Origin of the sequence: Haloarcula sp. CGMCC 1.2071 (genome assembly GCF_037078445.1) — an archaeon.
In the GTDB taxonomy this organism is placed as follows: domain Archaea; phylum Halobacteriota; class Halobacteria; order Halobacteriales; family Haloarculaceae; genus Haloarcula; species Haloarcula amylolytica.
This window is the reverse complement of record NZ_JAYMGY010000004.1, coordinates 168608-224568: the sequence shown is the minus strand read 5'-3', so window position 1 is coordinate 224568 and position 55961 is coordinate 168608. Positions and strand designations below refer to the sequence as shown.

Here is a 55961-nt window from a genome sequence, read left to right as displayed (position 1 = left end):
GACTGACAGCGTGGAACTCCGCGAGTTCGAGGCGTTACATCTGGATATCGAAAACGTCCCGGCGGCGTTCGAGGACCCGGATCTGCTGGTGTTCGCCTCGAAACACGCCGGCGAGACCGACGAACTCCTGACGGCTCACCACACCGGGAACTTCGGCGTCGCGGAATTCGGCGGCGAGGACGGCCACTTCGCCCGCGCTTGTCCCGGCGCACACAAGGCCGTGGTCTCGGCGCTCCAGCGCCACGCCCCGCCGGAATACGAAGTCGGGATGGAGTGTACCCACCACGGCCCGACGGCTGTCGGCGTCCCGTCGATGTTCGTCGAGGTCGGCAGCGCGGAGCCACAGTGGGAGGACCCCGACGCCGCCGAAGCCGCCGCCAGGGCGATACTGGACCTCGCCGACGAGCCGGCCGACAAGCCGCGGGAAAACGGGACGCGCCGCCACCTCCTCGGCGTCGGCGGCGGCCACTACGCCCCGCGGTTCGAGCGGGTCGTCCGCGAGACGGACTGGGCGGTCGGCCACATCGCCGCCAACTGGTCCTTGGACGCGCTGGCAGAGTGGGCCGACAGCGACGCGGAGCGCGACGCCGTTCTCGAACGCGCTTTGGCGGCCAGTGCGGCCGACTACGCCCTCATGGAGGGTGACCGGCCGGACCTCCAGGCAGCGATCGAGTCGCTGGGCTACCGCGTCGTCAGCGAGACGTTCGTTCGGGAGACGACCGGTGTCGACCTAGGCTTCGTCGAGTCGCTGGAAGACGCCATCAGACCGGTCGACGATGGTCTCAGGTTCGGAGAGCTTGCGTCCGGGTACGACGGGGAATGGACCGTCATCGACCTCCCGAACGAACTCATTTCGGACGTGCGCGGCGTCGATAGCGAGGCGTTGCGTGAGACTATCGAACGCCAGTCCATCGCGTACGCGACCGAGCAAAACGGAACTGTCCTCACCGGACCGATTGTCTGTCCGGCAACGACAGGCTTAGAAGCGATCATCGACCCGCTCGTCGAAATTCTGGAACGGCGCTTCGACAGTGTCGAGCGAAACGCGGACGAACTGGTCGCCCGGGAGACGGCGTTCGACCCGGACCTCGCACGAACGGCCGGTATCCCCGAAGGGCCCAAGTTCGGGAAACTCGCCTCGGGCCAATCCGTCGAAATCGGCGGCGAAGAGATTGGCCCGGAGCGTTTCCAGCGCGAGCGTATACGTCGATATACGCTGTGAACACTGGCGCGTCAGCCGGTAAAACTAGGACTCAACACGTCAGACGTGCGTCAGACGTAGGGGGAAAACTAATAACTGTTCGTCTGCAAGGGGGTTTTAAATTATGGATTCGATAATTGACGACGCTATCGACGAGGCAGAACAAGACGGGGAGGACGCGGCTGGCGGAACTGTCGACGAAACGACATCGTCGCCAACACAGGACATGTCCACGTCGGGAACGATGTCCGACGAAGAACTGTCAAGCGTCGTCAAAGACCTCGAAACGAAAATCACGGTCGTCGGCTGTGGCGGTGCCGGCGGGAACACGGTCACCCGGATGATGGAGGAAGGCATCCACGGGGCCAAACTCGTTGCCGCAAACACCGACGCACAGCACCTCGCAGACGAGGTGGCTGCCGACACCAAGATCCTCATCGGCCGCAAGCGCACCGGCGGCCGCGGGGCCGGCTCGGTCCCGAAAATCGGCGAGGAGGCCGCCCAGGAAGACATCGAGGACATCCAGCAGTCCATCGACGGCTCGGACATGGTGTTCGTCACCGCGGGTCTCGGTGGGGGGACCGGGACCGGCGCAGCCCCCGTGGTTGCACAGGCTGCACAGGAGGCCGGCGCACTCACAATTTCGATTGTAACGATTCCGTTCACCGCGGAGGGTGAGCGCCGCCGTGCAAACGCTGATGCCGGCCTGGAACGGCTTCGTTCGGTCTCCGATACGGTCATCGTCGTCCCGAACGACCGCCTGCTCGACTACGCGCCCTCGATGCCGCTGCAGGACGCGTTCAAGATCTGTGACCGCGTGCTGATGCGCTCGGTCAAAGGTATGACCGAACTGATTACCAAGCCCGGCCTGGTCAACGTGGACTTCGCCGACGTTCGCACCATCATGGAGAACGGCGGCGTCGCGATGATCGGACTCGGCGAATCCGACTCCGAGAACAAGGCCCAGGACTCCATCCGCTCGGCGCTACGCTCCCCGCTGCTTGACGTGGAGTTCGACGGTGCGAACTCCGCACTCGTTAACGTTGTCGGCGGCCCCGACATGAGCATCGAGGAAGCCGAGGGCGTCGTCGAGGAGATCTACGATCGTATCGACCCCGATGCCCGCATCATCTGGGGTGCGTCGGTCAACAACGAGTTCGAGGGCAAGATGGAGACGATGATCGTCGTCACCGGCGTCGAGAGCCCGCAGATCTACGGTCAGAACGAGGCCGAACAGGAGAAGGCCGCTCAGCAACTCGGCGAAGATATCGACTACGTCGACTAAACTGCCTCGTCCTCCCGGTTTTCAGCCTCTCTCTACCGACTACTACTGAACTTATATCCACACGTTTACTATCATAAATGATACTTTCGCCGAAAAGCATTTATCCGTAATTTCTAATTCTCTTCGCATGTACTCAGATTCGAGGCGTAATGTTCTCAAAAAATGTATCGCCGTTGGGAGCTTGGGCCTCTCGTCTGGCTGTCTTGGATCTCTGAGCGGGAGCGGTGACGCTGTTCAGTTCGGTGCGCTGCTCCCACTCAGTGGTGCGCTCGCTCCACTCGGCCAACACGGCAAGCGCATGGTCGAGCAGGCAGCAAGCGACGTCAACGCGGCCGGTGGTATCGGCGGTAATGACGTCGAAGTGACCATCCTTGACACCGAAGCGAACGCCGAAACCGCTGTCGAGCAGTACCGGTCGCTCGTCGACCGTGGTGTCATCGGTTTCGTCGGCGGCCTCGTCAGTGACGCGTCGCTCGCTCTCGCGCCGGAGGCGGCCAGCGACGAAATCATGGAGGTCAGCCCCGCCAGTACTGCCCCACAGCTATCGACTGCCGGCCGAGCCGACGGGCGGAAATACTTCGGCCGAACGGTGCCGAGCGACGGGACGCAAGCAGTGGTGATGGCGAAGGCCGTCGACGACCCGCTGTACATCGACGCGGACTCCGTCGCGTTACTGAGCATCGACAACTCGTTCGGTGCCGGACTGTCGGCAGCACAGCGTGAGGCACTGGACGCCGAGGTTGTCGCCGATGTTCGGTATGACCCGGCGTCGGAATCGTTCGACGATACGCTCGCAGACGTGTTCCAGAACGACCCTGATGCCGTCAGCTTCACCAGCGTCTCCGGTCAGGAGCGCGGTGTCCTTGATGCGTACAGCCAGTCGGAGTACGACGTTCCATGGGTGTTGTCTGCGGGGATGTTCGGTGGCGACCTCCCGTCGTACTACGAAGGGTTCTACAGCGCGTCGCTGTCATCTGCGCGGACACAAGCGTACTTCGAACTCGTCCGCCGACTCCCGGACATCGAGGAGCCCAGAGCGTACTCGGTCAACGCGTACGACGCGCTGTTTTTGATGGCGTGTGCCGCCGAACAGGCCGGAGAGAGCAGCGGTCCGGCAATCGCTGAGACCATTCAGTCAGTCTCTGGCGGGTCTGGACACACTGTCTCAGTCGGTGATTTCGGTCGCGTTCAGTCACTCACTGAAGCAGGCCGGGCAGTGAATTACCAGGGCGCATCCGGAAGCGTCGACCTGACGGCTGACCTCGAACCGCTGAGTTCGTACCTGATCGAACGGGTCACTAACGGGGCGGTCGAGTCGCTGGAGCTATTGCAACCGCAGTTCTTCAAATCGGGAGGGAACCGATGAGTTCGCTCCCGAGCCGGCTGGTTCAGGCGACGGAGCGTGCGCTCCCTGACGTCATTCGGCGTCGGTACGCGGCGAAGTTCGGCGTCCTGTTGCTCGGCGTGGTCGTCTTACTTGCACTCGGTGGGGCAGCCATCAACCTCGAAACGGGGGCGCTGGTCGAGTCACAGACAGAGGATCAAATCCGCGGTGTCGCGGAGTCCCAATCGAGTTCCGTCTCAACTTGGGTCTCGAACAAGCAGTCGACAGCGTCGTTCCTCGCGGCGTCTATCGGTGACCGGTCCGAGTCCACCTCGGACAGAGAACACCAGCGGTGGCTCGAACAGAAGCTCATTGGGTTACCGGGAGACGTCCGGGCGCTTCATTACGTCGACGCCGCTGACGGCACAGTCACCGCCAGCACCGACGACGAACTGAACGGCGTCGCACTGAGCGACGTCGACGATCCGTGGACCGACGCGAGTGGCGCAGTCGTCTCGTCGGGACCGACGGGCACGTCCGAAGCGTACAAGAGCAGTAACGAATCGGTTATCGCGTTCGTCCAACCACTGGCCGGGAGCGACGAATACGTCGTGCTGACGGCGTCGCTCGAGGCGCGCTCTCACGAGTTCACGTCACCGTTTGCGACCGGCGACGTGAAGGTCGTCGGGTCGAACGGACAGATCATTCTCGACAACCGGAAGAGCTCTATTCTCGAAGAGTACGCAGCGACCGGGGACGCGACCGACACGAGTGTCGAAGCAGCACTGAACGGCGAGACCGGCTACAAGTCCGTCTCCGCCAGAACGGGCATGGAAGACGGCCAGTACGTGATGGCGTACACGCCGGTCACCGGCACTGAGTGGGCGTTGCTGTATCACGTCCCGCAGGACCGCGCGTTCGCCCTGCAGTCGGCTGTCTCCGAGAACATCGCGCTCCTCCTGGCGCTTGCCGTGGGGGCACTGTTCGTCGTCGGCGTGACAATCGGGCGTGGAACCGCGAACGCGCTCTCCCGCGTGGCCGAAAGCGCCGAGGACATCGCCGCCGGTGAGATCAACAGCACCCTCCCCGAGACCACGCGCGTCGACGAGATGGGGCAACTGTACGACTCATTCGCGTCGATGCAGGCGTACCTGACAACCGCCGCGAATCAGGCCGACGCGCTCGCTGACAAGCGGTTCGACGACCCGGCGCTCGACGAGAGCATCCCCGGTGAGTTCGGTGCGGCGCTGGAGGAGATGGGCGAGGACATCCAGACGTTGATTACCGACGTCGAAGCCGCCAGAGACGAGGCGGAGGCGGCGAAAGAAGACGCCGAGGCGATGGCGTCCGCCCTCGAAGCGAAGGCGGCCGAGTTCAGCGACGTGATGGACAAGTCGGCGGCCGGAGACCTCACCCAGCGGATGGCCACCGACAGCGACTACGACGCGATGGTCGACATCGCGGAGAGCTTCAACGAGATGATCACGGAGCTCGAACGGACGGTCAACCGCATCGAAGGGTTCGCCGGAACCGTCGACAGTTCGACGGAGACGATCTCCGCGAGCGCACAGGAAGTGCGGTCGGCCAGCGAGTCGGTGAGCGAGTCGGTGCAACAGATCGCCGAAGGCGCTGACGAGCAAAACCGGAACATCCAGCAGGTGAGCGACGAGATGACCGACCTCTCGGCGACCGTCGAGGAAATCACCTCGTCCACCGACGAAGTCGCGTCGAAGTCACAACAGGCCGTCAACGACGGCGAGTCCGGCCGCGAATACGCTGAGCAAGCCGCCGCCGAAATCGAAGCGCTCGAACGGAAGTCCACCGAGGCTATCGAACAGGTGGAGTCCCTCGCTGAGGAGATGGAGCGCATCGGCGAAGTCACGACGCTCATCGACGAAATCGCGGAGCAGACGAACATGCTCGCGCTCAACGCGAACATCGAAGCCGCTCGGGCCGGTGAGGCGGGCGAAGGGTTCGCCGTCGTGGCCCGCGAGATCAAGACGCTCGCCGAGGAGACGCAGGAAGCAACGACCGATATCGAGTCGATGATCGACGACATTCGGTCCCGGACCGACACCACTGTCGAGGACATGCAGGAGATGGGTGAGAGCGTCGACACTGGGAAGAAAACGGTCGAAAACGCGACGGACTCGCTGACCAGTATCGTCCAGCAGGTCAACGAGGCAAACGACGGCGTCCAGGCTATCAGCGACGCGACCGACGAGCAGGCGGCTTCGATGGAAGAGGTCGTCTCGATGGCCGAGGAAGTCGGCTCGATCAGCGAGGAGACGTCCGCCGAGGCCGAGAACGTCGCCGCGTCCGCCGAGGAACAGACGGCGTCGATCACGGAGGTCACCGAGAAGATACAGTCGCTCTCCAGTCAGGCGACAGACCTCAAGGAGCTCATCGACCAGTTCGAAACCGGCGATGCCGGTGACGGCAGTGAACTGGGAGCACACGGATCGGACGGGACTGCGTTGACCGACGACTAACCGACGAGTTCGGAACGCCCGTTTCGGCCATCGCTTCGCTCTGTCGACTACTTTTTTCGACGGTGTACCCAAAGCGCTCTGTGAGAGGTGCGGACTCGTCGCCGCGCACCACAATATAGAAAAGCCACCAGTGGGTACGACCCGCTATGGACGTTCCATACGATCTCACCTCCTACATCCGCGTACTCAAACTGGCGAGTACGCCGTCGTGGGAGGAGTTCTCCCAGATCGCGAAAATCGCCGGCGCGGGCATCGCGCTGGTCGGACTGCTCGGGTTCATCATCTTCGCCGTGATGACCTTCATCCCTGGCAGCAAGCCGGTGTAAACCGATGGGCATCTACGCAGTCAAAACCACGGCCAGCCAGGAACGCACCGTCGCGGACATGATCATCTCCCGCGAGGAAGACGAGATCCACGCCGCGCTCGCACCGGATTCACTCACCAGCTACGTGATGGTGGAGTCTGACGACGCCGCGGTGTTCGACCGTATCCTCGACGAGATCCCCCACGCCAACGGCGTCGTGCAGGGCGAGTCCTCGATGGCGGAAGTCGAGCACTTCCTCTCGCCGAAACCGGACGTGGAAGGCATCGCAGAGGGCGACATCGTCGAACTCATCGCCGGCCCGTTCAAGGGCGAGAAGGCACAGGTCCAGCGCATCGACGAGGGCAAGGATCAGGTCACGGTCGAGCTGTACGAGGCGACGGTCCCGATTCCGGTTACTGTGCGTGGTGACCAGATTCGAGTTCTCGATTCGGAAGAGCGTTAGGTGTATATCCATCGGCGAGGCCGGTGGTTCACGGGCCCGAACGACGTGAGGGCCCGCTTTTTCGCCCCCGTTTTTCAAGGAGTGGTGCGTGAACACAGTGAGCGCACCCGACGCAGAAAAAGGTGGAGCAGTAGGAGGTGACGGTCCCGATTCCGGTTACCGTGCGTGGTGACCAGATTCGGGTGTTGGAGAGCGAGGAACGGTAGTTCCTCGTTGCACTCGAACGGGGAGCGAAGCGACCCGTGAGAGAGCGCGGTAGAGAATCCAGCGGTGTAGCAGTTGACACCCCAACTACTCCTGAAAAAACATAGCTGCAGCCCTACGCTTCGCCGCCTTCCAGCCGGTCGATGACCTCGCTCATGTTGGCGGCGGCCTCGACGGACTCCTTGATCTGTTCGCGGCGGCGGACCTCGGCGGCAGAGGCGTCGTAGGCGCGGACGTACTCCGCGCGGGAGTGTTCGTCGAAGGCGTGCTTGATAGCGAAGTAGCCGTCGGGGACGACGGCACCGCAGACCTTGCACTCGATGCGGTCGTGTTCGACCGACTGGTGGATGATAAGCTCCTCGACGCGGTCGAACTGTCTGTCGTCCCCTTCGATGTCGCACTCCCAGCGTGGCATTTGCTCAGTGGCATGCGACGCGGGGTTAAAAACGTTGGCTGCCACCTGTCATCGGTCTGTCCCGAAGGCTGCCGAAACGGAAACCCCTAATGGCAGTACGGAGTTAGCGTTCACCGTGCAACCCGAGGGGTACGCCGTTGATCTCCACGTGAAAGTGCTCGACGACGGGGTCGTCGAGCGCGCGAAGGCACGTGGCCTCGACGCGCTGGTGTACGCGCCGCATTTCACGCGGCTACCGGAGATACGGCGGCAAGCAGAGGCGTTTTCCGACGAAGAGCTGACTGTGTTTCCAGCCAGAGAGATATTTACTGGCACCTGGCAACAGCGCAGGCATGTGCTGGCGATTGGCCTCGAAGAGCCGATCCCGGATTTCATCACCTTCGACGGCGCGATGCGAGAGTTGGACCGTCAGGGCGCAGCCGTGCTCGTCCCCCACCCCGGGTTTCTCAACGTGAGCCTCGGACTGGACGACATCGAAGCGTACGACGACGTTATCGACGCGCTGGAAGTGTACAACCCCAAGCAACTGTCCCACCACCGAGACCGCGCGCAGTCGTTCACGTCGGAGACCGGCCACGAGCCGTTCGTCTCGTCGTATGCCCACGTTCGTGGTACCGTCGGCGAGGCCTACGTGAACTTCGCCGAGGCGTTCGACGACGTGGCGGCGCTCAGTGCAGCGCTGAAAGACGACGTGGAGCGGTCGCTGTTCCATCGTGACGGCCTCTCACACGACATCCGCCGGGCAGTCGAGTGGGCGCACCTGGGGCTGGAAAACACCTGGGGCAAGTTCGACCGGCTGATGCTACAGGGCACCGAGCCAACTCATCCGGACCACGTCGCGTACAGCGGTCGGTTCGACGATGTGAAAGTGTACTAAACCAGAAACGCGCTGTTCTCGACGACGAAGGTACGGACCGACGGCGGCAGGTACTGTGGGAGCACATGTATCAACAGCCCGACCGCGGCCAGTTCGAAGATGGTAATCGCGACGGTGACAACCTCCGCATACTCACTGGAAGTCGTCACACCCGTCGGTGACCCGTACTCTTTGTCCGAGATGGGGTAAAACAGCGCGATGCCCCGGCGGGAACCGAAGTAGTCCAGCACGTAGTGGGTGAGGACGCCGAGCCACACCCATTGGAGATTGCCGCCGTGATACAGCGGATGGGCCAGGAAGATCACGAGGACAGGGATGTTGTGCAGCGTCTTGCGGTGCTTGCCGAAGGCGGTGTCGACGTCGGGGAACAGTGCGCCCAGAACGACGGGAAGGAACACCTCTGTGATTGTCGCGAATGTCGTCACGTCGCCCGAGGGGTCAAGGACGTATCCCAGTCCGATGCTCAGGAGGACGGCGTTCAGGACGTGCCCACGTTTGTTCATCTACCGGACCGTCTGTGTCCCGACTGAAAGAGCTTACTACTCCTGTAAGGCGGTTTCCAGGTCTCGGAGCGCCTGTGTCGCGATGCTCGCTTTGATTTCTCGACGGGTGCCGTCGAACTCGTAGCGGGACACAGTCACGCCCGACTCGTTGGTCCCCCACGGGGCGGCCTCTGCCACGGCGATGTAGACCGTTCCGACGGGCGTCTCCGACGAGCCGCCGCTCGGCCCGGCGACGCCAGTCGTGGCGACGCCCCAGTCGGTCCGGGCGGTATCGCGTGCGCCCTGGGCCATTTCGACAGCTACCGACTCAGAGACCGCGCCGTGGGCGTCCAGCGATTCCCGCGAGACGGCCAGCAGTTCCCGCTTGGCCTCGTAGGAGTAGGTGACCAGCGAGCGGTCGAAGTAGTCGCTGGAGCCGGGTATGTCCGTTATCTTCGACCCGACAAGGCCGCCGGTACAGGACTCCGCGGTAGCGACCGTGGCATCGGCTTCTCGGAGCCGCTTGCCGACGCGTTTCTCGACTGGGTCCGCTGTATCGTCTGTCATTACCGGTCGTTGTCGTGACAGGCGAATAAGCGTTCAGGACGGGCCGGGATACTTTCAGTTCAGAGACACAACTACGTGTATGAGCTATCAGACGACGCTTGGCTGGTCACTCGTTACGTCGGGTCTCGTGACGCTATTCCTCTGGGTCTTGCCGGGGTCGGACCTTCTGTGGGGGATGCTGTTGCTGGTCCTCGGCGGACTGACGCTGTACATCCGCCAGTAGACAGAAAAGCAGACGGGGCCGGCAGCCGGAGGGCCCGTATGGACTACACGGAACCCCAGTTCTTCCGGGTCATGCAGTACGCGGCCCGGGCCGACCGGGACGTGGTGGACATGGTGTCGGGCAACCCCGACTGGGACCCGCCCGAGGGGCTTCGGGACGGGCTCAGAGACTACGCCGAGGCTCCGGCCGACGACTACCAGTACCCGCCCAGCGTCGGGCTGACGCCCCTCCGCGATGAAATCGCCGCTCGGCGTGGGGTGGACCGGAACCGAGTCCTCATCACGAACGGCGCGGGTGAGGCAAACCACCTCGCGATGACCGGCGGACTCCACCACTTCGACGGCAACGAGATTCTCCTGACGGACCCGGTCTACCCCTACTACGCCGGCCGGGCGAACTTCGTCGGCGCGGACATCTCTTTCGTCCCGGTCGACGAGCGCAACCGATTGAGACCAGCGGACGTTCGGGCGGCCGCGAGCGAGGAGACGGCCGTCATCGTCGTCAATTCGCCGAACAACCCCACTGGCGCGGTGTACGACGCCGACGCGATGGCGGCGTTCGCAGCCATCGCCGAGGAGTACGACGCGCTGCTGCTCAGCGACGAGGTGTACGACCACTTCGACTACGCGGGTCGGTTCAGTTCGGCGCTGCACGCCGACTCCGACCACGTCGTCGCCACCAACTCCTTCTCAAAGACGATGGCGATCACCGGCTTGCGGGTCGGCTATGCAATCTTCCCACCGGAGGACGGCCCGACCGGCGAACTCCTTGAACGTGCTCGCACCCAGCACATGCTCACGAACGTCACCGGGAGCCGGCCGGCGCAGTACGCCGTCCTGCGGGCGCTGAAGACGACGAGTCCGGACTACTACGCCGACTGCCGACGGCGACTGGAAGAACGCGTCGACGACTTCTGCGCCGCGCTGGCCGAGGCTGGTGCCGAGTACAACCGCCCCGACGGTGGCTTCTACGTGATGGCCCGATTCCCCGACTTCCCCGGGTCCTTCGAGAACGTGTACGAACTCGTCGACGAGGCCGGCGTCGCCGGGATGCCCGGCGAGGCGTTCGGCGAATCCCGGCGCGACTGGCTCCGGTTCGCGCTCGTGACGCCACGGGTCGACGAGGCGGCCGAACGGCTGGCGAACTACTTCGAATAAAAAGCGACTGCCGGCTTAGCCGAAGATCAGTTCGACATCTCGTGCCCGCGCCAGCAAGTCGTCGTCGTAGTACTCCTCGGTCTGGGCAGGGTGGGTCTCGTCGATAGCTCGGACGGTTTTGACCGTGTTCGCGAAGTTCTTGTAGGTCGCCTCGTCGACCATCTGGCCGTCGACGACGACTGCGCCGGTCCCCTCGCGCTTGGCCTCGTTGAACGACTCGATCTTGTGGAGGTCACGTTCCATTTCCTCCACTGTCGGCATGTGGATGCGGTTGGCCTGCGTGGTCTGCTTGGGGTGCAGCGACCACGAGCCGTCGATGCCGATGGTCGCCTCGTGTTCCACCTGGTCGGCGTACCCCTCGGCGTTGTAGTAGGTGACGCCGGCGCGCTCGTGGAACAGTTGGTCGAAGGGGCCGCCGATGGCGACGATGTCCGCCGCGCTCGTCTCATTCGAGAGCGCTTCGAGCAGGCCGTCCCAGCGGGGCCGCTCCCCGTCGAGCGCGCGCCCGCCGAGTTCCGCGGTGTAGTCCACCGGCCCGAACACGAGCGCGGAGAGCCGCGAGTCAGCCGCGTACTGGCAGATTTCTCGGAGGTCCGAGCGACCGGGAGCCGTCTCCAGAATGATCGCCATCTCCAGCGTCCCCTCGGCAAGCCCGGCGTCGCGCTCCGCGTCGGCGATGACGCCTGCCGCGTCACGTACGTCGTCGAGGCGGCCGACCTTCGGGAAGACGAAGCCGTCCAGTTCCTCGCCGACCTCAGCCGCGAGGCGGGTTACCTGCTCGATGCCGCGCTCGCGGGCGTCGGCGTCGTCGTAGGCCCATTCGACCCGTGGGAGGATGTCCCCCGCGAACTCGTCGGCGTGGTCGGGGATGTGCTCGACGATGTTGTCGACGGCCTCGTCTTTCATCGACGGCGCGGTGCCGTCCTCGATGTCGGGGACGAGCCAGTCCGGGGTCTGGAACCCCTCGCTGGTGAGTCCCGAGACGAGGAACTTCGCGCTGTTGTCGTTCGGTATCGCGGCCGGTGCGGTCTGGAATGTGCGACAGAGTCGTGTCATTGATTTCGCTGAATGAGTGCGGTTCGCCGGCCAGAGTAGACCGGGGTCTGCTCCTGGTTGAACGCGACGTGCTCGAACGTGACCGCGCCGGCCCCTTCCGGCCCGGCGTCGGGGTCGCAGTCGAGGACGCGGGTGAAGCCGTAGACGGTGTCGCCCAGCGTGACGAAGTCGTGGAACCGCTCGTCGGCGAACCGCTGCTCGCGGTAGGTCGCTTCGTCGGAGCGGGCGTGGGCCAGCGCAATCGAGCGGGTCACGTCGCCGTACGCGACGATGTCGCCCGACGGCGAGTCGGCCATCTCGTCGCGGTTGTGGTGCTGGCGAGCGGTGTTGAGCGTCGAAAGCGGCAGCCCGGCGACGAGTTGGTCGTCCATCGTCCGCCCGCGTTCGTGGCGGTAGGCGACGGCAGCGTTCTCCTCGCGGGCGGTGTCGAGTGCCGCTTGGAAATCCCCGAAACGTTCGCCGTCTGGAGAGACGAGGGTGTCGGGCAGCGTCGTCCCCCCATCGTCCTGTTCCCCGACAGCGCCGCCGTCGGTGGCCGCCGGCTCGCGTCGCGGAATCATGTTCGTCCGCCGGTAGGACACCAGCGTCTCGCCGGTCTCGCGGTCCCGGCCTTCCGTCTCCCAGGTGACGATGCCGTACTTCGGCCGGGAGGAGGAGGTTCGGGTGTCGACGACGGTCGAAGTCACCGACAGCGGCGTCCCCGCTGTCGCCGGCTGGTGGAACTCCACGTCATCGCGGCCGAGGAAGTAACCGCCCTTCTCCGAGAGGTCCTCGACGGTGATGCCCATCACGCACGCGAGCAGGTAGTCCGGGTGAACCGGGCGCTCCTCGAAGCCGCGCTCGCGGGCGGTGTCTGCCCGCCAGTACGCCGGGTCGTGGTTGAGCGTCTGGCCCATCCACTGCTCGCTCCCGTGGTGGGAGAGTCGGAGGCCGGGGTCGTGAGCGAGTTCGTCGCCCTCAGCGAAGAACTCGAAGAAGTGGCCCTTCTCACGGGTGTCGGCCCGGTCCAGCAGCGCGTCGAACGTCTCGCCGTCCGAGAGGTCCATGGCGTCGGGGTCAGTCCAGTCAGTCATCGGCCGGAACCTCCCGTGTGGCCTCGCGGCGTGCAAGCGCCCGCCGCATCTCGTTCGTGACGACCATGAACCCCTCGTCGAAGCCCATCCCGGGCTTTGCCAGCACCTGCGCGGCGTCGGTCGCCAGCGCGACGTGGGCACAGGCCCGCGCCGAGGTCACGGTCTCGTTGCAGGTCCCGCCGACGTAGGCGCGGGTATCCGTGCCCTCGCAGTACAGCACCGCTTCGGCCGAGCGCTGGATCCCACCGAGGTCCGGCGTCTTTATCTGGACTAGGTCGGCGGCTTCCGCGTCGACGAACGCCTGCACGTCCTCGAAGGTGTTGCACCACTCGTCGGCGACGATGTCCACGTTGACGCCGGCGTCCGCGAGGCCGTCGCGGAGTTCGGCCATCCGGGATATCTGCTCCGCGCGGCCGCCGGCGTCCATCGGGCCCTCGACCTGGAGGGGGTACGGGGCGGCGGCCTCGCGCAGGGTTTCGAAGTAGTCGGTCACCTCGGTCCGGTCGTACGGCGGGCCGAACACCTTCCCGAGGATGCCGTACACGTCGACGTGGAAGCGCGGCGAGTACGGCTCCGGCCCGAGGGCCGTCGCCCGGTCCGAGAGCCACGCGAGGTAGTCACGCAGCCCCTCGCCGTTCTCGCCGACCTTCTCGACGCTGTTGAACAGGCCGTGGGGCAACACCGGGACGCCCTTGATGAGCATCTTTTCGGCGTTGATGCGGCGCTCGTCACCCGACTGGCCGAACACCGGAATCGGTGACGTGGCCGGTTCGGTGTCGTAGGTGTCGGCGAGCACGTCCGTCGGCGTCACCCCGCGTGCTTGTGCGGCGGCGTTCAGCAGCGCCTGTGAGACGCCGTAGCGGACCGCGGTGTGGAGCTGGTCACCGCCCGAACGCTGTGCGTTCATCTCCTCCAGCATCGTCGCGTTGGCACCGAACTGTGTCGCATCTTGGCCCCGGAGCGCATCGGCAACGGGACCCTCGACGACGGGACGGTAGTTCTCGGCCCGGAACAGCGGGTCACGGCCGCCGGCCCCCGAGTACTGGACCGCAGCACAGTCGCCCGTCGCGATGGAGCCGTCGGCGAGTTCGATTTCCACGATGAGGGCCTCGCCGGCCTCGCGGATGCGGTCGAACCCCTCCGTGACCGGCTGGCCGTCGTAGGCGAACCCGCTCTGGGTCGCCCCGTCCTTGATTGCCTGCTGGTCGTCGAAGAAGAACCCCGACAAGCCGGGAACCGTCCGAACGTCCTCAATCCGCATCGCTCGCACCTCCCGCGGGGCTGTTGTCACCGGTCGGCCGCCCGATGAGCTTCCCGTCGCTGATGGCGTCCACGTCGTCGGCGACCATCCGGAAGGACTGGTCGCGCCCCTCGGTCTCGGCCCGTTCGCCCAACCGCGCGGCGTGGATCTCCTTGATGTCGTCCGGGAGCGCGAGGTCCGCGAACTCGAAGATGCGGACCCGGCCGTCGTCGTCTCTGGCCGGTAGCACCGCGCCCTCAGCGGCGTCGCTCGGCGCGAACGGCACGTCCAGCGCGCCGCTGTCGAAGGCGTTGATGACCCCCCGTGCCACGTCGCCGTCGCCGGCGTCGTAGATCGCGTCCATCAGCGCCCGTGTCTCCCGCTCGATGAGCGCCTGTTCCTCTTCGATACCCCCGAGGTCGATATCCTGTTCGATCATCATATCGATAAGCTGTCTCGTCGTTCGCAGTCCGGCCGCGTTGGCCTCCTTCGTCGGCACGCCCTGGAACTCCTGAGCGGACTTCGTGATGACTTTGTCCGGCTGGGCGACGGCCGCCGTCGCGCCGCCGAGGCTGATGACGCCGTTGGCCCGCGCCTCGTCGGGCGGGAAGCCGCCCATCCACTCGTGGAAGACGGTCGTGACGGTCACCTCGTCGCGGAGGTACTCGTTGCCGAGCTTCCGAAGCGCGCGAAGCGCCGCCACGTCCTGCACGAGGTTCCCGACCTGGCCGTAGCCCAGCGTGAGCGACCGGACGCCCTGTGTCGCGGCCAGCTCGCCCTCGACGAGCATCACTGCGATGGCGATGCTCGGCGGGACGAGGGTGCCGGTCAGCGGGCCGAACGGCTCGCGGTTGATGGTGACGCCGCGCTCGGTGTAGGCCCCGCAGAGCCGGTCGACGAACTGCCAGTGTTCGATGGTCGTCGCGAGGTCGTGCCGTTTCGTGTACGGGATGTTGTAGGAGATCGGCCCGCCCTCGAAGCTCTGGAAGCCGCCGGCGAGGGTAACCATCGCCAGCAGTCGAGCGTCCGGCGTGCCGTGCCGGACCTCGACCGGCGCGTCCAGCGCCCGGATGAGCCGTCGGCAGTCCTCGACACCGTGGTTGACCGCCGGGAAGCCGTTCAGCTCGTTCTCGTCGCTGCCGCGGGAGGCGGCCAGTCCCTCCTCGGCCTTCTCGTATTCGTTGTCGCGCGTGTACGAGTCGATGGTCGTCGGCAGGAGGTCCGCGCCGCCCTCGTCCTGGAGATACCGCAGCAGGTCGATCTGCTCTTCGAGGCAGGGCACGCCCGCCCGCGGCTGGAGGAGCGGCTGGTCGGCCGACTCCAGCACCGTGGCGAACTGTTTGGAGGCCGGCAGCGACTCGTGGAAGGCGATGGCCTCCTCGAAGTCGACTTCCCGGCCCGTGTGCCAGTTGTCCCTGAGTTCGTTTGCGATGCGCTGTAGCTGGTCGTCGCTGAGTCGCTCGTCAGTTGGCATAGTCACCCGTCAACCCTGATCTGCTCCGCCTCTGTTGTCGTCAGTTGCAGGTCTTCGCGGAGCATCTCGATGGCCTCTTCCGGGTCGGTCTCCGCGTCGAAGACTCGGTCGAAGCCCATCTGCCGGAAGGTCGCCTGCGTCTCCTCAAAGTCGGACTGGCCGACGGCGAGGTTCCCGCCGACGTAGGTGAGCACGTCGAGCCCGGCGTCGTCGAGCTCGTCGTGAAGCCCCTCACAGTCCTGACGGGCGTGCCCGTACAGGGAGGATACCAGTACTGCCTCGGCGTCGTGCGATTTCGCGGCGGAGACGAACTCGTCCTGTGAAGTCTGGACACCGAGGTTGATGACCTCGAAGCCAGCGGCCGAGAGCGCCTGCTCTAGAATCGTGATGCCGACGACGTGCGCGTCGGAGCCAATCACGCCGAGGATAACGGTCCGGGGCATGTACTACCCCGTCATCGGCGGGTAGTGATAAACCTAATGGTCTTTCATGATAATATGGCCTTAAGGAATTTATAACGGACATTCAAGAAGGTTTATGCGGCCGCCCCGTCGTGATTTTCCCATGGGTGCGCTTGACGACTTGCGTGTGCTCGACCTGACACAGGTCCTCGCCGGACCGTACTGTACGATGTTGCTCGCGGACATGGGCGCGGACGTGGTAAAGGTCGAACGCCCCGGCGGCGACCTCATCCGGTCGAACCCGCCGTTCGTGTCCGACGGCGACGAGGAGGCCTACGGCGGCTACTTCCAGAGCGTCAACCGCGGGAAACGCTCGCTCGAACTCGATCTGGGGGCCGACGAAGACCGCGAGGCGTTCCTCTCGCTCGTCGAGCGCGCAGACGTGGTGGTCGAGAACTTCAAGGCCGGCACGATGGAGAAGTTCGACTGCGGCTACGAGACGCTGCGGGAGCACAACCCGGACCTCATCTACTCCTCCATCCGGGGCTTTGGCGACCCGCGGACGGGCGAAACCCACCGGCAGGGCCAGCCCTCGTTCGACCTCATCGCGCAGGCGCTGGGCGGCGTCATGGAAATCACGGGGCAGTCGGACGGGCCGCCGACGAAGGTCGGCCCTGGCGTCGGCGACCTCTTCACTGCCGTGCTGAACGCCGTCGGAATCCTCGCGGCCGTCCATCACCGCGAGCGCACTGGCGAGGGGCAGTACGTCGATACGGCGATGTACGACTCGATGGTGTCGCTGTGTGAGCGAACGGTGTACCAGTACTCCTGTGACGGCCAGTCGCCGACCCGGCAGGGGAACTCTCACCCGACGCTGTTCCCGTACGACTCCTTCGAGGCCGCCGACGGCCACGTCGTCATCGCGGCGTTCTCCGACGGCCACTGGGAGACGCTGTGCGAGGCGATGGAGCGCCCGGACCTCGCCGCGGATTACCCCGACGCCGGCAGTCGGATCGCGAACCGCGAGTCCCTGCGCCGCGAAATCGCCGACTGGACAGCCACCATCGACTCGGAGACGCTCCTCGACCTGCTCGAAGGGCGCGTGCCGGCCGCGCCGGTCCAGAACACCGCCGACATCTTCGACGACCCCCACATCCACGACCGGGAGATGCTCACCGATGTCGACCAGCCCGGCGCCGACGAACAGATAACCATCGCCGGCAGTCCGATAAAGATGACCGAAACCATGCCCTCGCCCGGTGGTCGCGCGCCGCTGCTAGACGAGCACAGGGCGGAACTGCTCGACGAGGCCGGGGTCGGTACGGGCACCAATCGCGTCGAAAGCGACGACTAATCGGCAACTGCCGGCAATTTTCACCACATCAGGGCAGGACCATTATCTATCATGAGCCGTAGAATAGGCTATGGTCGAAGTTCCAGATGCACTCAGTACATTGTTCAGTGCGCGAGTAGAGACTGACGGGGACCGATATATTGTCGAGATTCCGAAAAGCGAAGTGTCCCACGGCGCGATTTCGCCGGGCGAGACTTACCGCGTCGGTCTGCTCTCACAGGTCGATGCCGGCTCGTCGACGACGGCCCAGCCACAGACGCCCACACAGGATACCGACCCGGAGCGAGCCGACACCGGCGTCCCGCAACCGCCGGTCGACGAGGGCGAGATCAGAAACGTCACAATCGAATCGCTGGGCGACCAGGGCGACGGCATCGCCAAGGTCGAGCGGGGCTACGTCGTCATTGTCCCCGACGGCGAACCGGGCGACTCGCCGACCGTCGAAATCGAAACCGTGCAGGAGAACGTCGCGTTTGCGAGCGTCGTCGACAACGACGGCCGGACCGTATAGCGGGACTGCTGGCTCTTTTCGGCTCGTTCTACCGCCGGAGTGGCAGCCTCGCAGGACCGGACCGAACGGGCACAGCGGGCCGCTCGGCGGACGTACCCCCACTTGAATGGAATCTGTCGGACGTGGTAGAGGTCGAAGAACGACTAGTAATCACAGCATCACAAACGTTTATATGATTTAAATCCGGTATTTAAAACACTATATGGTCGACCCAAAAGAGAGCATTGACATCGAAAATGTCGTTGCTTCGACCGGTATCGGACAAGAACTCGACCTTGAGAGCGTCGCGATGGACCTGGAGGGGGCCGACTACGACCCCGAACAGTTCCCGGGCCTCGTCTATCGGACACAGGACCCCAAATCCGCCGCGCTCATCTTCCGGTCGGGCAAGATCGTCTGCACGGGTGCGAAATCCACGGACGACGTCCACCAGAGCCTGCGTATCGTCTTCGACAAACTCCGCGACCTGAACATCCAGGTCGACGACGATCCCGAAATCGTCGTCCAGAACATCGTCAGTTCCGCGGACCTCGGGAGTTCGCTCAACCTCAACGCCATCGCAATCGGCCTCGGCCTCGAGAACATCGAGTACGAGCCGGAGCAGTTCCCGGGCCTCGTCTACCGACTGGACGAGCCCGACGTGGTCGCGCTGCTGTTCGGTTCGGGGAAGCTCGTCGTCACCGGCGGGAAGCGAAAGGAGGACGCGGAGGAAGCCGTCGACACTATCGTCGAGCGGCTCAGCGACCTCGGCCTGCTGGACTAACGGCTCGGTGCTATAGTAACAATTGAAACGATGTACACACTGATCGCACTGCCGTCGTGCGATCAGGTGTGCATTGATTTTCAATGGCTACTATAGTGACTGGGCGGCGGTCAGTCACTGCCCGTTTTTCCGTTCACAGGTGTCCCGACGTTGTTCATAGGGAGCGACGGCGATGGACTCGAACCCCGCGGTTCAAATACCGGGACGACTAACCCCGGCCCAATGGCAGACCCCGCCTCGACGGGCACGGAGTCCTGGCGCACGTATTTCGGCTTCGACGAGCCATACGAGAATCAGGCCGACGCCGTCGAACGAGCCATCGAGGCGGGCAAGGCGCGCGGCTTTCTCGCGATGGAGGGTCCCTGCGGGACGGGCAAGACGATGGCCGCGCTCACCGCCGGCGCGACGCTGGTCCGCGATACGAATCTGTACGAGCGAATGGTCGTCGTTACCCCGGTCAAACAACAGCTCCAGCAGTTCGTCGACGACCTTCGAGCGCTCAACGCTGGAATAGAGGAGCCCTTCGACGGCATCTCGCTGGTCGGCAAGCGCGACCTCTGCCCGTACGGTCGCGAGGGGCAGTTCCCCGACGACGTGGGCACGCACGACCGCTGTGAGGACCTCAGGGAGGCGACGGCGCGGTTAGTCGAGGACGACGGGCGCTCGGACGGCGCAGCCGTCGCGGACGCCACAATCGCCGGTGAGACCGACGACGACCAGTGGTGGGACCCGCGGAAGGGTCAGGACCTCGCCGCTGCCGCGCGCCCCGACGCAGTCGAGCAGTCGACTCTTGGCGACGACACACTCCAGACCGCTGGCGCGACCTCCCCATACCGGAAGGCCCAGCCCACGGCCCCAGAGTCGATGGCTGAGGGATCGGACCCGCCGCTGTACTGTCCGTTCGAAGCGGACTGGTACGCTCGTAACAAGGGCTCGCCCGTCGATTTCTCCGCCGGGGAGGGGCATGTAGTGACGATGGACGACTACCTGCCGGCGGCGACGGAGCGCGGGACCTGCCCACACCGGGTGATGAACGTGATGCTAAACGAGGCCGACGTTGTCATCGGGAACTACAACCACCTGTTCGACCCCGGCTCTCGACCCCTGCTGTCGGACGTGCTCGACGGCCAGACGCTCGTCATCGTGGACGAGGCCCACCGGCTCGAAGAGCGCGTGCGGGACCTCTTGTCGGACCGCCTGGGCCGCCAGACTATCGTCCAGGCGCGCAACGACTGCACGACGCTCATTCAGCGCGCCCAGCAGAGCGCCGACCACAAGGCGCAGGTCCGCGAGGTGCTGTCGGCCCGTGAAGTCCCGCTGGACGCAGTCGACCAGGCCCGGAAGTTCTACGACGACCTCGTTCGGTGGCTCGACGACCGCATCGAGTCGTTCCTCGACGCCGAACACGAAGGGTGGCGCGCGGACCCGTCGATGCTGCCGGAACACGATAGGGAGATTCCGCTGCGGGACCCCGACACGGTCGAACAGGACGAACTGACCGAGTGGGCCGAGGGCAAGGGATACGACGGGTCGCTCTGGCGGTCACTGTCGAAGGTCGGGGCCGCGGTCGAGGACGCAATCGACCAGCTCGGCCTGACCCGCCAGCCGGTGTGTGCCGCCGTCGGCGTGCTGGCCGGCCAGTGGTGGGAGCGCGACCACGCGACGTTCCTCCGGGAGATCGAACTGGAGCACTCCCCCAATCACGGACAGACCCTCGACGCCGATTACCAGGCCGTCTACACGCCGGGGCTGCTCTGTTACAACTGCATGCCGGCGACGGCGCTTCGGAACGTCTTCGACGACCTCGGGGGCGGCATCCTGATGAGCGCGACGCTGGAGCCGCTGGACGTGTTCACCCGCGTTTCCGGGCTGGATTCGATGGCCGAGACGGGGTCGACAGCCCCCGACGAGCAGTCCGGCGACGGCCGGCCGGTCCGCACGACCACCTACGACCTGCCGTTCCCGTCCGAGAACCGGGCCTCGTATCTCGTGGACGCGACGCCGTTTACCGCGCGCAACCGCGGCGACCCCGAGACGATGCGGCCGCTCGGGGAGAACTGGAACCCGACGCGCGACGAGTACGCACAGGCGCTGCGCGCGCTGGCCCGCTCGCCGGGCAACGTCATGGTGGCGATGCCGAACTACCGGGAGGCGCGCTGGGCCGGCGCATACCTGGAAGAAGCCGTCGACAAGGCCGTTCTCGTTGACGAGTCATCGAGCAACGAGGAGACCGAACGGCTGAAACGCGAGTTCTTCAGCGGCGACGGGAAAGTCATGGTCACGTCGACACGCGGGACGCTGACGGAGGGTGTCGACTACGACGGCGAGAAGCTATCGACCTGTGCCGTCGTGGGCATCCCGCTGGTGAATATCGGGTCGCCGCGCGTCCGGGGTGTCCAGCGCGCGTACGGTGACGCCTTCGGCGAGGACAACGCCTTCGAGTACGCCCTGACTGTCCCGGCCGTGCGGCGCGCGCGCCAGGCCATCGGCCGCGTCATCCGCGGTGTCGACGAGGTCGGCGTGCGGGCGCTGGTCGGCCGCCGGTACACGCCGGACGCACGGCATTCGGTGTATCCGTACCTGCCCGCCGGCGAGCGCGAGGAGTTCACCCGGATGACACCCGATTTCCTCGCGAGCCAACTAGATTCGTTCTGGGCCGACCACCAGTAGTGCCGCCTGTTGATTAACCGGAAGATTTCGTTGCCAGCGGAAAGCATATACATCGTGGAACGAGTGTACCTATAGATGCCCGAGTGTCAGAACTGCGGCGAGTTCGTAACCGAGCAGTACGTACGGGTTTTCACACCAGAAGCCGTCGAAGGTCATGGCCCCCGGGTCTGTCCGAACTGTGAGGACAAACTCAGAGACGGCGCGGATGTCCGTGAAGCGCGATCCTCGAGGCAGTAGGACAACTCTTTTTCGGGAAGTACTCAAGTCCGGGCGAGCGTAGCTCCTGGCATGAGCGAACTCGACGTCGAGGCGGTCGACGACATCGACGCACCCGCGGGAATCGACGCGGCGGAGTACGTCCTCTACGGCGGGAAAGGCGGCGTCGGCAAGACGACGTGTGCCGCGGCCACGGCGCTGGCCTCCGCGCGCGACGACACGACGACACTCGTCGTCTCCACGGACCCCGCACACTCGCTGTCGGACACGCTGGAGGCGGACATCCCGGCGACACCGACCCGCATCCGCGAAGACATCCCGCTGTACGCGGCTGAAATCGACCCGGAGGCCGCCGTCGGTGAGGGACCGCTCGGCGTCGAGGAGGACGCACTGGGCGGCGTGGGCGAACTGCTCGGCGGCGACGGCATGTTCGGCGGTGGCGCAGGCGGTGCAGCAGGCACAGGCCAGGCCGAGGACCCCATCGGCGGCGAGGAGGGACTCCTCGGCGGGTCGATGCCCGGGGCTGACGAGGCCGCGGCCCTCCGCCTCCTGCTGGATTACGTCGACGACGACCGCTTCGACCGCGTCGTCATCGACACCGCCCCGACCGGTCACACGCTCCGCCTGCTGGAACTCCCCGAGACGATGGATTCGATGGTCGGGAAGATCCTCCAGCTCCGCGAGCGGTTTTCGGGGATGATGGACAACCTCACCGGCATGTTCGGCGACGACCAAGACGTGGATGCTGAGGCCGGCATCGAGGACCTGCGGGAACTGTCCGACCGCATCGAACACCTGCGGTCGATTCTGCAGGATTCCCGGAAGACCGACTTCCGCATCGTGATGGTCCCCGAGGAACTGTCTGTGGTCGAATCCGAACGCTTGCTCGCCCAACTCGACGAGTTCAACATCCCCGTCAGCACCGTCGTCGTCAACAGAGTGATGCAAGACCCGAGCGAAGTGCTCGGCGAGGACGTAGACATCGCCGGCCCGAACCACGCCGACTGCGAGTTCTGCGCGCGGCGCTGGCAGGTCCAGCAGGACGCGCTGGCCCGGTCACAGGACATGTTCCGCGGCCACGACGTGCGCCGCGTCCCGCTGTTCGCCGAAGAAGTGCGCGGCGAGCGGTTGCTGTCGGTTGTGGCGGCCTGTCTGGACTGAGACGGATTGGTGTATCGGGCGACAGTCGTCGCTTAGCTCGTCAGCTTCCGGATGACGCCAAAGGCCGCGTCGCGCCACCGCGCCGGCAGATAGTCAAGCATGAGAAGCAGTTGTGCGCCCTGACCGACGGGATACCGCGGCTCGGGGTCGCTGGCGCTGGCGGCGTCGCGGATGGTCAGCGCGACCGTCCCGGGGGTGACCGACAGTGCGTCCTGGATGCCGACGAGGCTCGAATCCTCGTGGGCCTGGTACAGCCAGTCGTACGCGCCGGACTTGTCGAGCTCGTCGAGTTCTTCCTCGGCGCGGTCGTCGAAGTTGGTCTCCACCGGTCCGGGTTCGACGAGCACCACGTCGATGCCGAACTCCTCGACCTCCATCCGGAGCGCGTCGCTGAGCCCCTCCAGGGCGAACTTCGAGGCGGCGTAGCCACCCTGATTCGGGAACGCGATACGGCCCGCGACGCTGGAGACGTTGACGATAGTTCCGTTCTCGCGAGCCCGCATGTGCGGGAGCGCTTCGCGGATGAGTCGGTGGGGGCCGTAGAGGTTCACGTCGAACTGCTCGTGTAGCGCCGCCGTCGACACGTCCTCGACCGCGCCGAACTGCGGGTAGCCGGCGTTGTTCACCAGGCAGTCGAGCCGTCCCTCGGCGTCGATGAGCGACTCAACGACCCGCTCGCATTCGCGCGGGTTCGTCACGTCGAGTTCGGCGGTCTCACACCCGTCTTCGCCGAGGTCTTCGATGTCCGATTCCTCGCGAGCGGTCGCCCAGACTGTCCAGTCGTCGGCCAGGAACGCCTCGGCACTCGCCCGCCCGATACCCGAGGACGCCCCCGTAATCAGCACCGTCTTCGCCATGTGTTGGCCGGGAGAACACACCCCGGGAAGTTATACTGTCGGTTATTCGGACGGAGTACTGACAGCAGCCTTCGCCTCGTCGGCGTAGCTGTCGGCCAGCCGGGTCGGCTCGGGGAGCTTGTAGCCGTCAGCGGTGGCTTCGACGATGTTCGCCGCCGTGCTTGCGCTGACGCGATGGCCGGGGCTGACGATGAGCGGATTGATGTGCCGGTTCGGCGAATCGTACTGCCGCGTCTGGAGTGCGTGGCCGATGACCGTCCCGTCGGGACAGGTCTCGACACTGTCGTCGGCCGCAATCGGAATCCGTGTGCCCTCCGAAAACGTCCCGTCCAGCGACCGCGCCGGCGCGCCACAGAGGAGGCTCTTGGCGACACCGACGGCCGGCACGTCCAGCGTGATGCCGATGTGTGCCGCCAGGCCGGCCTCCCGAAAGTGGATGCGACCGCTGCCGTCGACGAGTACCACGTCCGGGTCGGCCTCCAACTCCGCGAAGGCGGCCAGGATTGCGCCGCCTTCGCGGAACGACAGCAGGCCGGGAATGTACGGAATCTCGGTGCGCTCCACGGCGCTGACCCGCTCGATGACCTCGTCGTTCCGTAGCACGACGATAGCCGAGACGGCCTTGTCGTCGACGAACGCCTGGTCGACGCCGGCGACGAGCGGCGCGTCCGTTGTATCGTCGCCAGCACCCAGCGTCGTCTGGTCGCCGTCCGGGACGTCTCCGGCGCGCCCGATTGTCTCGGGTGAAAAGTCCAGGTCGTCCTCGAATCGCGCAACCTCGGCGATGTCGCGTTGCAGCGACTCCATCTCCGCTTGCGAGAGCGACGGGTCGGGGACGAACTCGGGGCGAACCGGGTCCATCGTCACGGACGACGGCGGCCGGGACCACCCGGTCCACCGGGGCCGCCTGGGCCGCCGCCACCGCCACCACCGAACTGTATCTGGCCGGGCATCCGGGTCTGCCCCTTGATCTTCTGGCCGTACCAGAGCCCGATGACGAGGCCGATGAGGTGCGCGAGGTGGGCAATATTGCCGCCGAGCAGTCCGGCCCCCATCGGATTGAGCGACCCGAAGATGCTCAACAGGAAGTAGAAGCCGGTGATCGCCCAGATCGGAACGGGGATCAGGAAGTACAGGTACACGCGGAGATCGGGTTTCAGGACGGTCAGGAACGCCATAATCGCCAGTGCCGCGCCGCTGGCTCCGAGGACGCCAGCAGAGGTTCCCTGCACGGTCTGAATTGCGATCTGTCCGAGACCCGCCAGCGCACCGGACACGAGGAAGAAGATCGCGAACTTCTTCGACCCGATCTGCTGCTCGACGAGTCGGCCGAAGAAGTATATGATAATCCCGTTTCCGAGAATGTGATAGAACCCGAAGGGGGCATGTGAGAACACCGACGTGACCCAGGTCCAGACGTACTCCGGATTGTCTGGATGGAGAATGAACAGCGTTTGGAACGCTTCGCGACCGAGGGAAAGGATGACGACGTGTTCGAGGATGAACACGATCCCCATGATCGCCAGGAACAGGTACGTGACGTTCCCCCGGAAGTACGCCAGCGGGCCGCCGGGTCCGGTGTCGATACCGAGCCGGTCGGCGACGCCGCCGCCCCCGGAGGTCTGGCCAGTGTTTACACTCTCGTCGAACCCGCTGTCGAACACGCCGCCCGGATCGCTCCAGTTATCCAGTCCGGGGCAATCGTGGGCCTCGGGCAGTCTGTGTTCCGAACAGTAGGTCCCGCCACAGTGCCCACACTGGTACGGCATGTTCTCCTGCTTTCCACAGGCATCGCACTCCGACATTGTCCTACGGTAGGAGTGGGCGGTGGAAAGGGATTGTGCTTATACTGTCGGCTGTCAGTCTGTGACGGGTTTCGCGACGCAGCGGCTCATTCGCCGATGTCGGGGTTGCTTTCAGCGTCCCGGAGCACGCCGATCCACGCCGGTTCGTCGTCGTACTCGATCGACCCGCCGGACACCTCGGTGGTGCGCGTTTCGCCGTCGGCCTGTTGCCCCGCAAATTCCGAATGGAACGTGTCAAGCTCGTCCGACTCTGCGGTTCGGAGTGAGCCGGGGAACTGGCTTTCGTCGCCCTCTGGAGTGAGTATAGTCGGTGATTCGTCGATGAGCTCACTCTGGTCGTAGCCGAAAATGTCGGCCAGCTTCTGGTTCACGTAGACGAACGTCCCGTCCTGAATGATACAGACGCCCGCGAGCTCCTGTTCGACGAGCCGTTGATACCACGAGAGGGCGTTCCAGAACCGCTGTTCGGTGCGGTGTTGCTCGACGGCGTTCTCGATTCGGTTGGCGAGGACGTCGTACGTATCTGACCGGCCTCCCTTCTGCATGTAGTCCGTCACGCCCGACGCGATTGCCTCGCTCGCGATCTCCTCGCTACCCTTGCCAGTGAACAGAATGAACGGGATGTCCTGGTACTGCTCGCGGACGAGTTCCAGAAACTCCAGCCCGTCGGTGTTTGGCATGTCGTAGTCGCTGACGATACAGTCGACCTGCTCGGTCCGGAGGAAATCGAGCGCGGCGACGGCGCTGGTCTTCGTCACGACGTCGAAGTCGTCGTTGATGCGTTCGAGATACATCTCGACCAGTTCACCGACCTGTGGGTCGTCGTCGACGTGCAACACGGTACACTGCTGGGACTGCTCGACCTTCGCCAGCGGAATCGGTACCTCTGTCTGCATTTCGTCGTGTTGATCCGCTGATTCGGTCCGGAGAAGCGGTGTGTGACGCGTCGTCGCGCGGCGGCTTCCGCTGATGGCCTCGCTGGAGAGTTCCACTATCTTATCCTCGAGCTGCCACTGCTCCTCAGAAGTCATTTTCTCTCACGGTGCTGTCGATAGTACAGCAGTCGAACGCAATCAGCCATTCAGTCAGGCCGGTAGTGATTGTTGTATACCCCGACCCCCCTACGTCTGGTCCCCGAAGCGAGCCAGCAGGACGTATATATTTCAAATAATAGTCAGGCAAATCCCATCTAGGCATCAATACCTAATCCTGACCAGTAGTTACAAACCAGTCTACTAAACGCTACTGATGAGGTGTATCGCTGTGGGCCTTCTTCTGAACGTTTCACCCGTCTGTGTTACTTGACCGCCATATGGTCGGTTCAAGTCTTATATGTGTAGATTCCCGGATTTATCTTTTAATTCTATACTTAATACAATATATAATATGTAGGTACAATTCAGATAAATTTAATTATTTCCCCACCTACATCAAAATCGTATCATGTCCGATACTACCATGCGCGAATACCTCGCAGAGCACCCGAAAATGGCCGGCGCACTGTTCACCCTCCTGATGCTACTGTCACAGGCGGGGACTGCAGCAGCTAATAATAGTGCATACCCTGGTCCATAAAGGAAGAGCAAGTTATTCCAATCGAGCGGTTCCTTCGTGTTAACGGAATTATTAGTTGGCGCAAATACTCAATGTATAGAGCTCAGATCTATCGAATCACTCCAATACAGATTCCCACTATTTCTAACCGGTATTTGTTGCATCTGCAGAAACTCTTCTAGCTCCTGACTGGAAAGATTGAATGGACCTATTCTACCCGGTACTAAGTAATGCTTCTCAGAACTCGTAATGTGTGGAAAAATAATGGCCCCTAATGCTTTATGATCTGTAGAATAAACCTTCATCTCTACGCTATAGCCGGTTTCACTGGTTTGAACCTCTAGCAGGTTCGGCATCCCGCCATTTGTTTGTGCAACTGTCACACCGCCGTCGCCGACAACGATGTACTGCCCGCCAAGAACACTCTCACCGCGTGCGATAGTAAGCGCTGCTCGGAGGGGGAAGCCAGAATCCAATAGTCGAGCAACCGCTTGACCGATGCGAACCGCGCCGTCGTTCAGCACTTCGTTAAGCGTGACGATGCCAGCGATTGCGCCCTTTTCGACGAGCGCTAACCCCTGGTTGTAGGAGTTGCAGGCGTTCAGCAGGAAGGTGTCGATACCGACCGAGTCGACTGTCGTCACGTCGAGCTTGCCATCGCGGCAGACGAAGCCGTCGTGTTCGGTGTGGCCGATGTAGTGGAAGAACTCCGCGTCGGTCGTGAGAACGGTCCTGAGCTCCGCCGTCGTCAGGTCGTCGTGGACCGTGACATCGAACGGCAAGTCGTCGCGGGTGCCGTACACGTCGTCGACGACCTGCCGTTCCTCGTCCATGCGAGCGTCGTTCTGGACGACGCGAATCGTGATGTCCTCGGCGTTCGTGTCGCGGTCGAGCCGGTGTTCGAACGCCGCTTTGGTCAGCTTGCTCGCACCGATGGGGATACTGTCCCCGATCCAGGCCTGTTCCAGTGAGTCCTCGGCCTGCGGCTCGACGTAGTCCGCCTCGGATGGAGCGGTCGCAGCATCGGAACTCGCGGCGCGGGTGATGACATCGTCCCGGGTGAACTCGGCCTCGACTTCCGCCGGAACGCTCGCCTGCTCCAGCTGCTCTCGCTGGTGTGTTCGGACGATAGCGAGGTCGTCGACGACGTACGGGAGCTGTTCCGCGTTCGCCGGCACCGGGTCGATGTGCGTCGTCAGCCGCCACTTCGGGATATGGTCCTCGATGACGTCGTACGGGACCTGCAGATAGGCGGCGACCTGCTCCGCCAGCGGCTGCTGATACAGCGACTGGAAGTCGAGGTCGACGTACGGCTCGATGGCCGCTCGCTCGTGCAAGTCGATCTGGTGGAATCCCTCGGTTCGCGTGACACAATCGAGAAAGAAGAGACGTTTGAGCGTGCGTCCGACCTCGGATTCGAAGCCCCGTGCGGTATCAAGCGAGTACGTAAATCCCGTGTCGGTCGTGAGCCGCGGTTCGGATGCGGGGACGAGTGAGGCTCCGAGATAGTACGCAAGCGGTGCGGCGACGAAGATCGACGGGAGGTCGGGCGGTAATTCGAGTGTGACACCGGTATCCGGCCTGTCGATATCCGACGGGATAGCCAGACTGTCACCGATCTCAAGCGCCGGTGGGTGGCCGCGAAGCGTCGGATAAGAGCGCTCGGGGTCGTGAGCCTTGAGCGCCGACCCGAAGGTCTCGACTGCGACCATCACGTCTGTCGGTTGCTCAGTCGTCGTGACCGTGGCTGCTGGCCGGTCGTGCTGGGACCGAGCGCCGATGAGCAGGTCTACCGGAGCGTCGAACTCGATGCGGGTCCGGCCCGAGTCGACGGTGACCTCTACCGCGGTGTCTTCGACCCGCATATACGTCTTGATCTGCGTCAGCGGGTCCAGCACGTAGTCGTCCGCCGGCAGCGTCTCCGACTCGAACTGGGCGACCTCGGCGGCTATCGCTCCGGCATCGTCACGGACGTACACCATGACCACTGTCGGAAGTTCGATAGCGCGTGTCTGTATCCGGACAGCGTCCCCGACCGGATACTGGAACATGTCGGTCGCTGCCTCCCTGGGCGCGACGGGGGTCGGCGTGTGTATCCGGTAGCGCTGGCGCTCGATCTGATCAATAACCGCAAGTCCAGGGCGGTCGTCAAGCGGTTCGAACGTTAGAGTCATGTAATAGGCGAGGGGGACAGTAGGACTCTCGTACAATGAGAACGACAGAAACCATGAAAAAGATATCGCCGACTTCGTTCTCTCTTAGTCGAGACCACGGGATGGATCTCCCCCGAAACTGGGGGACAGGATAGGGACGCGTGGCCGATCCAAGACAGGAAGTTCCGTGCAAACACCGCCGGTGGCTTGGCGAAGCGGGTAAGGGCACCCCGGTCTAACACTCCGGTAGTGAAAGAGTTCGAGCGCAAACAGTTGCTGGAGCGCATCGAACGCGACAGCGCGACCGTCGGTGCGGATATCCCCGATGAGATCACCGTGCAGGGCGAGGAGATCGAACTCCAGTCGTTCGTCTTCGAAATCAAGCGTCGGGAGACGATTCCGCGGGGCGAGCGCGAACGCGTCGAGCAGGCGAAAAAGAACCTGCGGCGCGAGCGCCTCCAGCGCAAGCAGCGGATCGAGGACAACAAAGTGAGCTACGAGCGCGGCGAAGAGCTTGCCACGGCCATCATCGGTATCGACCGGGCGCTCAACGCGCTCGAACAGCTCGGTGCGGCCAACATCGAACAGGAAGCGCAGACCCAGGAGACGGCCGACAGGAAGCGCTGGATGAAGTTCCTCCAGAAAGCACTGGGTCACGAGGACGCGGACTCCGGCACGGGTCGTGCCGGGCGGAGCTACTAACATGAGCCGGAACGACGAAATCGCGACACTGCTCGAAGAGTTTGCCGACCTGCTGGACGCGAAAGGGGTGGAGTACAAGCCCCGAGCCTACCGCCGGGCAGCCGAGAACATCAGGGACTTCCCCGGGGCGATCGAGGGGCTGGCCACCGAGGGCGAGGACAGCGTCGGCGAGATCGACGGCGTCGGTGACGCTATCTCCTCGAAGGTCGTTGAATACGTCAACACTGGCGAAATCGAGGAGCTAACCGAACTCCGCGCGGAACTCCCCGTCGAGATGGATGCTCTCACGGCGGTCGAGGGCGTGGGACCGAAATCCGTCGGCTCGCTGTACGAGGCGCTGGGAATCACTACCCTTGACGAATTGGAAGCAGCCGCCGAGGCCGGCGAGATACAGGAAGTCTCGGGCTTCGGCGCGAAAACGGAGCAGAACATCCTCGACAATCTCGACTTCGCCCGCGAGGCCCACGAGCGGTCGCTGCTCGGCGAGGCCCGGCCGTACGGCGACCGTATTCGGAGCTTCATGGCCGGCGGCGACGCCGTGGCCGAGTGCGCGCTCGGTGGGTCGATCCGCCGCTGGCGACCGACCATCGGCGACGTGGACGTACTCGTCGGAAGCACCGACCCCGAGGCCGTCGTCGAGCGGTTCACCGACTGGGACGGGCTCGACCGGGTCATCGAGTCCGGCGAGACGAAAGCGAGCGCCTACGCGGACGACGTGCGGGTCGACCTGCGAATCGTCGACCCCTCGGAGTTCGGCGCGGCGCTACAGTATTTCACCGGGAGCAAGGACCACAACGTGGCGGTCCGCAACCGCGCTATCGAACGGGACCTCAAAGTCAACGAGTACGGCGTGTTTGATGTCGAAGGCGTCGAGGACGACGGCCAGCGGGCCGGCGAACTGGTGGCCAGCGAGACCGAGGACGCAGTGTACGACGCGCTGGGCATGGATTGGGTGCCGCCGGAACTCCGCGAGAACCGCGGTGAGGTCAAAGCCGCCGCCGACGGGTCGCTCCCCGACCTCCTCGCCGAGGGCGAGGTCCGCGGCGATATCCACACCCATACGAACTGGTCGGACGGCGGCAACACCATCGCAGAAATGGTCGCGGGCGCGGCCGACTTCGGCCACGACTACCTCGCTGTCACGGACCACGCGACCGGACCGGGGATGGTCGGCGGCGTCGGCGTCCCGGACGAGAAACTCCGCGAACAGTTGGCCGAGGTGGAATCGGTCGCGGCGGACGCCGACATCGACGTGTTCTCCGGCGTCGAGGCCAACATCGCCGCGGACGGCAGTATCTCCGTTGCCGACGACTTGCTGGCGGAACTGGACGTGGTCGTCGCCTCGCCACATGCCGCGCTGGACGGGGACGGCACGGACCGCCTCGTCGCCGCAGCGGAACACCCCGACGTGAACGTCATCGGCCATCCGACGGGGCGCTATCTGAACCGCCGGGAAGGGCTGGATGTTGATATCGAGCGTCTCGCAACAGCCGCCGCCGACAACGACACGGCGCTGGAGATAAACGCCAACCCGGCCCGGCTGGACCTCGGCGGCGGCGCGGTCAAGCAGGCCGTCGAGGCCGGGGCAGCAATCGTCATCAACACCGATGCACACAGCCCACGCGACCTCGAACTTCTGCGCTACGGCGTCCACACGGCGCGGCGGGGCTGGGCCGAGACGGACGACGTGCTGAACACCCGCGACGCCGAGGGCCTCCGCGAGTTCCTCGATGCCTGAGAATTCCCCAAGCGACCGGCTCGTGCTCGATGCGATGCTCGGCAAGCTCGCCACCTATCTGCGGATGTGCGGCTACGACACGGCGTACGCGCTAGATCGGGACGCCGAGGCCGACGATGACCTCCTCGCCCTCGCCGAACGCGAAGACCGGCTTGTGATTACTCGGGACAGCGACCTCGCCGCCCGCGCACCCGAGAGCCTGCTCCTCATCGAGCGGGCAGTCGAGGACCAGTTGCGGGAACTCGCCGATGCCGGCTTCAACCTCTCACTCGCTTCGGAGCCGGCTCACTGTGGCGTCTGCAATGGGCCGGTCGAACAGGTCGATCCGGTGGAACCGACGCCGGAGTACGCACCGAATACGGACGACGAGACGGTCTGGCGCTGTACCGACTGCGGACAGTACTTCTGGAAAGGGAGCCACTGGGCGTCAGTTCAGGCGACGCTGGACGGCCTGTAGAACGTAGAAAGTCAGCGGGCGTCGCTACAGTTCTTCAGCCGCGGCGACGGCCTCGTCGGTCGTCCCCTCGACGACCACGCCGGTCGTGACATCGTCCTCGGTCCAGTAGACGACAGCACTGTCGTCGCGCTCGATTGCAGTCGCGTTCTGGCCGTTCACCTGTACCGCCGTCCCGTTCTCCGCATCGGCCAGATAGCTCGACGCGCCGGTCGCAGACAGAACCGTCACGTTCTCCCCATCGGCGTTGTACTGCTGGGCCACAGCCGTACTCTCGGGCCGGCTGATGTACCGGGCTTCCTCGAAGGTCCCGTTCTCGTATTCGGGCAGGTCCATCTCCGTCGCGGACTGGGCCGCGTCGTAGGAGTCGTACCTCTCGACGGTCGTGACGGCGACCCGGTCAGCCGGTGGGGCGAACTGGCTGTCGTCGATGCTGACGTTGAAGTTTGTCTCCTCGACGGTGAGTTCCGTCCGGTTGGTCCCGTCGTCAGTGGTCAGCTTGTGGACGCGGTAGTCCTCAGTGTCGACCCACAGCGTCGTGTTCGGCGCGTCGATGCTCTCGTTGGTCGGTTCCAGGTCGAGAACGTACGTCGACTCGCCGTTGACTTCATCGGTCCCCCGGAGCGTCGCGGTGACGTTCTCCTCGGGAACCGGGTCCGTCGTGTCGTTCATCGCCGCCGGGTCCTCGGGCAGTTCGCGGCCGTAGGACTGGTTCTCGCCGACCGCCCAGACGACGGTCCCGTTCGTCCCCATCTCGTAGGACCGGTTCTCGCTCGTGACGGCGGCCCACGTCTTGTTGGGCTCAGCGGCAGCGTACTCGACCGTAGCGGTCTTCGACACCGAGTCGTTCGCGACGCTCACCGTCGCCGTTCCGGTAATTGTCTCAGCTGCGTCGTAGCGCTGCTCGGTCCGGTCGAGCACGTCGTCGCCGGACGGCTGCCCCATCTCGCTGAGGCCGGACACGCCGGCGACCGCCCCAGCAGCCAGTAGTCCAATGGTGACGAACACCGCGACGATAGCCAGTCTCCGTCCGGTATCGGCTGTCATTGTCCGGTCTTAGGACTGGAACGGTAAGTGGGTTCTTCTTGTCAGAGCGCGGACTGTATCCGGCGAAACCTGGGCCCGGCGAACCCCTCATTGCCGTCCAGTCCGTACATCGGTCCGTGAGCGAGTCAGCGAACACGACCGTCCGCGTCGAGGGCGTCAGCAAGCAGTACGACCTCGGCGGGACGGTGACGGCGCTGGACGACGTGAGCCTGGACCTGTCGGCAGGGTCGTACACGGCGGTTATGGGACCGAGCGGCTCCGGCAAGAGCACACTCCTGAATCTCATCGGCGGGCTGGACACGCCGTCGTCGGGACAGGTGGTCGTCAACGGACAGGACGTTTCGGCGGCCAGCGAGGCCGAACGGGCCGACATCCGCGGGACTGAGGTCGGCTTCGTCTTCCAGACGTTCAATCTCATGCCGCGACTGTCCGCGGTGGAGAACGTCGCCCTGCCGCTCGTCTTCGACGGCTGGGACCGCGCTCGTCGCCGCGAGCGGGCGGTGTCACTGCTCTCGAAGGTGGGGCTCGCCGACCGCACCGACCACGTCCCCTCGGAACTCAGCGGCGGCCAGCGCCAGCGGGTCGCCATCGCCCGCGCGCTGTCGACCGACCCGGCGTTGATTCTCGCCGACGAGCCCACCGGCAACGTCGACACGGACACCGGCGCACAGATACTCGACCTGTTCGACGACCTCCACGCAGCGGGCAACACGTTCCTGCTGGTGACCCACGAGCGCCACGTCGCCGAGCGGGCGGAGCGCATCGTCCACGTCGAGGACGGCCACATCCAGTCCGTCGAGGACGTTTCCGGAGGGCAGGACTGATGGACACCGGCGAGAGCGTGTGCATCACGCTCCGGTCTATCAGGGCCCACAAGCTCCGCTCGGCGCTGACAGTAGTCGGCGTCGTCATCGGCATCGCGTCGGTCATCACCTTCGCCACGTTCGGGGCCAGCGTCGAGGCGGAAATCGTCGGCGACATCGAGACATCGAACGCGGGCAACATCTACGTGTTCGGGACGCCGTCGGGCGACGACGACTTCGACCGGACGCTTCAGCCGGTGTTTACCGAGTACGACATTCAGCAGTTGGAGGGGATTACCGGAGTACAAGCGGTACTCCCGCGGGGCATCGTCCAGACGCAATCGGTACGGCACGGGGACCAGACCCTCGCTAGACAGCAGGTCACGGCGATACGGCCGGCCAGCATCAACGACGGGGTCCTCGTCGACGGACGCTCCTTCGAAACCGACGAGGAGGCCGTCGTCGTCAACGAGCGCATGGCGAGGTCGTTTTCCGAGAACCTCACGACCGGCGAGCGACTCACGATGACGATGCCCGACGGGGGCGAGCGCAACGTCACAGTCGTCGGCGTCGTCAACGGGACCCGCGGCGAGGTCCCGGTCAGCGAGTTCGCCCGCCAGCCGCGGGTGTACGTCCCCATCGACCCGTTCTACGACTCCGTCGTTGAGAGTCTTTCAGCGGGCGTGCGACAGCGCGCGTACCCGCAGGTGACCCTCGTCGTCGACCCTCGGGCGATTCCGGAAACGCAGTCGGCGATTCAGACGTACCTCTCCGGTAATTCTGATGCGCGGTCGCTGTCGGCCGACGACACGGAACTGGTCGCTCGCTCGGGCAACGACTTCGTCGAGGAAATCAGCGACGTCATCGAGCGCATCACGCGCTTCGTCACCGGCATCGCCGTCATCGCGCTGGTCGTCGGCGCTATCGGTATCGCCAACGTGATGCTCGTCAGCGTGACCGAACGGACCCGCGAAATCGGCATCATGAAAGCCGTCGGGGCGCGCAACCGCGATGTAATGCAGGTGTTCCTCGTCGAGGCCGCACTGCTCGGGACGATTGGCTCGCTGCTCGGCGTCCCGCTCGGACTCCTCGTCGGCTACGGCGCGACTCGGTACGCCGAGGTCACGTTCTCACTCGCGCCGCTGTGGATGGCGCTCGCGGTCGCCGTGGGCGTCCTTGTCGGCGTCGTGGCCGGCCTCTACCCGGCCTGGCGGGCGGCCCGGGTCGACCCCATCGACGCGCTCAGACACGAATGATCGGGATTCAGAACACCGAAATACGTGGTCGTCGTACCGACGGGCCATGACCCTCTCGGAGGATGCCCGCGAGCGACTCGCCGACATCGTCGAACTCCAGCCGACGAAAAACGGCGAGTTGCAGGAGCGCTGGGACATGGACAGCGGGAGCGAGGTGCACCAGTACCTCGAATCCGAACTCAAGGAGTACTACTACCGCAACGACAACAGCCTCATCTGTGCGACGCCGGAGGCGACGACGCTCATCGACGGGGAGGACTCCGAACGGATACAGACGGTGACGGTCACCACGCTTCAGCAGGCTATCGTCGACGTGATCGCCGGGCCGGACGAGGAGAGCCAGAGCGTCGTCGCCGTGTTACACGCCCTCCGCGAGGTCGGCGAGGACCGCGACACCGACGATGTTCGCTCCGCGCTCCGCAGCCTCGCAGACAAAGGTATCGTGGAGACGGTTGAGAAGACGGTGCCGACGTTCAGGCTCGCCGTTCCCCGGGACGAACTGGACATCGAGCTATCCGAGGAGTGAGTGCGTCCCACAGTACCGGTCGGTTACTCTGACAGCCCGGCCGCGGTGTCGGTCCGCTACTCCGACAGTCCCGGCCGCTGGCGGCGACGACGCCGTGCTAACACCCGCTGTATCGCTTTGCCCGGACCGCCGTCGAGCGGCCACGCCATCGACCGCCACGCCGGCGGCTCCGGCTCGTAGGACGGACACTGGCCCCGACACTCCGCGGCCGTCGGGAGACACTCTTTCGCCGCGCAGTGGGGATACACGCCAGTTTCGTCGGCGCTGAGTTGGAAGTGCCGGCAGTCGGGACGCATCGTGTCCACGTACGCGCGCCACCCGCGAGCATACGCCCGCTCAGCGATGGCGAGCCGCCGCTCGTGCTTCCAATCGGGACTCGCGTACTCGAACCGCGCCGCGCTGGTGTCGTCGTCCGGTCGGTCCAGAATGCGCGTTCCAGGGTCGTCAACCGACAGCGACCGCGGTTGCCAGACCGCCTCGGCCGTGCCTATCTCTGGGTCGACTGTCAACACGCCGGCGGCTGCCGGCAAGTCAGCCAGCAGGATCGGCTCGACGCGCTCGTCGGTCGCCGCCGTCGCCACCCACACCTCGTCGGCCAGCGATAAGGCGATGTCCCGCTGTAGTTGTGGGACGAGATTTCTGGCGGCGCTGGCAGTGAGATCGGGCTTGTTCTCGATAGCGACGATCCGTCGGACCCAGTCCGGATACGGGCGTACCCGACGGATTTCGATGCGGTTACCCCGCTTTCGGGTCTCGATGGCGTCCCGGTCGGCCGCCTCGTGAATCGACTCTCGGACGTACCGCCACGGATAGCCCGGGTCAGGCAGCGCATCGCGGTAGTACGTCCAGCCGGCCGGCGCGTTCTGCAGGACGTGCAGGAGGTCCGAGTCGAACGGCTCCGCCCCGAACTTCGCTCGCTCGCAGAGTCCGTCGGGGTCACACTCCAGCACAATCGTGTCCCAGCGGCGGTGTTTCGTCCCGAACTGTCTGGCGACCAGCACCGCCGCGTCGTCGGACGGCGCCCACGCTCGTTCGACCCATTGACAGACAGCCAGTTCGAAGGCGAACTCGGAGTCTGAATCGGCTCCACCACTCGATGTCACGTATCTCGAAAAAATAGCCGGCCGCGTAAGAACTGCTGGGTTAGGCTGACGTGGTCGGACCTGTTACCTGCTGTGCGCTCTTGTTCGTCTGGCTTGCGAATGCCGTTCCGAACATACGGAAGACGGCGACCTGCCCGTAGTAGGTGACGAACGGAACGAGAACGAGTCCGATGACAGTAATCGCCAGAATATTGCTGATGAGGTTCGTGATGATGCCAACGACAATCGGCATCAGGACTGCGATGAAGTAGTCGCTCGTGAGAACGACGTTTTTCAGCAATGAGAAGTCGAACGCCGCTCCAAGGCTGCCTTCGACCGCCATATTGGCGAGTGCTGCCGGGACAATATAGTAAATGAGGAACATTACTGGAATCAGGAGGAGGATCGTCATGAACCCGAAGCCGGCGATGATTCCGCCGCCAGAGTCGCCAGCAGCGCCACCCAACCCGAGGAGGACGCTGCCGATACCGAAGATGACAGCTATGGGAACGATAGAGTACACGAGACCGACGATACTGAACTTGATGCCGTCGATGATGAGTTCACCCCAGTCGTCCCAGGCGGGTGGCTCGGATTCACCTTCAACCGTCGTTCCGATCACGCGAAGCAAATAGCCGTTGAACGCGAACACCGGAATCAAGAGGAAAAAGAACACCAGCAGTACGCCGCCGATCAACATCTGTGCTATCCAACTGTCGCCTTGCATTGGGTACGATAGTCCGTCTTCTAACATTTTGGATGCCTCTTTGCAAACTGTAAGCTTATCGTATTTAAAAATACTGTTAGTATTGAATTAGAGATTATTCATAAAACACATTTATGCCCGTAAATAGCTTAGCTGCGGCTGATATCGCGGTATTAGTAGCTTGTATTACATATATGGGCGAACTGTCGGGCAGGATACCACAGAAAGTGATGCCATTCTGTTAGTTCATATGTCACTTGAGCGGATCTGTATTCGTCGGAGAGAACATCCAGTTTCGTCATCAAGCGACGGTAAAGCCATCGCTGACCAGATGGCCACGTCGGTGCTCCGTGAATCGGGCTGGGTGCTGTCCGCTCTCCCTCTACTCCTCGTCGTCCGCTCGCTCGTCGAGGAACTCGTCTGCCTGTTCGAGTATCTCGCGGGGACCGTCCTGCGTGACCGTGTTGATGGCCTGCTCGTAGTCGCGCCATTGCAGGTCGCGGTGTTCTGTGGACAGTTCGGCTGACGCTTCGAACGATTTCGCGACGAACAGGTGGACCGTCTTGTGGATGGTGTTGCCGTTCGCCTCGAACACGTAGTCGTAGTCTTCGCGGAACCCGTCTAAAAGCCGGAAATCGCCGATTCCGGCCTCCTCTTTCACTTCGCGTATGGCGGTCTGCTGGAGTTCTTCCTCGCCCTCGACGCCGCCCTTGGGGAACTCCCAATCGCCGGGTCGGCTCTTGAGCAGGAGGTACTCCCGCCGGCCACGCGTATCGCGAAAGAGGATGGCTCCCGCGCTCGTGGCCTCTATCATTATCGGATTTTATGACACCGCTACTTAAGAGAATATCGGAGACACAACGGAAACAGATGGCCTTTTGTCACTCGCGGCTGAGTGTTCGTCTACAGATGCCCTTCGTCACGACGCTGACGTTCACCAGTGGGGACCGACACCGCCTCGAGGACATTGTCACAGAGATCAAAGAGAGCGCCGAACAGAAAGGGGTCGAACTCAAAGGCCCGCATCCAAAGCAACCACAGGAACTGCGGGTTCCACAGTCGAAGTCACTGGGGCCAAGCGGCGGCCGCTTCGAGTCTTGGACCCACACCGTCTACACCCGGACGATAGAGATCGTCGGGTACGAGGAGTTCGCTCGGAACGTTACTCAGCGAACCTTCCCGAACGCCATCCACGTCGAGGCCGGCGTCGAACAGCGGACGCAGGTCGGCAGCGGGTCGTAGGGCCGGAGTGACTGTCGTCCGCTCCTGTGGATTCTTATAAGTAACTGTGCCCCGTTTCGCCGGCATGAACGAGTCTCAACAGGAACGGCTCAGGTCCGTTCGACGTGACCTACACAGCTACCCTGAACCCGCGTGGCGGGAGTTCTACACCACCAGTCGCATCGTCGACGAACTCGAACGTATCGGCGTCGACCAGTTGCATCTCGGTCAGGATGTCGTGGACGGCGACGCGCGGATGGCAGTCCCGGACGCTGATGAACTCGAAGACTGGCAGGCGAAGGCCCGAGAGGCCGGGGCTCGCGAGGACGTGCTGGAGGCCGCCACCGGGGGATTCACCGGTGCCCTCGCTGTGCTCGAACAGGGCGATGGGCCGACCGTCGCGCTCCGGGTCGACATCGATGCGCTTCCGATAACGGAGTCAGACAGCGTGACACACGCCCCGGCGACAGAGGAGTTCCGCTCAGCCAACGAGGGGTATATGCACGCCTGCGGACACGACGCCCACGCAACGATTGGCCTTGGCGTGCTGGAGGCAGTGAAAGAGAGTGACTTCAGGGGAACGTTCAAAGTCGTCTTCCAGCCGGCCGAAGAGGTCATCGGCGGCGGGAAGGCCGTCGCCGAAAGCGGTCATCTCGACGACGTGGACCACTTGCTGGCGATACATATCGGTCTCGACCATCCGACCGGTGAGATTGTCGCCGGGGTCGGCGGATTTCTGGCCGTTCGGCAGTTCAAAGCGACGTTCACCGGTGAGACAGCCCACGCCGGCGGACATCCGGCACAGGGGCGGGACGCCGTCCAGGCGCTGGCAACTGCCGTGCAGAACCTCCACGCGATTCGGCGGCACGGCGACGGCGCGACGCGGGTCAACGCCGGGGTCGTCGAGGGTGGCACAGCCACGAACATCGTCCCCGAGGAAGCGACGCTGGAAGGGGAAGTCCGGGGTGAGACGACCGCGCTCAAGGAGTACATGAGCGAGCGGGCGGACACCGTCATGTCATCCGCAGCCGAGATGCACGACTGCGAGGTCGCCATCGAGACGACCGCAGAAGCGCCGAGTGCGGTGAGCGACGAGGTACTCGCGGGCGTGGTGTACGACGCGGCAGAATCAGTTCCCGGCGTCACAAGCCGCCTTCGGACCGACGACCTCGGCGGGAGCGAAGACGCGACCTACCTGATGGACCGCGTCCAGGACCGCGGCGGCACGGCGACGTTCGTCGGTATCGGTACCGACCACCCCGGCGGCCACCACACGCCCACGTTCGACGTCGACGAGGATTCACTGGCAATCGGTATCGACGTCGTCAGCAAAGCGATCAGCCAACTGAGTGAGTGAATACGCTACGGCGCTTCCCAGCTGGCGAGCTGGATCGATTTGCCGCTATCCGGCGACTTCCAGTTCAGCGTGACCGTTGCATCCGAGAGATCAGCGGCTTTCGAAAACGTCACCTTCGACCCGGCTGTGATTTCCGAACCGGCCGCCGGTGCGCCGCCGAGACTCGGGAAATCGTGCTGTCCGTTGGCGGTTGAAGCCCCGCTAACGGTGATGTACAGGTTTCCGGCCCGGATCGAGTCGCCGCTCCGGTGTTCGATTGTCAGGCTGTCGGGACTACCCGCGTCGTAATCGAACGTAAACGCCGCCTGTGGCGCGCTTTGGCCGAGACTCCCAGACCCGAAATCGAGGAAGAACGTCGCTGCTGTCGCCGCCAACAGCACTGTTATTGCAACCATTAGAATGACACCAACAACTGGCGAGACTGCACTATCGTCGGATTGGAATCTGCGTGCTAGCATGATTGACCCCCACTCGGGCGACGGTCGACACGCTGTCTCCGTCTCGGTGACCCCCCGGTCGACCGACCCCAGTGTGACTTCATTTTGATATCATGTTGTTAAATAATAAAACTTGTTGTTCAGAACTATAGTTCACGATTTCAGCAACTACTCTCCGGATAGCTGTTCGAAACGCCGTCGCTGCTGCTGGCAACCCCGCGCCAGAATATCAGACTTGGCCGGAAGACGCAACGAACCGCCGCGTCAGTACTTGGGCTCTGCGCCAGTGACGTCGTAGATATCGTCCATAATCGAGTCGCGCTCGCGCTGCCAGGCCTCGAAGCCGCTGCGGTCGCTTGGATAGGATTCGTAATGCTCCAGCAGCCGGTCGGCAGCTTTCTTCGTCTGGTAGAGGTCCCGGATGGTCCCCAAGTGGCCGATGCTCTTGACTGCCATCTTGATTTTGAGTCCGAGCCCGATACTGGTCGAACCGCCGTACAGCGCCTCGGCGAGCTTCTCGCCGGGTAACGCGGCCAGCAGCGCCATCAGGTCGTCGACGTCGTAGGCGGTGGTGAAGATGTTGTACACGTCAAGCGCCGCGTACCGGGCGCCGAAGTGCTCCATCACGCGCTCGTTGTACTCCCAGAGCGCGGCTTCGTCGTCCGTCCGGCCGGATTCGATAGCCTCGATAGCCTGTTCGGCGGCGTAGGTCCCGGCGTAGGCCGCACCGGCGATACCGCCGCCGGTGGTTGGATTGACGTGTCCAGCGGCATCCCCGACGGCCATGAACCCGGGCGCGACGGCGGAGTCGTACGGCCGGCGCGTCGGCAGCGCAGCGCCGAGTTTATCCTGTACCTCCGCCCCCTCGAACTCGCTTCGGCCCTGCAGGTCGCGCTTGAGGTCGTCGACCAGTTCCATCGGCTCCTCGTTCATCTGGAAGCCGAGACCGGCGTTGATCTCCGTGTCCGTACGCGGGAAGTACCAGAGGTAGCCGGCGGAGCGCTCGGTCGGCTTGAACACGAGCGCGTCGTCCCATTCGACCGGCTCGTCAACCTCGATAATCTCCCGGTAGGCAGAGCAAAACTGCGAGTACTGGACGTTCGTGTCGAAGGTCGCGTCTTCGAGGTCGGTCTTGTCCTGCAGAATCGAGAGCGCGCCGGCCCCGTCGATGACCATGTCACCCTCGTACGTGACGGGGTCGCCTTTCCGCATGGCTTTCACGCCGGTCACACGGCCGCTGTCGTCCTGCAACACGTCTTGAACGACCGTGTCGTAATGGAACTCCACGCCGCTGTTGTTTGCCCCTTCGATGAGACAGCGACCGTACTCCCAGCGGTCGATGACGGCGAGTTCGCCCGGCACGGGGATTTCGAGGACGGTGTCTTCCTGTGGTATCTCGAACCGGCCGTGGTCGACATCTGTGTTGGTAAACGCCGGTTCGAGCTGTGACTTCGGAATCGCTTCAGGGAAGTCGCTGGCACCCTTGAGCGCGTCCCCACAGGCGATGTGGCCGGCCTCGGTCTCGTCTTTTCGCTCTACGACAACGACGTCGTAGCCCGCGTCTGCGACAGTCGCGGCGGCGTAACAGCCGGATGTCCCGGCCCCGACGACGACAACGTCCACGGAAACGGTCCGTGCAGTCGCCGACGCTCCGCCGGCGTTGTCGTCCTGGTGTGTGGTCATGCACTCCCGTCCTGCCCGGAGAGAGAAAATTATTCCGACTACGGGTTTCAGAACTGCTGTAACTATTTCTGCGATGCACAGCCGACTACGGGTGCGTCATGCGGCATTGACGGACAGCGGTCCGTTTCGCTCCGGGACAGCGGTGATAAAGAGTTTTGCTGGGGGGTGTCAAAGGGCCGAGCATGACCGAGTACACGGTGACGTTCGTGGGGACGGGCGAGGAAATCACCGTCTCCGAGAAGGAGACGATTCTCTCGCGGTGTATCGAGGAGGGTATCGCCCAGGAGTACTCCTGCCGCGTGGGGATGTGCCTGGCCTGTTCGGCGGAAATCATTGAGGGATCGGTCACGCAGCCTGCCGCCCGCGGACTGACCGACCGTGAACGGGAGAACTACGCACTGACTTGCATGGCGCGCCCGCAGTCGGACCTGAAACTCGACCGCGGGAAGTACCCGCCCAGTATTGAAGCGGATGTCGACCTGGAGGACGGCGATGCCACGCCTGCGGACGACTAGTAGGCACTGAATACCATTAGCATATGGCCTGCTAGAAGGTCTGTAAATACCTTTAACATACGCCTGATATATTGCCTGATATAGAGCGGTGAAACCGCGAATGAAGGACAGGTCATATAAGCAAGTGGCCCCTATGGAGTAGTGACTACAGCGTCAGCGGACGGCCTTCGACGACTGATACACGCTTCCCCAACCATGACCAGCCGCGTATACAGACTTCACTCGACACTTGAACTGCCACTGGAAGACGCCTACGATTTCTTCGAGGATCCGGACCTTCCCCCCGAAATCGCTGACATCGACATCACCCGTCGAAACAATACGCTAATCGTCAGCGCCGTCGCCAAAGACGACTCCATGAGCAAGTACACCCCGACGGCCCAGCTCAAGGCCAGCGTCACGGAGAATCGGGTGTACGAGGAAGACCCCGACGAGATGGGACCGCCCGGAGCCGCGAGTACCGGGAGTTCCGGCGGTGGCCCACAGTGGGGCGCACTCGAAGAGGAAGAGGAAGAGATTGAGTCCGAACTCGTTGAGTACGCCTGCTTCAAGGGCGACCGTGAGACCGTGCTCCAGAACACCGCGCTCCAGTACGCGATGTTCGAGGTTCTGTGTGAGGTCGCGAAAGTCGCTGAGAAAGGAACGTTGACGGCGATTGCGGCGGTCGACGAGGAACTCGAAGCCGTCCGCATCGTCGATGGGGAAGAGCGGCCCGCCGCGATCAACGTTGCAGAGGAACCCCGCGACGGCGAGGAAGAAGAGGGCGTCAACTGGCGCGACAACGAGTTCATCTCGTAACGCGGCCTGCGGAGCGTCCGGTCACGGATTCAATTTTGCCGAGCCGTAGCTCAACACCGAATAGCGGACGGTCCGAACCGCTACGCTGGCGTGATGCCCGAGAGATCGGCGTCCGTGAACCGTGACGCGATTTCGATTGTGAGGTTCGCTTCGATGTAGGCCGCAATCACGATTAGTACGGCGGCCGTTGCAAGCAGCCAGCCGGCTTCCCGGAGATCCTGTCCAGTAACCAGTTCGTTTGTGCGGCCACGGATGTACTGTATCGTGCGCCACCCGAACCGAAGCCCGACGGCGGCGACGATGAGCAGTGCGGGGATTTCGATGAGGCCGTGTGGAACGATGAGTGCGGCGACGACGACGGGCGAGACCTGCTTGAGTGCGATACCGACGACGACCCCGATGAGCAGGCCGTTCAAGACGAGCGACAGGACCGTCATCGAACCGAGCGAGATAGCGCCGAGTGCCATCACGAGCAACGCCCCGAGGTTGTTAACGGTCAGTGAGACTGTCGTTAGCTCAGCCGGCATGAAGGGATTCTCGCCGGTCGTTCCGGGGTTCTGAAGCCATTCGGCGGGTACCTGGCTGCCGAGTCCGTACCCGAGGAGTCCACTGACGATCAGGATCAGCGCGGCTACAGGGACATAGCGCAACAGCCAGCGGTGAAAGAGGCGGGCCGGAAGGGTTGGGCGGTCGTCCATACCACGCCTTTCGCGCCGGCAGCAAAAAACCCGAGTGACCTGAACGGGCGCGGCCGCCGTTTTATTTGCCACCGCCTCACACACCTGTCGGCCATCCAAAAAGTACTTGGCACTCGTAATTATATCTCATTACACTATGTCCGAATCAGCAGAGTTCCCGGACTATCTGGACGTTGATTACACTGACGGGGAAGGCGAAGACCCCGAAGAGTACCCGACTGTCAACCACAAGATCGAGAAGGCTATCGAGGTCACGAAGACCGGCCTCGAAGAGTACGAGAACCCTGTCGTGATGTGGACCGGCGGCAAGGACTCGACGCTGACGCTGTACTTCGTCAAGGAGGTCGCCGACCGCTTCGACCTCGAAGTCCCGCCGGTCGTCTTCATCGACCACTACCAGCACTTCGACGAACTCATCGACTTCGTCGAGCACTGGGCCGACGAGTGGGACCTCGACGTCATCTGGGCCCGCAACGAGGATGTGGGCAACTACGTCGACGAGAACGGTCTCGAACCGGGTGACGACATCCCTGTCGACGAACTCTCCGAGCACAACCAGCACCACATTCGGAACATCCTCGAATACGAAGAGGACACGTTCCCGTTCCTGCTCGACACCTACGTCGGCAACCACCTCCTGAAGACGGTGGCGCTCAACGACACCATCGAGGAGCACGACGTCGACGGCATCCTGTCGGGCATCCGCTGGGACGAGCAGGAGTCCCGCGCCGACGAGACGTTCTTCTCGCCGCGTCACGACCCGGACATCTACCCGCCGCACGACCGCATCCAGTCGATTCTCCAGTTCGCGGAAGCCGACGTGTGGGAGGCCTTCTGGAACTTCGTCGTCCCGGACACGGTCGAAGGCTACCCGGACGACGGCTACGTCCCGCAGGGCCAGGACGACCTGCCCGAGGGCATCGAGAAGGAAGACGTGCCGGTCTCGCCGAAGTACTTCGCCGGATTCCGTTCGCTCGGGAGCGAGGTCAGCACCGACAAGTCCGCCGAGGAGCCCGCCTGGCTGCAGGACATGGCGAACACGACCGAGCGCGCCGGCCGCGCCCAGGACAAGGAAGACCTGATGGAGCGCCTGCGCGACCTCGGCTATATGTAAGCGGCCACGGAACGACGCTGATTCCGTACTGTTATTTCCCTTGCTGTCTCAGTAGCGACGTTCGCCACGACAAACAGTAAATACACGGCCGAATCCGTCTGTCGACCGAGACGAGTGGTCTCCGATAGCTGACCCCCGGAGTACAGAAGCCCCCCTCGGCACTGAATACTGTCACTCTAACACTTCGACAAGAGTCGATGTATCCCGCGCCGGCAGCAATCCCGGACCCGGTGTGGTCAAACGCACAGAGTAGACACGGCTGTCGTTATGTGCGCGGCAACGGCTACAGGCGACGACCAATACCCGTTTTAGACCCTTGTTCATCCTTTCTGAACGATGTAATTATCCGTCCCACAATCCGGTGGATTGCAGTCTAAGCCTCGCTACGTCCCGCAAACCGGCCGAAAAACGTTATAGACGATTGTCGAGAAAAGGTTTAGGTACTGTCGAACAATACCAGTAGGTGAATGAGTTCAGACCAGTACAACTGTCCGAACTGCGGGACGGAATTGAGCTACCAGACGACGAAGCACAACGGCTGTTCGAACTGCGGGTTCGTTCCGCCGCACAGCGCTGAGTAAGGCGGATTGGGCCGAGTTAGCGGACGCGCTGTTCTGTAGTCGGTCGTTGTGGAGTTCGACGAGTAGGGTCACGTATTCGGGTCCGACATCTATTTTTCTCGGCTCGCTGTATCCGTTGTCTGTGACGGACCGCACAGACCGGGGCGTTCTCGCGGGCGTTATCTTCGCCGTTTTACTGGCGCAGGTCTTGCTGTATCCGGGCGTCGACAGACTCGTCCGGACGCTGGGTGCGACGACGGACCTGAACGCGAGTATGTGGTTCCTGGCCGCTGAGTTCGGGGCTTTCGTCGTCTTCGCTGGCGTATGGGGCGTGCTCAGCGACGCCACCGGACGGCGCACGCCGTTCATCGTCGGCGGGGCGGGCGCGGGCGCAGTGCTATACGCCCTCATTGCGTGGCTCCCCGGCGCTGTCTCGCTCCCGTTTGCCGGCGTGCTGGTCCTGCGAGCGCTTCAGGGCGGAGCCACCATCGCGGCGTTCTCGCTGGCGATGACGATGCTGATGGACCTGGGCGGCGGCCACGGCAAGAACATGGGGGCGGCAGGCATCGCTATCGGCAGCGGAACGGCGCTTGGCGCGCCACTCGGCGGCCAACTGTACGAAATCCAGACCACGCTCCCGCTGTACGTGGCGAGCGCGCTGTCGCTCGTTGTTGCAGTGGCCGCTCTGTTCGTGACCGACCGCGCACCGTCGGACGGGCGGTCGGGCCTGGCTGCGACCGTGTCCGGGCTCAAACAGCGACCGACCCTCGGCGTCCCGTACGCCTTCGGGTTCATCGACCGGCTCACCGCGGGCTTTTTCGCGCTCGTCGGGACCCTGTATTTCAGGGAGACGTTCGAACTGGGGCCCGGCGAAACCGGCGTTATGCTGGCACTGTTTTTCGCGCCGTTCGCCCTCCTGCAGTACCCCTTCGGCGTGCTCTCGGACCGCATCGGTCGAACGGCTCCGATTGTCGCCGGGTCCGTGCTGTACGGACTCACCGTTATCGGCGTCGGGCAGGCTCCGACGGTCACCATCGCCGGTGCGGGGATGGTACTGACCGGCGTCATCGGCGCGCTGATGGCTCCGGCGACAATGGCGCTCGTTTCGGACCTCGCCGGCGAGACGGAGCGCGGGACCGCTATGGCCGGGTTCAACATCTTCGGTAGCGTCGGCTTCCTCGCCGGCATCCTCATCGGCGGTACCGTCGCGGGAGCGTTCGGCTACGCAGTCGCGTTCTTTGTCGCCGGCGGGACAGAAGTCGTCCTCGCGGTGCTGGCGCTCCCTGGATTGCTCCGGCTGGAGAAGCCGGCCGAGGACGCCGTCGGGGGCTGACTACGACGCCTCGCGGACCTCGTCCAGTGCGTCCGGGTTCTCGATGCTGGACATGTCGCCCAGGTCCTCGCCGCGGTAGACGCCGGCGATTGCCCGGCGGATGATCTTCCCGCTCTGAGTCTTGGGGAACTCGTCGACGAACAGCACCTCCCGGGGCCGGAACGGCTTGCCGAGTTCCTCGCCGACGGCGGCGCGGATATCGTCCCGGAGGTCGTCGTCGGGTTCGTAGCCGGCCTCCAGAACAGTATAGAGGACGACGGCAGTGCCAGTGGTGTCGTCCGGGGCACCGACGGCGGCGGCCTGATTGACGGCGCTGTGTTCCATCGCCGCGCCCTCGACCTCCGCCGGCCCGACCTTCCGCCCGGCGACGTTGAGCACGTCGTCGGCCCGGCCGTGGAGGAACCAGAGGCCGTCCTCGTCCTTCTGCGCCCAGTCGCCGTGGTCCCACACGTCGTCCCAGGTTGACCAGTACTCTTGGAGGTAGCGCTCGTCGCCAGACCAGAGCGACCGGGTCATCGACGGACAGGAGTCCCGGGCGACCAGATAGCCACGCTCGTGGGTGTCGGCGATGGATTCGCCGTCGGGGTCGACGATGTCGATGTCCATCCCCAACCCGGGACCACCCAGCGTACATGGTTTGAGCGACTGTATCGGCATCGGCATGAGGAAACAGCCCATTATCTCGGTCCCGCCGGAGATGTTGATGATTGGACAGTCCTCGTTCCCGACGTTTTCGTGGAACCACAGCCAGCTCTCGGGGTCCCAGGGTTCGCCAGTCGAGCCCAGCAGCCGCAGGCTGGAGAGGTCGTGGCCCTCCAGCCACTCGTCGCCTTGCTTGCGGAGCGCCCGAATCGCGGTCGGTGAGACGCCGAAGGTGGTGAGGTCGTGGCGGTCTATCATCTCCCAGAAGCGGTCCGGCTCGGGGTGGTCCGGCGCGCCCTCGTACATGAAGACGGTCCCGCCGAAGGCGTGGTTCCCGAGCAGCGTCCACGGCCCCATCATCCAGCCGATGTCGCTCACCCAGAAGAAGCGGTCGCTCGGCTTGTGGTCGAACCCGAAGTAGATCTCTTTGGCCGCCTGCATGAGCGCGCCGGCGTGCGTGTGGACGATACCCTTCGGCTTCCCGGTCGTTCCCGAGGAGTACAACAGCATCGACTCCTGATTGCTCGGGAGTTCCTTCGCCGCGTACTCGTCGTCGGCGGTCTCGATAGCCTCGTCCCACCACTCGTCGCGGCGGGTCCAGCGAATCGTCTCGTCGGGGTCGTCCGCGATGCCGAGCCGGTCGTAGACCACGGTGTGTTCGACCGGCGTCGTTCCCAGTTCCTCGCCAGCCTGTTCGATGGCCTCGTCGGCGCTGCCCTTGAGCTGGACCCCCGAGCCCCGGCGGTAGAAGCCATCACCGGTGAATAGGACGGAACACTCGGCGTCCGCGATGCGGGTCGCCGTCGCGTCGACGCCGAACCCGGAGAAAATCGGCACGGCAATCGCGCCGACTTTGAGACAGCCGTACAGTATCGACGCGACTTCGGGGACCATCGGCATATAGAGGCCGACGGTGTCGCCGGTGCCGACGCCGACGGACTCCAGGTAGTTCGCCACCTTGCTGGCCTGCCGGTTCAGTTCGTGGTACGTGACCTCCCGCACGTCGCCGGGCTCGCCCTCCCAGATGAGCGCCACCGTGTTGCGGGTGGGGCTGTCCCGCGCCGCATGGCGGTCCAGGACATTGTGGGCGGCGTTGATGGTCCCGCCGGCGTACCAGTCGGTGAACTGCGGCCCCTCACTGTCGTCTCGGACCTCGTCGTACGCCTCGAAGAACTCGATGTCGAGGTACTCCGGGAGCAGGTCCCAGAACCACTCGACGCCTGATTCTGGTTCCTCCGGCAGGTCCGTGGTCGTTCGCTCGATGAGTTCGTCGTAGTTTTCGATGTCGTATTCCTGCATGAACTCCCAGACGTTCGTCGACTCGACGAACGCGTGGCTCGGTTCGTGGACGATGGAGTCTACGTGGTCTTGTTCGCTCATAGCGTCAGTATTCCGTAGTGTTTGGCCGTCTGGTATAAACTCGTACCGCCGCCCGGGGCACCATACGCCCGTGGGCCGTCCGGGGGAGCCCGGTCCCGCAGCGCGTGCGTTGCGGGCCGCTGCAGTTCACGTTCACACGTCACTGTCTCACTCGTAGGTCGTTGTCATTCCGCCGTCGAACAGCAGGTCCCCGCCGTTGAGATGGTCGGCGTGGGTCGAGAAGCCGAACACGAAGAGGTTCGCTACGTCGATGGGGTCCATCATCTCCTTGACTCGGGCCTGACCCAGCATCACGTCGTCGATGACCTCGTCGACGCTGATGCCACGTTGCTCGGCGGTGTCGGGAATCTGGTCGACCACCAGCGGCGTCTTGACGTAGCCCGTACTGATGGAGAACCCACGGAGTCCGTCGCCGCCCTCGGCGGCGATAGACTGCGTCAGCCCCCGCAGGCCGAACTTCGAGACGTTGTAGGCCACCTTGTCCGAGGTGACGTAGTGGCCGTGGACCGACGCCATGTTCCCGATGGCACCGACGCCGTCGTCGGTCCCGCGGATGTGTGGAATGACCTGTTTCGAGAGCGCGAGCGGGGCTCGCAACATCACGTCGTGCATCTGGTCGTACTTCGACATCGGGAAGTCCTCGATGGCGTCGATGTGCTGCAGGCCGGCAATGTTGGCGAGGTAGCGGACAGTGCCGTGGGAGGCGGCCGTCTCGACGATGGTTTCGATGTCCGCGTCGCTCGCGAGGTCGCCGGCCACGGTCTCGACGGCCCCCTCGAGGTCGAGGTCCGTCGCGGTCGCCGCGACTTCGTCGAGCCCCTCCTCGTCGATATCTGTGGCGACGGCGGTCACCCCGTTGGCGGCCATCGCCAGCGCCGTCGCCCGGCCGATGCCCGACCCGCCGCCGGTCACCAGACAGACAGTGTCGCTCGTGTAGTGGTCGTCGTCGACGAACAGGATCGAGGACTCGTCGATGGACTCGACTTCGAGGCGTTCGTGAGAGGTGCTGGATGCCATTCGGTCACACGTTCTCCAGTCATGCCCGAATAGGGGCGGGTTGATATGTATACCCGACTGGCTGCTGCGGAACTCCTGCAATTCGGGGTGAGAACACCGTTCCGCCGTCTCACCGGCCACCGTGGTTTACGTGTAAACCTCCCGTTATTCGGGGGTTACGTCGGAAGAGCCAGCCATCCCTGTGAGCGTGGCACACACTGCGTGACCAGACAGCCCGGACGAGTCCGGGCGTATTGGGACACACCTATGGAACAAACGACAACGGACCATGACACTGGTGGCATCGGCAGGCGACAACTGCTCTCCGCCGTCGGCGGCTCGGCCGTCGCCGCAGCACTCGCTGGCTGCTCGACGCTGCTGAGCGACGGTGAAACAGCGGATCAGGGCGGGCAGTCCGGAGGCGAGATATCCGACGAACCGATACAGGCCGGGCTGTTGACGTTCACGCGTGGCGCACCGGGCGTACTCGGTATCCAGGCCCAGCGCGGGGCCGAACTCGCAGTCCAGCGCATCAACGAAGCGGGCGGTATCGGCGGGCAGCGCGAGATCGAGCTGGACGTGGTCAACGAGGGGTCGAATCCGCTCGACAGCTACAACCAGTTCATCGAAGAAGGAAAAGAGGTCACGTTCGGCCCGATTTCCAGCGGCACGCACAGCCAGATAGCCCCCGAAATCGAGAAAAACGAGATTATTAACGTCAGCACCGACGGGACGGTGACGACACTCTACGAGGAGACCGTCCCTGACCCGACCTACTCCTTTCGCTTCCAGAACTACGACATCATGGAAGTGGTGACGATGGCTCGGGAGGCCGTCGAACGCATCGGCGCTGACAACATCTCGACCGTCGCTGGGGTCAACCCCGGCTACTCCTTCGGCGAGGACGAGATGCGGGTGTTCACACAGGCCATCCAGCAGCTCACGGACGCCGAAATCGTCTACGAGGGGTTCCCGGAACTGGGGGCCAGCGACATGTCGAACCACATCACCTCGATCAACAACGAAGAGCCGGACGTGACCTTCTCCAGCCTGTGGGGCGGCGACGTGACGACGTTCGTCCGACAGGCGAACGCCAACAACATGTTCGAGAACACGACGGTGTTCGGCACGACGCTGTACAGCGCGGCCGGCGACGTGCCGGGCGATGCACTGGCCGGGACGGACATCTACTCCGGGTCGCGCAACTACTACTGGGGCCTGCCGGCGCTCGGTAACTGGCAGCCCGGCCGCGAGTTGTTCGACGCCGCGACACAGCAGGAGGGCGTGACCGTCCCGACCGCACACTACATGAGCGGCTACGGCGCGGTCACCGCTTGGGCGACGGCCACCGAGAAGGCCATCGACCTGCTGGGGACCTACCCCAGCCAGGAGCAGATCGCGCAGGTCCTGGAGGGCCACGGCTTCTTCACGCCGGCCGGCTACCACAACATCGCCGAGGACCACCAGGGAGCGTCGAACTCCTTCGCCGGGCAGATGGTGTACGACGACGACCTCGGCGCGGCCAGGCTCGACGACGTGAACACCTACGCGGCGACCGAGACCGCGCCGCCGCCGGGCGTCACCGGCAGCGACTGGCTGGATAGCTGGAGCGCCTGATACCGAGCCATGGCCGTAACACCCACAGCCGCGCTCGTCCAGACGCTCAACGGCATCCAGTTCGGGTTCATCCTGTTCATGATCGCCTCGGGACTGACCGTCATCCTGGGCATCCTGGACGTCCTGAACCTGGCCCACGGAGAGTTGTTCTCCATCGGCGCGTACACCGCCATCGGCGTGTTCGGGTTTATCATCGGCATCGTCGGCCCACCGGGTGGCGGCGTCGTCGGTACCGCCGTGTTCGTTCTCGCGGTCCTCGCAGCCGTTCTGGTGACGGCAGCCATCCTCCTCCCCGTCGGGACCCTCTTCGAAGCAGTGTTCCTGCGCCAGATTTACGACCGCGACCAGGTGTACCAGCTGGTGCTGACCTTCGCCCTCCTGCTCATACTCCTCGACGTGAAGAAGTTCATCTGGGGGGACAGCTCGATACGGACCGACGCCGTCTACAGCGCCATCAACACGATTCCGACGAGCGAACTCGTCGGGCTGAACTACCCGACTTACAACGTGTTCGTCATCCTCGTCGGGTCGGTCGTCGTCGTCGGCCTGTTCTGGTTCTTCGAGCGCACGAAAACCGGCCGTATCATCCGCGCGACCGCCATCGACCGCGAGATGGCGACCGCCATCGGCGTCAGCACCGACCGCGTGTTCACGCTCGTGTTCGCGCTCGGTGCGTTCCTCGCCGGTTTCGCCGGTGCGATGGCAGTGCCGCCGACGTCGGCAACGCTCGAAATGGGCACCAATCCGCTGGTACTATCCTTCGTCGTCATCGTCATCGGCGGCCTCGGCAGCCTCCGAGGCGCGTTCGTCGGGGCGCTTCTGGTCGGTGTCATCCGGAGCTGGATGATCACGCTGTACCCGCCGGGCGAAATCGCCGCCCCGTTCGCCATTATGGCGCTCATCCTGCTGGTCAAGCCCGAGGGCCTGTTCGGGACGTGGGGTGAGACAGCGTGATGCCGGAGCGCGTCGACCGTGACGGGACGCCAGCGTATCGCTTCCTCGGGGTCGAAGTGACCCGCCGGGAGGCCGCCTTCCTCGTCCTCGGGGTCGTGTTCCTGTTCGTCATCCCGGACATCGCGGGCCTCTCCGACAGCCTCCAGCTCAGCGTCATCCATCAGGGCCTGCTGTTCGGCTTCGCGGCGGTCGGGCTGAACCTCTTGCTTCGGCACACGAAGCTCACGTCGTTCGGCCACGCGGCCTTCTTCGGCACCGGCGCGTACGCGACCGCAGTGCTGGCCCGCTACGCTGGCGTCCAGAGCGTCGGCCTGCTGTTGCTCGGGGCTATCGCGGCTGCGACGGTGATGGCGGCTATCATCGGGGCGCTATCGCTGCGACACACCGGGCTGTACTTCGCTCTCCTGACGCTGGCCTTTGGCCAGCTCCTGTACGCCATCGCGCTCGGGCAGAGCGCACTCGGGGGAAGCGACGGGCTCCCCATCCGACCGGGGCCGGCGAACCAGCCGCTCCTGTTCGGGACCGCGTTCAGCCCGGACGTGTATCAGGTGCTGACGTACTACCTGACGGTGGTCGTCATCCTCATCGGCCTGTTCGTGATGTACCGCATCACGCAGTCGCCGTTCCGCAACGCGCTTGACGCCATCGGGCAAGAGCGGACCCGAGCGCGGTTCATTGGTCTGCCGGTCCGGCGGTACGTCTGGGCCGCCTTCGTCGTCTCGGGCATCTACGGCGGCGTCGCGGGCGGCCTGTACGCCGTCGTCCGCCAGTACGTCCGTCCGGAGGGGACGCTGTTTTTCCTCCGGTCCGGAGACATCCTGTTCATGGCGATTCTGGGCGGGTTCCGGACGCTGGTCGGCCCGCTCATCGGCGGTGTCGTCCTCGTCTTCCTGCAGGACGTGGGCCAGGACGTGACCCAGTACTACGATTTCCTGACGGGCGTAGTGCTCCTGATCCTGGTGTACGGCTTCCCGAGGGGTATCGTCGGATCGCTCCGGTCCGGCGGCATCGTCAACACGCGGCTCAATGAACTGCGTCGAGAGCCGTCCGTCCTGTCGACGTGGGGGCGGACCGCCGTGCAATCGATAGAACGGAAAGTGACAGAAGCGCTGACCAGCCTGCGAATAATCCTTTTTGGAGTCGACTGATATGCTCGAAGCACGCAACCTGCGGAAGTCCTTCGGTGAACTGGTCGCAACTGACGACATCACGCTCGAGTTCGGCAAGGACGAGGGCGAACTCGTCTTCATCGTCGGCCCCAACGGAGCCGGCAAGACGACGTTCATCAACCTCCTCACCGGCTTTCTCTCGCCGGACGAAGGCTCCATCGTCCTCGACGGCGACGACATCACCGGCATGTCGGCAAACGGTCGTGTCGACGCCGGTATCGCCCGGAGCTTTCAGGTCGTCAAGGTGTTCGAGGAGATGACGGTCCGGGAGAACCTCCGGACGGTCGTGCTGACCGAACAGGGCAAGACCTGGAGCCTGTTCTCGATGGCCGACGGCCACGCGGAAGTGGAGACCAAGGTCGATGAACTGCTTGCGAAGTTCCGGCTCGAAGACGCCGCCGACACCCTCGCCGAGGAACTGCCCCACGGCGACCGGAAGCTGCTCGACGTGGCGATGTCCTTCGGCCTCGACCCGGACTACCTCTTGCTCGACGAGCCGACTTCCGGTGTCTCGACCCGCGAGAAGGAGTACGTCATCGAGACGATTGTCGAGGTCGGCAGGGCCGAGGGCGTCACGACGGTCACCATCGAGCACGACATGGACATCGTCACCGAGTACGCCGACCGCGTCGTGGCGCTCCACCAGGGAACCGTCCACGGCGTCGGCCCGCCGACGATGCTCGAAACCGACGACGAACTCCGGCGGCTCCTCCTGGGGGTGGGCGACGATGAGTAGCGAACCCCTGCTGTCAGTTCGCGGTCTCAACGCCGCCGTCGAGGGGTTCCAGGTGACCGAGGACATCGACCTCGACGTGAACGCCGGCGAGGCGGTCGGTCTCGTCGGCCGCAACGGGGCCGGCAAGACGAGTACCTTTCGCGGCATCATGGGCCTGACGCCGGTCTGGAGCGGCTCAGTCACGTTCCGCGGCGAGGAGCTGACCAGCATCCGCTCGGAGCTGATACCCAAGCGAGGCATCGGCTACCAGCCCGAAGACCGGAAGCTGTTCACCGGGATGACTGTCGACGAAAACTTCCGGCTCCCCATCTGGACCAGTGGGAAGGCCCGTGGTATCGACGACGAGGACGCGGTCATCGAGAGCGTCTACGACGTGCTGACCGAACTCGATGACCGCCGGGACGCGAAGGTCCAGAACCTCAGTGGCGGCCAGGCGAAGATGGTCGCTATCGGCCGGGCACTGGCGCTTCAGCCCGACCTGCTCATCCTCGACGAACCGCTAGAGGGGCTAGCCCCGGTCGTCGTCGAGAGCCTCAAGCGCTACATCCGAGCCATCAACGACCGCGACATCGCGGTGCTCATCGCGGAGTCCAACGTCACGCACGTCCCCGATGTCGTCGACCGCCTGTACGTCATCGAACGGGGCGACATCGTCGCCAGCGGCGACCCCGAAGAACTGGCGGCCGACGAAGACATCCAGAAGCTGATGCAAGGGAGCGGTACGGAGTAGCGGAAAACCGGAGCACCGGACCGGTGGCCTACTCGGTCACGTCGTTCATCGCCGTCGTGACGCGGTCGAGTATCTTCCGCTGACTGCGCCGGAGGTTCTTCGAGATAGCCATCTTGGAGACATCGAACTCCTCGGCGAGCGACGACAGGGTCGCGTCCCGAGGCGTGTCGAAGTAACCGCCTTCGACGGCTTTCTCCAATGTGTCCCGTTCGACATCCGACAGCTCCCGGCAGCCATCGACCAGCCGCTTTGCCGAGTCGATGTTCTGCAGCAGGTCGTAGTAGTCCTCCAGGTCGACCGACTCCCGGGACCGGATGGTGTAGTCGTTGTCCCGCTCCAGTTCCGACAGCGTCCCCTCTGCGACTCGCTCGGTGTCGAAGCCGACGTGCCAGATTTCCGAGCCGTCACGGATGCGGAACGGCCC

56 protein-coding genes and 1 pseudogene (2 of these 57 running past the window's edge) are annotated in these 55961 nt (G+C 64.0%); 34 read left to right on the top strand and 23 right to left on the bottom strand.

Annotation, left to right across the window (positions count from 1 at the left end):
• The 7 genes and pseudogenes from VI234_RS11370 to VI234_RS11340 form a co-directional block, all read left to right on the top strand.
• Positions 1-1222, top strand: the 3' portion of a protein-coding gene (locus tag VI234_RS11370) for a D-aminoacyl-tRNA deacylase (RefSeq protein WP_336330067.1). It extends 134 nt beyond the left edge of the window; only the last 1222 of its 1356 coding nucleotides appear in the window; its start codon lies beyond the left edge, outside the window; the stop codon is at positions 1220-1222.
• A gap of 103 nt (positions 1223-1325) precedes the next feature.
• A complete protein-coding gene (gene ftsZ, locus VI234_RS11365) occupies positions 1326-2486 on the top strand; it encodes a cell division protein FtsZ (RefSeq protein WP_336330066.1) in 1161 nt (386 codons plus the stop codon).
• A gap of 127 nt (positions 2487-2613) precedes the next feature.
• Positions 2614-3852 carry an ABC transporter substrate-binding protein gene (locus VI234_RS11360; protein ID WP_336330065.1) on the top strand — a complete coding sequence of 413 codons (1239 nt, stop codon included), beginning with the start codon at positions 2614-2616 and terminating at the stop codon, positions 3850-3852.
• On the top strand, positions 3849-6302 hold the full coding sequence (locus VI234_RS11355) for a methyl-accepting chemotaxis protein (protein WP_008309433.1): 2454 nt from the start codon (positions 3849-3851) through the stop codon (positions 6300-6302). The genes VI234_RS11360 and VI234_RS11355 overlap by 4 nt, the downstream gene beginning before the upstream one ends.
• Before the next feature lie 146 nt (positions 6303-6448).
• Positions 6449-6628 carry a protein translocase SEC61 complex subunit gamma gene (locus tag VI234_RS11350; protein WP_004592944.1) on the top strand — a complete coding sequence of 60 codons (180 nt, stop codon included), beginning with the start codon at positions 6449-6451 and terminating at the stop codon, positions 6626-6628.
• A 4-nt stretch (positions 6629-6632) separates the two neighbouring features.
• On the top strand, positions 6633-7070 hold the full coding sequence (locus VI234_RS11345; protein WP_336330064.1) for a transcription elongation factor Spt5: 438 nt from the start codon (positions 6633-6635) through the stop codon (positions 7068-7070).
• Positions 7071-7204: 134 nt separating this feature from the next.
• Positions 7205-7276, top strand: a pseudogene (locus VI234_RS11340) (transcription elongation factor Spt5); the annotation flags it as partial.
• 113 nt (positions 7277-7389) lie between these two features.
• Here the strand turns inward: VI234_RS11340 and VI234_RS11335 are convergent.
• Entirely contained in the window at positions 7390-7689 is a 300-nt protein-coding gene (locus VI234_RS11335; RefSeq protein WP_004516837.1) for a DUF7565 family protein, read from the bottom strand.
• A 115-nt stretch (positions 7690-7804) separates the two neighbouring features.
• Here VI234_RS11335 and VI234_RS11330 point away from each other — a divergent pair, with 115 nt between their 5' ends.
• On the top strand, positions 7805-8566 hold the full coding sequence (locus VI234_RS11330; RefSeq protein ID WP_008309438.1) for a PHP-associated domain-containing protein: 762 nt from the start codon (positions 7805-7807) through the stop codon (positions 8564-8566).
• On the opposite strand, the gene VI234_RS11325 is transcribed toward VI234_RS11330, so the two are convergent.
• Positions 8563-9069 (bottom strand): metal-dependent hydrolase, encoded by a 507-nt coding sequence (locus VI234_RS11325; RefSeq protein ID WP_008309440.1) that lies wholly within the window; start codon positions 9067-9069, stop codon positions 8563-8565. The two genes, VI234_RS11330 and VI234_RS11325, sit on opposite strands and share 4 nt — an antisense overlap.
• Positions 9070-9105: 36 nt before the next feature.
• Complete coding sequence (locus VI234_RS11320; RefSeq protein ID WP_336330063.1) at positions 9106-9615, bottom strand: CinA family protein; 510 nt, start codon at positions 9613-9615, stop codon at positions 9106-9108.
• 79 nt (positions 9616-9694) lie between these two features.
• Here VI234_RS11320 and VI234_RS11315 point away from each other — a divergent pair, with 79 nt between their 5' ends.
• Together VI234_RS11315 and VI234_RS11310 are read left to right on the top strand one after the other, a co-directional pair.
• Positions 9695-9838, top strand: coding sequence for a hypothetical protein (locus VI234_RS11315; RefSeq protein WP_004961837.1), 144 nt, complete (start codon positions 9695-9697; stop codon positions 9836-9838).
• A gap of 38 nt (positions 9839-9876) precedes the next feature.
• Positions 9877-10995, top strand: a complete 1119-nt coding sequence (locus tag VI234_RS11310) for a pyridoxal phosphate-dependent aminotransferase (protein WP_336330062.1) — start codon at positions 9877-9879, stop codon at positions 10993-10995.
• A gap of 15 nt (positions 10996-11010) precedes the next feature.
• Here VI234_RS11310 and citE read toward each other — a convergent pair whose 3' ends face one another.
• The 5 genes from citE to glmS are packed head-to-tail and all read right to left on the bottom strand — an operon-like array spanning position 11011 to position 16281.
• The gene (citE, locus tag VI234_RS11305) at positions 11011-12051 is read right to left on the bottom strand and encodes an L-malyl-CoA/beta-methylmalyl-CoA lyase (protein WP_008309445.1); all 1041 of its coding nucleotides are present in this window, start codon (positions 12049-12051) and stop codon (positions 11011-11013) included.
• Entirely contained in the window at positions 12048-13124 is a 1077-nt protein-coding gene (gene mch, locus VI234_RS11300; RefSeq protein WP_336330061.1) for a 2-methylfumaryl-CoA hydratase, read from the bottom strand. The genes citE and mch overlap by 4 nt, the downstream gene beginning before the upstream one ends.
• Positions 13117-14385 (bottom strand): methylaspartate ammonia-lyase, encoded by a 1269-nt coding sequence (locus tag VI234_RS11295; RefSeq protein ID WP_336330060.1) that lies wholly within the window; start codon positions 14383-14385, stop codon positions 13117-13119. Before VI234_RS11295 ends, mch begins: the two co-directional genes overlap by 8 nt.
• Positions 14375-15838, bottom strand: coding sequence for a methylaspartate mutase subunit E (locus tag VI234_RS11290; protein ID WP_336330059.1), 1464 nt, complete (start codon positions 15836-15838; stop codon positions 14375-14377). The genes VI234_RS11295 and VI234_RS11290 overlap by 11 nt, the downstream gene beginning before the upstream one ends.
• Positions 15839-15840: 2 nt before the next feature.
• The gene (gene glmS, locus VI234_RS11285) at positions 15841-16281 is read right to left on the bottom strand and encodes a methylaspartate mutase subunit S (RefSeq protein WP_004516847.1); all 441 of its coding nucleotides are present in this window, start codon (positions 16279-16281) and stop codon (positions 15841-15843) included.
• A gap of 121 nt (positions 16282-16402) precedes the next feature.
• Here glmS and mct point away from each other — a divergent pair, with 121 nt between their 5' ends.
• From mct to VI234_RS11260, 6 genes are all read left to right on the top strand, one after another.
• Positions 16403-17593, top strand: a complete 1191-nt coding sequence (mct, locus tag VI234_RS11280) for a succinyl-CoA:mesaconate CoA-transferase (protein WP_008309450.1) — start codon at positions 16403-16405, stop codon at positions 17591-17593.
• Between the two features lie 70 nt (positions 17594-17663).
• The gene (locus VI234_RS11275) at positions 17664-18104 is read left to right on the top strand and encodes a TRAM domain-containing protein (protein WP_008309452.1); all 441 of its coding nucleotides are present in this window, start codon (positions 17664-17666) and stop codon (positions 18102-18104) included.
• Positions 18105-18306: 202 nt separating this feature from the next.
• On the top strand, positions 18307-18867 hold the full coding sequence (locus tag VI234_RS11270) for a TATA-box-binding protein (RefSeq protein ID WP_004516850.1): 561 nt from the start codon (positions 18307-18309) through the stop codon (positions 18865-18867).
• A gap of 222 nt (positions 18868-19089) precedes the next feature.
• Positions 19090-21537, top strand: a complete 2448-nt coding sequence (locus tag VI234_RS11265; protein ID WP_336330058.1) for an ATP-dependent DNA helicase — start codon at positions 19090-19092, stop codon at positions 21535-21537.
• 75 nt (positions 21538-21612) lie between these two features.
• Positions 21613-21774: a DUF7563 family protein gene (locus VI234_RS21295; protein ID WP_004516852.1), complete on the top strand. Its 162-nt coding sequence runs from the start codon at positions 21613-21615 to the stop codon at positions 21772-21774.
• A gap of 51 nt (positions 21775-21825) precedes the next feature.
• On the top strand, positions 21826-22914 hold the full coding sequence (locus tag VI234_RS11260) for an ArsA family ATPase (protein ID WP_336330057.1): 1089 nt from the start codon (positions 21826-21828) through the stop codon (positions 22912-22914).
• 32 nt (positions 22915-22946) lie between these two features.
• On the opposite strand, the gene VI234_RS11255 is transcribed toward VI234_RS11260, so the two are convergent.
• The 4 genes from VI234_RS11255 to VI234_RS11240 form a co-directional block, all read right to left on the bottom strand.
• Complete coding sequence (locus VI234_RS11255) at positions 22947-23771, bottom strand: SDR family oxidoreductase (RefSeq protein WP_008309459.1); 825 nt, start codon at positions 23769-23771, stop codon at positions 22947-22949.
• A 42-nt stretch (positions 23772-23813) separates the two neighbouring features.
• Entirely contained in the window at positions 23814-24632 is an 819-nt protein-coding gene (locus VI234_RS11250) for an endonuclease V (RefSeq protein WP_336330056.1), read from the bottom strand.
• Between the two features lie 2 nt (positions 24633-24634).
• Entirely contained in the window at positions 24635-25576 is a 942-nt protein-coding gene (locus VI234_RS11245; protein WP_336330055.1) for a rhomboid family intramembrane serine protease, read from the bottom strand.
• 86 nt (positions 25577-25662) lie between these two features.
• Entirely contained in the window at positions 25663-26607 is a 945-nt protein-coding gene (locus VI234_RS11240; RefSeq protein WP_336330054.1) for a response regulator, read from the bottom strand.
• A 412-nt stretch (positions 26608-27019) separates the two neighbouring features.
• On the opposite strand from VI234_RS11240, the gene VI234_RS21290 reads away from it, so the two are divergent.
• Positions 27020-27151 carry a DUF7503 family protein gene (locus tag VI234_RS21290; RefSeq protein WP_423747918.1) on the top strand — a complete coding sequence of 44 codons (132 nt, stop codon included), beginning with the start codon at positions 27020-27022 and terminating at the stop codon, positions 27149-27151.
• Positions 27152-27219: 68 nt separating this feature from the next.
• Here the strand turns inward: VI234_RS21290 and VI234_RS11235 are convergent, their stop codons facing one another.
• On the bottom strand, positions 27220-29304 hold the full coding sequence (locus tag VI234_RS11235) for a hypothetical protein (protein WP_336330053.1): 2085 nt from the start codon (positions 29302-29304) through the stop codon (positions 27220-27222).
• Between the two features lie 228 nt (positions 29305-29532).
• Here VI234_RS11235 and VI234_RS11230 point away from each other — a divergent pair, with 228 nt between their 5' ends.
• From VI234_RS11230 to VI234_RS11220, 3 genes are read left to right on the top strand one after another with little or no spacing between them, the layout of a single operon-like run.
• Positions 29533-29985, top strand: coding sequence for a DUF5788 family protein (locus VI234_RS11230; protein ID WP_008309469.1), 453 nt, complete (start codon positions 29533-29535; stop codon positions 29983-29985).
• Between the two features lies 1 nt (position 29986).
• Positions 29987-31723, top strand: coding sequence for a DNA polymerase/3'-5' exonuclease PolX (polX, locus tag VI234_RS11225; protein WP_008309471.1), 1737 nt, complete (start codon positions 29987-29989; stop codon positions 31721-31723).
• On the top strand, positions 31716-32180 hold the full coding sequence (locus tag VI234_RS11220; protein WP_336330052.1) for a Mut7-C RNAse domain-containing protein: 465 nt from the start codon (positions 31716-31718) through the stop codon (positions 32178-32180). Before polX ends, VI234_RS11220 begins: the two co-directional genes overlap by 8 nt.
• Before the next feature lie 24 nt (positions 32181-32204).
• Here VI234_RS11220 and VI234_RS11215 read toward each other — a convergent pair whose 3' ends face one another.
• Positions 32205-33224 carry a LolA family protein gene (locus VI234_RS11215; protein WP_336330051.1) on the bottom strand — a complete coding sequence of 340 codons (1020 nt, stop codon included), beginning with the start codon at positions 33222-33224 and terminating at the stop codon, positions 32205-32207.
• A 116-nt stretch (positions 33225-33340) separates the two neighbouring features.
• On the opposite strand from VI234_RS11215, the gene VI234_RS11210 reads away from it, so the two are divergent.
• From VI234_RS11210 to VI234_RS11200, 3 genes are read left to right on the top strand one after another with little or no spacing between them, the layout of a single operon-like run.
• A complete protein-coding gene (locus VI234_RS11210) occupies positions 33341-34048 on the top strand; it encodes an ABC transporter ATP-binding protein (protein WP_336330050.1) in 708 nt (235 codons plus the stop codon).
• Positions 34048-35283: an ABC transporter permease gene (locus tag VI234_RS11205; protein WP_336330049.1), complete on the top strand. Its 1236-nt coding sequence runs from the start codon at positions 34048-34050 to the stop codon at positions 35281-35283. The genes VI234_RS11210 and VI234_RS11205 overlap by 1 nt, the downstream gene beginning before the upstream one ends.
• Positions 35284-35329: 46 nt before the next feature.
• Positions 35330-35809, top strand: a complete 480-nt coding sequence (locus VI234_RS11200; protein WP_008309476.1) for a DUF5797 family protein — start codon at positions 35330-35332, stop codon at positions 35807-35809.
• 56 nt (positions 35810-35865) lie between these two features.
• On the opposite strand, the gene VI234_RS11195 is transcribed toward VI234_RS11200, so the two are convergent.
• The 3 genes from VI234_RS11195 to VI234_RS11185 all read right to left on the bottom strand — a co-directional run bounded on the left by VI234_RS11195 (position 35866) and on the right by VI234_RS11185 (position 38411).
• Positions 35866-36912, bottom strand: coding sequence for a DUF5787 family protein (locus VI234_RS11195; protein ID WP_336330048.1), 1047 nt, complete (start codon positions 36910-36912; stop codon positions 35866-35868).
• A gap of 40 nt (positions 36913-36952) precedes the next feature.
• Complete coding sequence (locus VI234_RS11190) at positions 36953-37618, bottom strand: DUF4013 domain-containing protein (protein ID WP_239642283.1); 666 nt, start codon at positions 37616-37618, stop codon at positions 36953-36955.
• Positions 37619-37979: 361 nt separating this feature from the next.
• Positions 37980-38411: a bis(5'-nucleosyl)-tetraphosphatase gene (locus VI234_RS11185; RefSeq protein WP_008309479.1), complete on the bottom strand. Its 432-nt coding sequence runs from the start codon at positions 38409-38411 to the stop codon at positions 37980-37982.
• 95 nt (positions 38412-38506) lie between these two features.
• Between VI234_RS11185 and VI234_RS11180 the strand changes: the two genes are divergently transcribed.
• Together VI234_RS11180 and VI234_RS11175 are read left to right on the top strand one after the other, a co-directional pair.
• Entirely contained in the window at positions 38507-38839 is a 333-nt protein-coding gene (locus VI234_RS11180) for an uS10/mL48 family ribosomal protein (RefSeq protein ID WP_008309480.1), read from the top strand.
• A 64-nt stretch (positions 38840-38903) separates the two neighbouring features.
• Entirely contained in the window at positions 38904-40175 is a 1272-nt protein-coding gene (locus VI234_RS11175; RefSeq protein WP_336330047.1) for an amidohydrolase, read from the top strand.
• A gap of 5 nt (positions 40176-40180) precedes the next feature.
• On the opposite strand, the gene VI234_RS11170 is transcribed toward VI234_RS11175, so the two are convergent.
• Both VI234_RS11170 and VI234_RS11165 read right to left on the bottom strand, forming a co-directional pair.
• Entirely contained in the window at positions 40181-40633 is a 453-nt protein-coding gene (locus VI234_RS11170) for a type IV pilin (RefSeq protein WP_080504302.1), read from the bottom strand.
• 243 nt (positions 40634-40876) lie between these two features.
• Positions 40877-42295: a geranylgeranyl reductase family protein gene (locus VI234_RS11165; RefSeq protein WP_008309486.1), complete on the bottom strand. Its 1419-nt coding sequence runs from the start codon at positions 42293-42295 to the stop codon at positions 40877-40879.
• 182 nt (positions 42296-42477) lie between these two features.
• Between VI234_RS11165 and VI234_RS11160 the strand changes: the two genes are divergently transcribed.
• Together VI234_RS11160 and VI234_RS11155 are read left to right on the top strand one after the other, a co-directional pair.
• Entirely contained in the window at positions 42478-42810 is a 333-nt protein-coding gene (locus tag VI234_RS11160) for a 2Fe-2S iron-sulfur cluster-binding protein (protein ID WP_008309487.1), read from the top strand.
• Between the two features lie 195 nt (positions 42811-43005).
• Positions 43006-43608, top strand: a complete 603-nt coding sequence (locus VI234_RS11155; RefSeq protein WP_008309489.1) for a DUF7110 family protein — start codon at positions 43006-43008, stop codon at positions 43606-43608.
• 80 nt (positions 43609-43688) lie between these two features.
• Here VI234_RS11155 and VI234_RS11150 read toward each other — a convergent pair whose 3' ends face one another.
• Positions 43689-44306, bottom strand: coding sequence for a stage II sporulation protein M (locus VI234_RS11150; protein ID WP_008309491.1), 618 nt, complete (start codon positions 44304-44306; stop codon positions 43689-43691).
• Positions 44307-44442: 136 nt separating this feature from the next.
• Between VI234_RS11150 and VI234_RS11145 the strand changes: the two genes are divergently transcribed.
• Together VI234_RS11145 and VI234_RS11140 are read left to right on the top strand one after the other, a co-directional pair.
• Positions 44443-45420, top strand: a complete 978-nt coding sequence (locus tag VI234_RS11145; RefSeq protein ID WP_008309493.1) for a phosphoadenosine phosphosulfate reductase family protein — start codon at positions 44443-44445, stop codon at positions 45418-45420.
• A gap of 702 nt (positions 45421-46122) precedes the next feature.
• Positions 46123-47313: an MFS transporter gene (locus VI234_RS11140; protein WP_008309498.1), complete on the top strand. Its 1191-nt coding sequence runs from the start codon at positions 46123-46125 to the stop codon at positions 47311-47313.
• Here the strand turns inward: VI234_RS11140 and VI234_RS11135 are convergent, their stop codons facing one another.
• Positions 47314-49335, bottom strand: a complete 2022-nt coding sequence (locus VI234_RS11135; protein ID WP_336330046.1) for an AMP-binding protein — start codon at positions 49333-49335, stop codon at positions 47314-47316.
• A gap of 147 nt (positions 49336-49482) precedes the next feature.
• Positions 49483-50352, bottom strand: a complete 870-nt coding sequence (locus VI234_RS11130; RefSeq protein ID WP_336330045.1) for an SDR family oxidoreductase — start codon at positions 50350-50352, stop codon at positions 49483-49485.
• Positions 50353-50598: 246 nt separating this feature from the next.
• Here VI234_RS11130 and VI234_RS11125 point away from each other — a divergent pair, with 246 nt between their 5' ends.
• From VI234_RS11125 to VI234_RS11105, 5 genes are read left to right on the top strand one after another with little or no spacing between them, the layout of a single operon-like run.
• On the top strand, positions 50599-51948 hold the full coding sequence (locus VI234_RS11125) for an ABC transporter substrate-binding protein (protein ID WP_008309503.1): 1350 nt from the start codon (positions 50599-50601) through the stop codon (positions 51946-51948).
• A 9-nt stretch (positions 51949-51957) separates the two neighbouring features.
• Complete coding sequence (locus tag VI234_RS11120; protein WP_336330044.1) at positions 51958-52902, top strand: branched-chain amino acid ABC transporter permease; 945 nt, start codon at positions 51958-51960, stop codon at positions 52900-52902.
• Positions 52902-54050, top strand: a complete 1149-nt coding sequence (locus tag VI234_RS11115; protein WP_336330043.1) for a branched-chain amino acid ABC transporter permease — start codon at positions 52902-52904, stop codon at positions 54048-54050. The genes VI234_RS11120 and VI234_RS11115 overlap by 1 nt, the downstream gene beginning before the upstream one ends.
• 1 nt (position 54051) lies before the next feature.
• Positions 54052-54807: an ABC transporter ATP-binding protein gene (locus VI234_RS11110; RefSeq protein ID WP_008309509.1), complete on the top strand. Its 756-nt coding sequence runs from the start codon at positions 54052-54054 to the stop codon at positions 54805-54807.
• Complete coding sequence (locus tag VI234_RS11105) at positions 54800-55537, top strand: branched-chain amino acid ABC transporter ATP-binding protein (protein ID WP_336330042.1); 738 nt, start codon at positions 54800-54802, stop codon at positions 55535-55537. The genes VI234_RS11110 and VI234_RS11105 overlap by 8 nt, the downstream gene beginning before the upstream one ends.
• Positions 55538-55565: 28 nt before the next feature.
• On the opposite strand, the gene VI234_RS11100 is transcribed toward VI234_RS11105, so the two are convergent.
• Positions 55566-55961: the 3' portion of a helix-turn-helix domain-containing protein gene (locus VI234_RS11100; RefSeq protein ID WP_336330041.1), read on the bottom strand. 309 nt of this gene lie beyond the right edge of the window; only the last 396 of its 705 coding nucleotides appear in the window; its start codon lies beyond the right edge, outside the window — the gene reads right to left on this strand; the stop codon is at positions 55566-55568.

Excerpts from the sequence above, each read along its gene's own strand:
- VI234_RS11290 (WP_336330059.1), bottom strand. The coding sequence starts at position 15,838 with ATGCCAACTGACGAGCGACTCAGCGACGACCAGCTACAGCGCATCGCA.
- polX (WP_008309471.1), top strand. The coding sequence starts at position 29,987 with ATGAGCCGGAACGACGAAATCGCGACACTGCTCGAAGAGTTTGCCGAC.
- VI234_RS11275 (WP_008309452.1), top strand. The coding sequence starts at position 17,664 with ATGGTCGAAGTTCCAGATGCACTCAGTACATTGTTCAGTGCGCGAGTA.
- VI234_RS11260 (WP_336330057.1), top strand. The coding sequence starts at position 21,826 with ATGAGCGAACTCGACGTCGAGGCGGTCGACGACATCGACGCACCCGCG.
- VI234_RS11310 (WP_336330062.1), top strand. The coding sequence starts at position 9,877 with ATGGACTACACGGAACCCCAGTTCTTCCGGGTCATGCAGTACGCGGCC.
- VI234_RS11175 (WP_336330047.1), top strand. The coding sequence starts at position 38,904 with ATGAACGAGTCTCAACAGGAACGGCTCAGGTCCGTTCGACGTGACCTA.
- VI234_RS11315 (WP_004961837.1), top strand. The coding sequence starts at position 9,695 with ATGAGCTATCAGACGACGCTTGGCTGGTCACTCGTTACGTCGGGTCTC.
- VI234_RS11200 (WP_008309476.1), top strand. The coding sequence starts at position 35,330 with ATGACCCTCTCGGAGGATGCCCGCGAGCGACTCGCCGACATCGTCGAA.
- VI234_RS11215 (WP_336330051.1), bottom strand. The coding sequence starts at position 33,224 with ATGACAGCCGATACCGGACGGAGACTGGCTATCGTCGCGGTGTTCGTC.
- VI234_RS11180 (WP_008309480.1), top strand. The coding sequence starts at position 38,507 with ATGCCCTTCGTCACGACGCTGACGTTCACCAGTGGGGACCGACACCGC.
- VI234_RS11110 (WP_008309509.1), top strand. The coding sequence starts at position 54,052 with ATGCTCGAAGCACGCAACCTGCGGAAGTCCTTCGGTGAACTGGTCGCA.
- VI234_RS11125 (WP_008309503.1), top strand. The coding sequence starts at position 50,599 with ATGGAACAAACGACAACGGACCATGACACTGGTGGCATCGGCAGGCGA.
- VI234_RS21295 (WP_004516852.1), top strand. The coding sequence starts at position 21,613 with ATGCCCGAGTGTCAGAACTGCGGCGAGTTCGTAACCGAGCAGTACGTA.
- ftsZ (WP_336330066.1), top strand. The coding sequence starts at position 1,326 with ATGGATTCGATAATTGACGACGCTATCGACGAGGCAGAACAAGACGGG.
- VI234_RS11265 (WP_336330058.1), top strand. The coding sequence starts at position 19,090 with ATGGCAGACCCCGCCTCGACGGGCACGGAGTCCTGGCGCACGTATTTC.
- VI234_RS11130 (WP_336330045.1), bottom strand. The coding sequence starts at position 50,352 with ATGGCATCCAGCACCTCTCACGAACGCCTCGAAGTCGAGTCCATCGAC.
- VI234_RS11155 (WP_008309489.1), top strand. The coding sequence starts at position 43,006 with ATGACCAGCCGCGTATACAGACTTCACTCGACACTTGAACTGCCACTG.
- mch (WP_336330061.1), bottom strand. The coding sequence starts at position 13,124 with ATGACTGACTGGACTGACCCCGACGCCATGGACCTCTCGGACGGCGAG.
- glmS (WP_004516847.1), bottom strand. The coding sequence starts at position 16,281 with ATGCCCCGGACCGTTATCCTCGGCGTGATTGGCTCCGACGCGCACGTC.
- VI234_RS11355 (WP_008309433.1), top strand. The coding sequence starts at position 3,849 with ATGAGTTCGCTCCCGAGCCGGCTGGTTCAGGCGACGGAGCGTGCGCTC.
- VI234_RS11295 (WP_336330060.1), bottom strand. The coding sequence starts at position 14,385 with ATGCGGATTGAGGACGTTCGGACGGTTCCCGGCTTGTCGGGGTTCTTC.
- VI234_RS11360 (WP_336330065.1), top strand. The coding sequence starts at position 2,614 with ATGTACTCAGATTCGAGGCGTAATGTTCTCAAAAAATGTATCGCCGTT.
- VI234_RS11335 (WP_004516837.1), bottom strand. The coding sequence starts at position 7,689 with ATGCCACGCTGGGAGTGCGACATCGAAGGGGACGACAGACAGTTCGAC.
- VI234_RS11255 (WP_008309459.1), bottom strand. The coding sequence starts at position 23,771 with ATGGCGAAGACGGTGCTGATTACGGGGGCGTCCTCGGGTATCGGGCGG.
- VI234_RS11235 (WP_336330053.1), bottom strand. The coding sequence starts at position 29,304 with ATGACTCTAACGTTCGAACCGCTTGACGACCGCCCTGGACTTGCGGTT.
- VI234_RS11270 (WP_004516850.1), top strand. The coding sequence starts at position 18,307 with ATGGTCGACCCAAAAGAGAGCATTGACATCGAAAATGTCGTTGCTTCG.
- VI234_RS11150 (WP_008309491.1), bottom strand. The coding sequence starts at position 44,306 with ATGGACGACCGCCCAACCCTTCCGGCCCGCCTCTTTCACCGCTGGCTG.
- citE (WP_008309445.1), bottom strand. The coding sequence starts at position 12,051 with ATGACACGACTCTGTCGCACATTCCAGACCGCACCGGCCGCGATACCG.
- VI234_RS11250 (WP_336330056.1), bottom strand. The coding sequence starts at position 24,632 with ATGGACCCGGTTCGCCCCGAGTTCGTCCCCGACCCGTCGCTCTCGCAA.
- VI234_RS11350 (WP_004592944.1), top strand. The coding sequence starts at position 6,449 with ATGGACGTTCCATACGATCTCACCTCCTACATCCGCGTACTCAAACTG.
- VI234_RS11220 (WP_336330052.1), top strand. The coding sequence starts at position 31,716 with ATGCCTGAGAATTCCCCAAGCGACCGGCTCGTGCTCGATGCGATGCTC.
- VI234_RS11105 (WP_336330042.1), top strand. The coding sequence starts at position 54,800 with ATGAGTAGCGAACCCCTGCTGTCAGTTCGCGGTCTCAACGCCGCCGTC.
- VI234_RS11160 (WP_008309487.1), top strand. The coding sequence starts at position 42,478 with ATGACCGAGTACACGGTGACGTTCGTGGGGACGGGCGAGGAAATCACC.
- VI234_RS11115 (WP_336330043.1), top strand. The coding sequence starts at position 52,902 with ATGCCGGAGCGCGTCGACCGTGACGGGACGCCAGCGTATCGCTTCCTC.
- VI234_RS11165 (WP_008309486.1), bottom strand. The coding sequence starts at position 42,295 with ATGACCACACACCAGGACGACAACGCCGGCGGAGCGTCGGCGACTGCA.
- VI234_RS11245 (WP_336330055.1), bottom strand. The coding sequence starts at position 25,576 with ATGTCGGAGTGCGATGCCTGTGGAAAGCAGGAGAACATGCCGTACCAG.
- VI234_RS21290 (WP_423747918.1), top strand. The coding sequence starts at position 27,020 with ATGTCCGATACTACCATGCGCGAATACCTCGCAGAGCACCCGAAAATG.
- mct (WP_008309450.1), top strand. The coding sequence starts at position 16,403 with ATGGGTGCGCTTGACGACTTGCGTGTGCTCGACCTGACACAGGTCCTC.
- VI234_RS11240 (WP_336330054.1), bottom strand. The coding sequence starts at position 26,607 with ATGACTTCTGAGGAGCAGTGGCAGCTCGAGGATAAGATAGTGGAACTC.
- VI234_RS11170 (WP_080504302.1), bottom strand. The coding sequence starts at position 40,633 with ATGCTAGCACGCAGATTCCAATCCGACGATAGTGCAGTCTCGCCAGTT.
- VI234_RS11190 (WP_239642283.1), bottom strand. The coding sequence starts at position 37,618 with ATGCAAGGCGACAGTTGGATAGCACAGATGTTGATCGGCGGCGTACTG.
- VI234_RS11205 (WP_336330049.1), top strand. The coding sequence starts at position 34,048 with ATGGACACCGGCGAGAGCGTGTGCATCACGCTCCGGTCTATCAGGGCC.
- VI234_RS11145 (WP_008309493.1), top strand. The coding sequence starts at position 44,443 with ATGTCCGAATCAGCAGAGTTCCCGGACTATCTGGACGTTGATTACACT.
- VI234_RS11120 (WP_336330044.1), top strand. The coding sequence starts at position 51,958 with ATGGCCGTAACACCCACAGCCGCGCTCGTCCAGACGCTCAACGGCATC.
- VI234_RS11135 (WP_336330046.1), bottom strand. The coding sequence starts at position 49,335 with ATGAGCGAACAAGACCACGTAGACTCCATCGTCCACGAACCGAGCCAC.
- VI234_RS11185 (WP_008309479.1), bottom strand. The coding sequence starts at position 38,411 with ATGATAGAGGCCACGAGCGCGGGAGCCATCCTCTTTCGCGATACGCGT.
- VI234_RS11325 (WP_008309440.1), bottom strand. The coding sequence starts at position 9,069 with ATGAACAAACGTGGGCACGTCCTGAACGCCGTCCTCCTGAGCATCGGA.
- VI234_RS11345 (WP_336330064.1), top strand. The coding sequence starts at position 6,633 with ATGGGCATCTACGCAGTCAAAACCACGGCCAGCCAGGAACGCACCGTC.
- VI234_RS11320 (WP_336330063.1), bottom strand. The coding sequence starts at position 9,615 with ATGACAGACGATACAGCGGACCCAGTCGAGAAACGCGTCGGCAAGCGG.